Source organism: Schaalia canis (assembly GCF_003858455.1).
Classification (GTDB): domain Bacteria; phylum Actinomycetota; class Actinomycetes; order Actinomycetales; family Actinomycetaceae; genus Pauljensenia; species Pauljensenia canis.
Map to the genome: position 1 here is coordinate 115,344 of NZ_RQZF01000003.1, position 57,671 is coordinate 173,014.

The 57,671-nt window shown below is 58.9% G+C and carries 40 protein-coding genes and 1 CRISPR repeat array (2 of these 41 cut by a window edge); of the genes, 17 read left to right on the forward strand and 23 right to left on the reverse strand.

Annotated elements, in window-relative coordinates; translation table 11 throughout:
- Window positions 1-967 carry the 3' portion of a sugar transferase gene (locus EII11_RS04525; RefSeq protein WP_165867063.1) on the forward strand. The gene continues 563 nt to the left of window position 1, outside the view, so only the last 967 of its 1,530 coding nucleotides appear in the window; its start codon lies off the left edge, out of view; its stop codon occupies window positions 965-967.
- On the opposite strand, the gene EII11_RS04530 is transcribed toward EII11_RS04525, so the two are convergent.
- The 3 genes from EII11_RS04530 to EII11_RS04540 form a co-directional block, all read right to left on the reverse strand.
- On the reverse strand, window positions 964-1,734 hold the full coding sequence (locus tag EII11_RS04530) for a WecB/TagA/CpsF family glycosyltransferase (RefSeq protein ID WP_124869244.1): 771 nt from the start codon (window positions 1,732-1,734) through the stop codon (window positions 964-966). The genes EII11_RS04525 and EII11_RS04530 overlap by 4 nt on opposite strands.
- Window positions 1,731-5,174 carry a fibrinogen-like YCDxxxxGGGW domain-containing protein gene (locus EII11_RS04535; RefSeq protein ID WP_124869247.1) on the reverse strand — a complete coding sequence of 1,148 codons (3,444 nt, stop codon included), beginning with the start codon at window positions 5,172-5,174 and terminating at the stop codon, window positions 1,731-1,733. The genes EII11_RS04530 and EII11_RS04535 overlap by 4 nt, the downstream gene beginning before the upstream one ends.
- A gap of 79 nt (window positions 5,175-5,253) precedes the next feature.
- Window positions 5,254-6,837: an oligosaccharide flippase family protein gene (locus EII11_RS04540; protein WP_124869250.1), complete on the reverse strand. Its 1,584-nt coding sequence runs from the start codon at window positions 6,835-6,837 to the stop codon at window positions 5,254-5,256.
- 192 nt (window positions 6,838-7,029) lie between these two features.
- Between EII11_RS04540 and EII11_RS04545 the strand changes: the two genes are divergently transcribed.
- Complete coding sequence (locus EII11_RS04545; protein ID WP_124869253.1) at window positions 7,030-7,659, forward strand: hypothetical protein; 630 nt, start codon at window positions 7,030-7,032, stop codon at window positions 7,657-7,659.
- On the opposite strand, the gene EII11_RS04550 is transcribed toward EII11_RS04545, so the two are convergent.
- From EII11_RS04550 to purU, 7 genes are all read right to left on the reverse strand, one after another.
- Window positions 7,622-8,992, reverse strand: coding sequence for an O-antigen ligase family protein (locus EII11_RS04550; protein ID WP_124869256.1), 1,371 nt, complete (start codon window positions 8,990-8,992; stop codon window positions 7,622-7,624). The two genes, EII11_RS04545 and EII11_RS04550, sit on opposite strands and share 38 nt — an antisense overlap.
- Window positions 8,989-10,356 (reverse strand): glycosyltransferase family 2 protein, encoded by a 1,368-nt coding sequence (locus EII11_RS04555; RefSeq protein WP_124869259.1) that lies wholly within the window; start codon window positions 10,354-10,356, stop codon window positions 8,989-8,991. The genes EII11_RS04550 and EII11_RS04555 overlap by 4 nt, the downstream gene beginning before the upstream one ends.
- Before the next feature lie 112 nt (window positions 10,357-10,468).
- Window positions 10,469-12,061, reverse strand: a complete 1,593-nt coding sequence (locus tag EII11_RS04560) for a YveK family protein (RefSeq protein WP_124869263.1) — start codon at window positions 12,059-12,061, stop codon at window positions 10,469-10,471.
- Window positions 12,058-13,104 (reverse strand): glycosyltransferase family 2 protein, encoded by a 1,047-nt coding sequence (locus EII11_RS04565; protein ID WP_124869267.1) that lies wholly within the window; start codon window positions 13,102-13,104, stop codon window positions 12,058-12,060. Before EII11_RS04565 ends, EII11_RS04560 begins: the two co-directional genes overlap by 4 nt.
- Window positions 13,097-13,870 carry a CDP-alcohol phosphatidyltransferase family protein gene (locus tag EII11_RS04570; protein WP_124869270.1) on the reverse strand — a complete coding sequence of 258 codons (774 nt, stop codon included), beginning with the start codon at window positions 13,868-13,870 and terminating at the stop codon, window positions 13,097-13,099. The genes EII11_RS04565 and EII11_RS04570 overlap by 8 nt, the downstream gene beginning before the upstream one ends.
- The gene (locus EII11_RS04575; protein ID WP_420820442.1) at window positions 13,867-14,340 is read right to left on the reverse strand and encodes an FAD synthase family protein; all 474 of its coding nucleotides are present in this window, start codon (window positions 14,338-14,340) and stop codon (window positions 13,867-13,869) included. Before EII11_RS04575 ends, EII11_RS04570 begins: the two co-directional genes overlap by 4 nt.
- Window positions 14,341-14,491: 151 nt before the next feature.
- Window positions 14,492-15,370 carry a formyltetrahydrofolate deformylase gene (gene purU / locus EII11_RS04580; protein ID WP_124869276.1) on the reverse strand — a complete coding sequence of 293 codons (879 nt, stop codon included), beginning with the start codon at window positions 15,368-15,370 and terminating at the stop codon, window positions 14,492-14,494.
- 547 nt (window positions 15,371-15,917) lie between these two features.
- Here purU and EII11_RS04585 point away from each other — a divergent pair.
- Entirely contained in the window at window positions 15,918-17,282 is a 1,365-nt protein-coding gene (locus EII11_RS04585) for a dicarboxylate/amino acid:cation symporter (RefSeq protein ID WP_124869280.1), read from the forward strand.
- Window positions 17,283-17,962: 680 nt separating this feature from the next.
- Window positions 17,963-18,668: a CRISPR direct-repeat array (repeat unit 37 nt; unit sequence GTCAGAAGGCTCCTAGCGCCATAAGGTGCATTGAGAC).
- Window positions 18,669-18,906: 238 nt separating this feature from the next.
- On the opposite strand, the gene EII11_RS04590 is transcribed toward EII11_RS04585, so the two are convergent.
- A complete protein-coding gene (locus tag EII11_RS04590) occupies window positions 18,907-19,893 on the reverse strand; it encodes a malate dehydrogenase (protein WP_124869284.1) in 987 nt (328 codons plus the stop codon).
- Window positions 19,894-20,127: 234 nt separating this feature from the next.
- Window positions 20,128-21,201, reverse strand: coding sequence for a LacI family DNA-binding transcriptional regulator (locus tag EII11_RS04595; protein ID WP_338068035.1), 1,074 nt, complete (start codon window positions 21,199-21,201; stop codon window positions 20,128-20,130).
- 289 nt (window positions 21,202-21,490) lie between these two features.
- Between EII11_RS04595 and EII11_RS04600 the strand changes: the two genes are divergently transcribed.
- From EII11_RS04600 to lacZ, 4 genes are all read left to right on the forward strand, one after another.
- Window positions 21,491-22,798: an ABC transporter substrate-binding protein gene (locus EII11_RS04600; RefSeq protein ID WP_124869287.1), complete on the forward strand. Its 1,308-nt coding sequence runs from the start codon at window positions 21,491-21,493 to the stop codon at window positions 22,796-22,798.
- A gap of 126 nt (window positions 22,799-22,924) precedes the next feature.
- On the forward strand, window positions 22,925-23,851 hold the full coding sequence (locus tag EII11_RS04605; protein ID WP_124869289.1) for a carbohydrate ABC transporter permease: 927 nt from the start codon (window positions 22,925-22,927) through the stop codon (window positions 23,849-23,851).
- Window positions 23,835-24,653, forward strand: a complete 819-nt coding sequence (locus tag EII11_RS04610) for a carbohydrate ABC transporter permease (RefSeq protein ID WP_240623061.1) — start codon at window positions 23,835-23,837, stop codon at window positions 24,651-24,653. The genes EII11_RS04605 and EII11_RS04610 overlap by 17 nt, the downstream gene beginning before the upstream one ends.
- Window positions 24,650-27,961, forward strand: coding sequence for a beta-galactosidase, LacZ type (gene lacZ / locus EII11_RS04615; protein ID WP_124869291.1), 3,312 nt, complete (start codon window positions 24,650-24,652; stop codon window positions 27,959-27,961). Before EII11_RS04610 ends, lacZ begins: the two co-directional genes overlap by 4 nt.
- Window positions 27,962-28,087: 126 nt before the next feature.
- On the opposite strand, the gene pgi is transcribed toward lacZ, so the two are convergent.
- Window positions 28,088-29,764 (reverse strand): glucose-6-phosphate isomerase, encoded by a 1,677-nt coding sequence (gene pgi / locus EII11_RS04620; protein WP_124869293.1) that lies wholly within the window; start codon window positions 29,762-29,764, stop codon window positions 28,088-28,090.
- Window positions 29,765-29,981: 217 nt separating this feature from the next.
- On the opposite strand from pgi, the gene EII11_RS04625 reads away from it, so the two are divergent.
- On the forward strand, window positions 29,982-31,028 hold the full coding sequence (locus EII11_RS04625; protein ID WP_124869296.1) for an acyltransferase family protein: 1,047 nt from the start codon (window positions 29,982-29,984) through the stop codon (window positions 31,026-31,028).
- Between the two features lie 99 nt (window positions 31,029-31,127).
- Here EII11_RS04625 and EII11_RS04630 read toward each other — a convergent pair whose 3' ends face one another.
- The gene (locus EII11_RS04630; protein ID WP_276310954.1) at window positions 31,128-33,458 is read right to left on the reverse strand and encodes a 6-phosphofructokinase; all 2,331 of its coding nucleotides are present in this window, start codon (window positions 33,456-33,458) and stop codon (window positions 31,128-31,130) included.
- 243 nt (window positions 33,459-33,701) lie between these two features.
- Between EII11_RS04630 and EII11_RS04635 the strand changes: the two genes are divergently transcribed.
- Window positions 33,702-34,556 (forward strand): TetR/AcrR family transcriptional regulator, encoded by an 855-nt coding sequence (locus tag EII11_RS04635; protein ID WP_124869299.1) that lies wholly within the window; start codon window positions 33,702-33,704, stop codon window positions 34,554-34,556.
- Between the two features lie 135 nt (window positions 34,557-34,691).
- Here EII11_RS04635 and EII11_RS04640 read toward each other — a convergent pair whose 3' ends face one another.
- On the reverse strand, window positions 34,692-36,017 hold the full coding sequence (locus EII11_RS04640; RefSeq protein ID WP_124869302.1) for a dicarboxylate/amino acid:cation symporter: 1,326 nt from the start codon (window positions 36,015-36,017) through the stop codon (window positions 34,692-34,694).
- Between the two features lie 193 nt (window positions 36,018-36,210).
- Between EII11_RS04640 and lysX the strand changes: the two genes are divergently transcribed.
- Genes lysX through EII11_RS04655 form a run of 3 tightly spaced genes read left to right on the forward strand, consistent with a single transcriptional unit; the run spans window position 36,211 to window position 41,601 of the window.
- Window positions 36,211-39,651: a bifunctional lysylphosphatidylglycerol synthetase/lysine--tRNA ligase LysX gene (lysX, locus tag EII11_RS04645; RefSeq protein ID WP_165867064.1), complete on the forward strand. Its 3,441-nt coding sequence runs from the start codon at window positions 36,211-36,213 to the stop codon at window positions 39,649-39,651.
- Complete coding sequence (locus tag EII11_RS04650; RefSeq protein ID WP_124869309.1) at window positions 39,641-40,468, forward strand: DUF998 domain-containing protein; 828 nt, start codon at window positions 39,641-39,643, stop codon at window positions 40,466-40,468. Before lysX ends, EII11_RS04650 begins: the two co-directional genes overlap by 11 nt.
- Window positions 40,469-40,515: 47 nt before the next feature.
- Window positions 40,516-41,601, forward strand: a complete 1,086-nt coding sequence (locus tag EII11_RS04655; RefSeq protein WP_124869312.1) for an alpha/beta fold hydrolase — start codon at window positions 40,516-40,518, stop codon at window positions 41,599-41,601.
- 18 nt (window positions 41,602-41,619) lie between these two features.
- On the opposite strand, the gene EII11_RS04660 is transcribed toward EII11_RS04655, so the two are convergent.
- The 5 genes from EII11_RS04660 to EII11_RS04680 all read right to left on the reverse strand — a co-directional run bounded on the left by EII11_RS04660 (window position 41,620) and on the right by EII11_RS04680 (window position 47,957).
- Window positions 41,620-44,028: a transglutaminase-like domain-containing protein gene (locus tag EII11_RS04660; RefSeq protein WP_124869315.1), complete on the reverse strand. Its 2,409-nt coding sequence runs from the start codon at window positions 44,026-44,028 to the stop codon at window positions 41,620-41,622.
- Window positions 44,029-44,132: 104 nt separating this feature from the next.
- Window positions 44,133-45,818 carry a family 20 glycosylhydrolase gene (locus EII11_RS04665; protein ID WP_124869318.1) on the reverse strand — a complete coding sequence of 562 codons (1,686 nt, stop codon included), beginning with the start codon at window positions 45,816-45,818 and terminating at the stop codon, window positions 44,133-44,135.
- An 18-nt stretch (window positions 45,819-45,836) separates the two neighbouring features.
- Window positions 45,837-46,145, reverse strand: a complete 309-nt coding sequence (locus EII11_RS04670) for a hypothetical protein (RefSeq protein ID WP_165867065.1) — start codon at window positions 46,143-46,145, stop codon at window positions 45,837-45,839.
- 216 nt (window positions 46,146-46,361) lie between these two features.
- Window positions 46,362-47,579 carry an NADP-dependent isocitrate dehydrogenase gene (locus EII11_RS04675; RefSeq protein ID WP_124869323.1) on the reverse strand — a complete coding sequence of 406 codons (1,218 nt, stop codon included), beginning with the start codon at window positions 47,577-47,579 and terminating at the stop codon, window positions 46,362-46,364.
- A 78-nt stretch (window positions 47,580-47,657) separates the two neighbouring features.
- Entirely contained in the window at window positions 47,658-47,957 is a 300-nt protein-coding gene (locus EII11_RS04680; RefSeq protein WP_165867066.1) for a DUF3017 domain-containing protein, read from the reverse strand.
- 264 nt (window positions 47,958-48,221) lie between these two features.
- Between EII11_RS04680 and pta the strand changes: the two genes are divergently transcribed.
- Together pta and EII11_RS04690 are read left to right on the forward strand one after the other, a co-directional pair.
- Complete coding sequence (gene pta / locus EII11_RS04685) at window positions 48,222-49,709, forward strand: phosphate acetyltransferase (RefSeq protein WP_240623062.1); 1,488 nt, start codon at window positions 48,222-48,224, stop codon at window positions 49,707-49,709.
- 54 nt (window positions 49,710-49,763) lie between these two features.
- Window positions 49,764-50,945 (forward strand): acetate/propionate family kinase, encoded by a 1,182-nt coding sequence (locus tag EII11_RS04690; protein WP_124869328.1) that lies wholly within the window; start codon window positions 49,764-49,766, stop codon window positions 50,943-50,945.
- Window positions 50,946-51,225: 280 nt separating this feature from the next.
- Here EII11_RS04690 and EII11_RS04695 read toward each other — a convergent pair whose 3' ends face one another.
- A complete protein-coding gene (locus EII11_RS04695) occupies window positions 51,226-52,410 on the reverse strand; it encodes an ATP-binding protein (protein WP_205649231.1) in 1,185 nt (394 codons plus the stop codon).
- 279 nt (window positions 52,411-52,689) lie between these two features.
- On the opposite strand from EII11_RS04695, the gene EII11_RS04700 reads away from it, so the two are divergent.
- Both EII11_RS04700 and EII11_RS04705 read left to right on the forward strand, forming a co-directional pair.
- The gene (locus tag EII11_RS04700; RefSeq protein ID WP_124869331.1) at window positions 52,690-54,780 is read left to right on the forward strand and encodes an NAD(+) synthase; all 2,091 of its coding nucleotides are present in this window, start codon (window positions 52,690-52,692) and stop codon (window positions 54,778-54,780) included.
- 50 nt (window positions 54,781-54,830) lie between these two features.
- Window positions 54,831-55,187, forward strand: coding sequence for an SdpI family protein (locus EII11_RS04705; RefSeq protein ID WP_124869334.1), 357 nt, complete (start codon window positions 54,831-54,833; stop codon window positions 55,185-55,187).
- A 25-nt stretch (window positions 55,188-55,212) separates the two neighbouring features.
- On the opposite strand, the gene EII11_RS04710 is transcribed toward EII11_RS04705, so the two are convergent.
- Together EII11_RS04710 and EII11_RS04715 are read right to left on the reverse strand one after the other, a co-directional pair.
- Window positions 55,213-56,511 carry an MFS transporter gene (locus EII11_RS04710; protein WP_124869337.1) on the reverse strand — a complete coding sequence of 433 codons (1,299 nt, stop codon included), beginning with the start codon at window positions 56,509-56,511 and terminating at the stop codon, window positions 55,213-55,215.
- A 23-nt stretch (window positions 56,512-56,534) separates the two neighbouring features.
- Window positions 56,535-57,035 (reverse strand): DUF456 domain-containing protein, encoded by a 501-nt coding sequence (locus EII11_RS04715; RefSeq protein ID WP_240623063.1) that lies wholly within the window; start codon window positions 57,033-57,035, stop codon window positions 56,535-56,537.
- A gap of 157 nt (window positions 57,036-57,192) precedes the next feature.
- Between EII11_RS04715 and EII11_RS04720 the strand changes: the two genes are divergently transcribed.
- A protein-coding gene (locus EII11_RS04720) for a bifunctional metallophosphatase/5'-nucleotidase (RefSeq protein WP_124869340.1) crosses the window boundary here: on the forward strand, window positions 57,193-57,671 show its 5' end (the start). 1,804 nt of this gene lie beyond the right edge of the window; only the first 479 of its 2,283 coding nucleotides appear in the window; the start codon lies at window positions 57,193-57,195; its stop codon lies off the right edge, out of view.

A 57,671-nucleotide genomic window follows, 5' to 3' on the forward strand; every position in this document is an offset into this window, starting at 1 on the left:
TGCACGCTATTCTCATCACCTTGGACTTGACATCGTCGGCACGATGTCGTGGGATGACTGGCTTCCGCGCCCCCTCACTAATCTCACCGCAAGCTTTGATGAGATCACTCAGGCTATGGATGACTGCGCGGCTGATTCGCTGACAGTCTCATCAACCTCTTTGACTAATCTCACGGACCTTCAGAATCTGCGCTGGCTCCTTGAACAAACCGGCCGCCATCTCAATTTCCTCGCCGAGCCGTCCTCACTGTCAGCCCAGACGATGATCACACGCTCTGCGCCCGGCCTTGTGCTTCTAGAAACCAATGCCAATACTGACTCACCCCTAGAGTCGGTTTTACGTCGCAGCTTCGACATCCTCGCTTCTTCATTGCTGATTGCGCTGCTGCTACCTCTATGGATCGTCCTGATTATCTGGATTCGCGTCTCTGACCGTGGCCCTGCGTTCTTCTTGCAGACCCGCGTCGGGAAGTATGGGCGCCCCTTTAAGATGATCAAATTCCGCACGATGGTAACAAACGCTGAAGCCCTCCTCCCACAGCTACAAAAACAGGTCTCAATCCCTGAGGGAGCCGTAACTGGCGCAGACAGCGACGATCCCGACACCGGCGTCCTTTTCAAGCTCGAAGAGGATCCACGCATCACCCGCATTGGTCGTTTCCTACGCCGTACCAGCATGGACGAGTTACCGCAGCTCTTCAACGTCTGGCTCGGACACATGAGCCTGGTCGGCCCTCGCCCTCCGCTCTACAGCGAAGTCGAACGCTACTCTCCCAGGGTGATGCGTAAGTTTACTGTGCGCCCTGGCATAACGGGCCTTTGGCAGGTTTCAGGACGCTCGGATCTATCGTGGAGAGAATCAGTGCGACTGGACCTGCACTACATTGAGCATCGCTCACTCCGCATGGATCTATGGATCCTCATGCGAACTGTGAAGGTTGTGCTCGGCAGAGACGGCGCTTACTAGAAACTCTCCCTCGCAGGCTTGTCAGGGCGGATAGCGTAGTCATCCCACACGCCTAGAGACTCAACCTTGGCAATGAGAGAGCGCGACTTACGCGTGAATGTGAGTGCGTCAAAGGTGTAACGGCGTAGAACGCGTCGTGGTTCGTGAAGTATTCTCCAAGCCCAGCCAAGGCGGAGTTTATGCACCCAGCGCGGGAAATAATGCTCAGAGCGCGCAAGCTGGTCGAGCCACCCGCCCGTGGTGCAGACAATGGCATCAGGACATGCTGCGTGAAGCTCTACGGCAACCTCTTCCTGTAGCCCTGCCCCTAATCCAACGAGGATGAGGTGCGGTTGGAAGTCAACGACAACGCTGGGGTTATTGCGAACCTGACGTAGCTCTTTGTAGCCGTCAAAGGAGCGAATATCGTGAGGCCCCATGCGCAGACTGGCCTGCTGAGCAACTCCCGGAGCTGCACCTATAGCAACGATTCGAGAACCTTCAGGCAAAAGGTGATGCAGAACGTGCGGAAGTACAAGGTCAGCGGAGGTGCGATGCACATGATGGCCCGCGCGGTACAACGCAAGCTGAAGGAAGGTCCCGTCAAAACCTATCCGATCCATTGCGCGTAGCGCTGGCCAGTTGGCATGCATGAGAGACCAATGATTCAGCCACGTTGTGATCCCGCCACCTGCGTTGACGATTTCCTGAGCGAAATGCCGATGCATTTGCTCATCTTCAGCTAGGCGCTCCGGATCTACTCCCCCGTTCGGAGGAAGAGAGGTCATTGGCGAACCTCGACGACAGTTTCAAATAACATGTCTCCATCATCGGGGATTGCGCGGTGAATCTCAAGCGTTACACGGTTCATTCCCTGCCGAAGCACAGGGTTTTCCTCACCTGGAAGGTAGACAGGAACTTCCACGACGAGGGGCTTCCCTTGAGCGTCGGCTGAGGATTTACCTGTGATGGCCGGGGTCATCACGGTAATGTCACCCTCAGGCAGACCGTGGCGTGCTACCTCAATACCATTGACACGGACAACAACCGCATCGTCAGCCTGAATATTCATGACCAGGCGAGTGTTCTCAGTCAATTCACCCAGGGTAATATCCCGAGCGGCAAGGAGGTGCACAGGCACAGCATGAGCGGCTGGATTAAGCTGCGTAGCGATTGCCTGTGATCCCCAACCAATTGGCGTCTTAGCAGTCTGCCATTGCGACAGGTCTGCATCAGTCTCCCAGTTGTCGACAGGAGCGGCAGGAGAGAAAAGGTAGCGCCAGGTTGAGCCGGGTTCAATCAGCTTAACGGGTGATGCCTCGTGATCTACTGCGGCCTCTTGATCCTGTTCCGCATCAAGAGCCTCCTCATCACCGGCAGGCTCCAAGATAGCGGGGCGCGCTGCCAGAGGTTCACTCATGAGGCGCGCTTGGAAGGTAAGAGTGCGGCTTGAGCGGTAGTTCAGGTGAGTTTCAACCGAAACAACATTCTTTCCTTCCTGGAGAAGTTCAGGTGTCAGTCGAACTTCCTTAGGATCATTGAGCGCTGCGGTTGCTCCAATGGATCGATTTGCGCGGGTGTTGTGGTCAACACGCCCCTCAGAAAGCCGCTCACGCGAAACTTCTTGACCGTTGAGGTAGACCACTGCACCGTCATCTGCAACGTAGGTCAAAACCAGTGCTGCAATGGTCGTGGGGTCTTCCACTGTGAACTCACGGCGGAAGTAGGTTGTGATGGGGCGTTGCGCGCCCTGACCGGAGTTGAGGGTGGTTCCCAGGCCAGGTGAGCCGTAACCCAGAGGAGCTTTGCCTTGAACCCAGGTGGAGTCATCGAAGTCGGTGTCACGCCACTTCGCATCGGGAGCCTGGGGAAGGTTGTAGTACTTCCACTCTGCCGCTTCTTCGATGAGGACTTCCGGCTTGGGCAACTCTGGTGATTCTTCATTCACCTGAGGTGCGGCATAGACCGCGCTGGAGGCACTGATATTACCGACCTCGTCAATGGCGCGAACGAAGTAGCGGTCATCTCCGGCACGTGGCACGACCACGGTGGTGTCTGTGGTGGACGCAATCGGACGGTCATCACGCAGGATCTGATAGCGCGCTGCGCCTTGCGAGCGTCCCCATTGAAGAGTGACAGTGTCCTTGTCGTAGCTGCTTGCCCGCAACGATTGCGGAGTGCTCGGAGGAGTGGTGTCTCCTGCTGGGTAACGCACGAAACCACCGTTCCATTGGTGACGATCCATGGAGGTATGGGAACCGGTGAAGTCGCCGCCAACCCACAGTGCACCGTCATCAGCCACGTAGAGGCTCCACGCGCCAGCATTCTTGCTAGACAGGCGGAAGGGAACCCATGGAATCTGGGAGCCATCCGTTGCACTCCATGCGCCGACACCCTGAACCTTGTGGGCCTGCGTCCACGAGGGGCCCAAGCCCGGCCATTCGATGGCGTCCTCGTAGGACCAACCAAAGCAGTGGCATCCGCCGTAGATCACCTGTCCGTCCGTGGCGAAGGCCTGGAAGTCACCGCCAGAGTGGTGGGTAATCGAGGAAGAGACACGCTGCATTGTCTCGGGTACGTAGCCGTAGATGCTGTGCTGGGAACCTCCGAAGAAGACCAGTGTGCCTGTATGAGCGACCGCTTGCTGGAAGTCGTTACGCCCGTAGCTTCCTCGGAAAGCGAAGGGGATGATCTCTGCCCCTGCTTTATCTGAGATTACAGCGGCTTTGTTGACATCGTATCGGTTTGCGGAGCGGGAGAAGAAGCCCGCTGCGTAAACTCGGCCTTCGCTGCTGGAAGCGTCAAGATCCATGACGCCGCCGTTGAACTCGGGGTTCCACGAGCGGTCAGGACGGCCGGTAAGGTCTGCTCGACCGGCTGCTCGCGCGTACACGTTCTTCACTCCCCTGCCATTGAGGTGGGTGAAGGTACCGCCGAAGTAAATGTGGTCTCCTGAACGAACGATGGAGCGAACGCTCACGACACCTCGACGCAGTCGGTTATCAATCTGCAGGTCCCAGGTGGAGATCGGGTTACCGGTGCGGCTGTCAAGAAGAACAGTGCCAGAGTGGCGTTGTCCATTAACGGTGGTGAAATCTCCACCAACAAGGAGATTGCCGTCAGGCATGGCCACAAGGGCCTTCACCTGATCATTGAAGGTGGCACCGAAATCAGAGATCCACTCCCCTGTGGTGGCGTTAAAGGCAGCGAGTGCGGTACGCGACTGGAATGCGCCGTTACGGCCGGCCTGAACGCCAGTGAAGTTACCACCCACGTACATGGTATTGCCGATTTTCACGAAGGCCTGAACGGGGGAGTTTCCTTCGCGGGTTTTTCCATTGAGGTTGCCGACCACGCCCCAGCGAGTGGGGGTTGCCATGTCAGAGGCAACGAAGGGACGGACTACAGCAGGGGTGCCCTCGTCAGGAATACGAGTGAATCCTGAGTCAGTGGAGATAATACGAGGACGAATATAAACCTCAGAGTAAGGCAGAACGCGAGAGTTATTGGCCCACCAGTAGTTCGACGGTGATGTTGATCCACCGCGCACATGAGGGCCGTAGGCGTAGCCGACCAGGTATGAGCTATTTGATCCCTGGCTCATATCGAGGCTTCGGTAGGCCGAATCCATACCGAAGCGCTGGACGAAGGTACCCCCGAAATACCACTGTCCACCGTCGAAACGATAGGAGAGATTATCCGCTGAACCGAATGCCCAACGCCAACCAAGCATGTGACCGGGGCGAATATCGACTGAGCGGAAACCGCGGCCAGACGGGTCCGAGGCGCGTAGAACGCGGAAACCTTCGTTCAGGGAGTTCACCGGCGCCCGGTTAAGCAAACCGTCGATCTTCTCGCCTGGCATCTGGACCGTGTCGAAAGCTCTGGGGCTGCGATCACGGTTGGTGAGTGCCGATTGGTCGCCCTTGCCCTGAGGATACAGATCCCATCCTTCACGACCGCGCCCAACGAGGGCCCAACCGCCGCCGTCCATTTGTTGGTCACAAAAGACCTGCATGGGTTCAGGCATTGAGGGGGTCACGATCCAGTAGGTACCACTGTCGGCGGCCGGGTTCTGTTGCTTAATCTCCCAACAAGAGGCAGCTGCGGTATCAGCAGTTTTTCCGTCGCGGGTGCCAATAGCTGTGCCAGCAGGGCTCAACGCTACCAGCCCTGAAAAGGCAAGCGTCACTACCGCTGCAACCCCTGCAAATGATCGGAGTTTCACCGACGATCCCCCCTTGTTCAATGTATCTCTCAGTGGACGACTCTGTTTTTTATTGTCGCACTTTCGTCATGAATATTCTTCAGTTCGGAGGATTCTTCAACAGAATGAGACCTGATAGACGTAAACGTTCTCTGAACATGACGCAGGCAACGAAAAAGCCGATTATTGAGACGCATATCGCAACGAAAAACGCCCCCACCGTGGGCCCATTGATGCTTGCAATAAGGGCCGAGGGAAGACCGACGACGCAGAGATTAAGAAGGAGAGGCCCCAGGGCTGCGGTCAAGGGAACTGGAACACCCAGAAAGAGGGAGACTTCAATAGCTGCCATCAGAGCATCAAGGACCATGCATGCCGCCCATATGCAGGCAGCAGCCACAATCCCATACACAGGAACCAATAAGATATTTCCCAGGATATTAACAAAAACGACGACGGCTTTATTCGCTGCAGCCCACCCGCTGCGCCCACTCATGATGAGGAGCGAGTGAATGTTCCCCGCGAGAAAAGCCGTAATGGCTCCAACACTCAAAAGAACAAGCACAATCGAGCCGTCAACAAAATCAGGCCCTAAAACCCCCATAAAAACGGGCGCAAAAAGTGCCATGAGCAGGTATATCGGTGTTGCGAAGAGGACCAACCACATCGTTGCCGTCGTATAGGTGTCAATGAGCTCCTCCCGCTTACCCGTATGAAGGAGGGCAGAAAAACGCGGTGCCACAACAAGCCGCAATGCCGAGTCCACAATCATGCCGGCTTGGATGAAGCGGCTCGCTCCACCGTAGACGCCGGCCGCTCCCGACCCTACAAGCGCACCAATAATGACGATATCTACCGATACCAAGGTCTGTTCCAAAGCTGCAGACAGTGTGCGCGGGACAGCGAAGCCCACAAGAAAACGGCGCTGTTCGCCTACAGGGAAGAAGCCGTAATCCTCACCTGGTAAGGGCTGGCTTTGGCCTTCAATACGTCGAAGTACTGTGTGGAGAACAAAGAGCGAGAGCGCCACCGTCACTATCAGAGGCAGCGCCCAAGCAGCTGTGACCACCGCCCACGAGGCTCCCGCTAGTGCTGCCAGAGCAACAGCCGGAGGGCGCAAAGCCGGCAAAGTGATGTTGTGGATGAGGACGTAGGCTTTCATCCCCCCCAGGGCGCGCATCATTGCCGCTGCAACAAGTGCACCCGATCCGAGCGGGATGAAAGCTGCGACGGCTTGAATGCTGCGCTGCAATTCCAGATCGCTCCCCTGCCAGATAAGCGGCACAAGGAAATATAACAGTGCGGCTGCCACGCAGCCGATCGTGACGACCAGTGCTCCCATGAAATGCAGCATCGGACGGATGCGCAAAGGATCATCTGACTTTATTCGTGGTAAGAGATACAGCGCCGTTGAGTCGAGGCCAAATTTGGCCAGTGCCAGGACGATCCCAAAGACGCCTGTTGCCTGCATGACGACGCCAGCGCCTTCACGGCCCAGCATGCGCGTCAGCACGATGGTGAGGACAAAACCTAAGATCGCGCTGAGGGCGGCACCTATAAAGCCAAGCGCACCTCCTCGGGCAAGGCCTCGCCTCGCCTGTGTCGGAGCGGAGGGCCGCCCGTTTTCTCGAACTCTTCCCGTCGCGGGAGTCGTATTGACGTGTGGTGAATCAGGTTGTTGCATTACCGTACTATTCCCTCCCCTGCTCTGTGCGGGAGGGTTACTCCTGCAATATGTCCCTCAACCTGCGATGCGTCGGCAATGTGACGCGTACCGTGTTGTTCTTTGTTGATGTTTTGCTGTGGAGCGGAGGGTGAGCAAGATATGCTCGACAGTAGAGAACAGGCGATCCCAAAGGTAGAAGAGAGGCCCGCAATGAAGAAGACCCTGACATCACTGAGTAAAGCTGTAATCTTCATTGCTCTGTGCGCAACTCTGGCTTTCCTTCTGGCCGCTGGCATGGTCCTCTTCCGTTCAGGCGAAAGCACCCAGGCTGAATCCGCTCCCTCGGGTGCTGATCGCCCAGAATCTGCCGATTCTGCCCAGTCGGCACAATCGGCGGATGGGGCTCCCTTGGCACATGCACAAAAGAACACCGCTTCCATTGATGTCACTATTCCAACGGATGCCATTGACCATGCGTTCTCTCGCACTGCAGAGGTCCTTGCTGCGCCCGCCGACACCTTTGATCCAGGTGATTCCCTGGCTAATACAGCCCTTGAGGATCTGCAAGCAACAGCGGAGGAATGGAATCTCTTGGGATACACCCAGGAGGGCAAGCCCGAGGTCTCTGACGTGCAAGTTCTTAAGGTGGGAGACACCGGAACCACTATGCAGGTCCTCGCATGTGTTGACTCCAGTAATGTCCGCGTTCTTGACGAGAACGGGAGTGAGGTCTCTGATGAGCAGGCCCCGACTCGTTCACGTTTCCTCTTTGATTTGGAGTTCATTGACGGAAAGTGGAAGGTCACACACCAGTCCTTCCCCGAGAACCCCGAATGCTGACCACAGGATCAGGTAAAGCATCACCGCGAGTAAGAACCGCAATTGCGACCATTGTGACAATCAAGCCGGTTGTCATGCCGTAGTACATGGTCTCAACAATCGTTGCCAAAACGACTCCGGCATACACCGAGCCTGCTAGATCGGTCCGATTGAGAGCAATAACAAAACTAACAACCAAGAAGCCCATAAACAGGACTGCTCCGACGTAGCCATGAGAGAACAGGACGGTCCAGAACTGTCCCTGAGTGCCCAAAGACGGTAACCACGGGAAGGGTGAAGGGCGGGGGGCACCAAAACCAAGTAAGGGCGACTCTGTCAGCTCAGCGAGCGTCATGTAGTACAGGGAAAAACGGTCAACCGTTGATTTTGTCGTCTCAAGACGCTCAAAGAAAGCTGTTCCTGCCGGAGAAACCACCCACATTGCGCTGGCAACCACGATAAGTCCAGCACCAATGACAACACCTTTCCATCGACCTTCACGCAGGGACTGGAAAGCAACCCACAGCGCAACCACCCCCAGTCCCACAAACATGCCTCGGTTCAGGGTGTATACAGCAGGGATGGTCGAGAGGACACACAAAAGCGTGACCGGCCACCGCCACATTGAGCGCCGATCCCATTCCATCCGCGCATGCAGAAGAGACATAGGCAGCAGGAGGGAAAAAATATTTCCCCAGGTGTTGGCATAAAGAAAAGGTGCTGACGGGCGAGGCTCACCTTGCACCAGCAGCGTCGGGTCCCACTGTGTTGTGTGGCGAATTGCCATGTCACGAACAAGTTCATTGTTCAGCAGTGAGGAGGGGACAATGTAGGCCATAGGCGTGTGGATCACCAGATCCGGTTGGGCCATCGCCAGGAAACCCCCTGCAGTGACCGCCAGAAGGAATAGCGTCATTGCTGCGCTGATTGCCCGTAATGACAGTGAGCGGCGCGCGTTGTAGACGTGAAGTCCAATGACAGTGGCGGCTATCAGAAGTAACAGTCGATAAAGGGCACCCACCATACGTCCGGTGGAGTCAATCATGCTCAATGAGACAACGACCCACACAAGAAACAGCGCCCACAGTAAAGCACCCTGGGGGAAAGTAAAACCGCGAGCGCCCACCCAGTACATTGCCATAATGAGGGCTGCAACAAGCCACACCATGTCCCCTGGCCCCAGCAGCCACCACATGAAGTATCCGGCAAAAGCAACATGGAAAGGCCATGCGGCCATCAACGTCGCGCGATGTCCGCGTCCGTTGTCATAGGGACCGCCATGGTCGCGGCCTTCTTGTAAAGCGCTCAGGCGCTCCTCACGGGCACGTAGAACTCCCCCCGCCTGCTGCGTCATGCTCGCTCCTGACGTGATGATGCCGCCTGATAGCGTCGACGCTGCTGGCGTTCCATCCGAGATGCTCGTGTACGAGAACGCGCGTACAGCAGGGGGCCTTCAAGGAACCCGCGGATTTCTTCATGCGTGAGCGAAGCGGGCACATCAGGATCGGTGCCTGTCACACGTTCGGAGCCGGGGGCGACGCGTCGGGCAACCTTCAAGGCACGCGAGGCGAGCAATACCAGGGATGAGGGACGTTCCCACACGGACTTTGTCAGAAGCGCTGCCATGCCCGAACCGTTCCCTCGGATTTGGCGTTCAAGCCCTTCAAAATCTGTGCGGTGGACGTGGTGGACGACTGCATCAGGGGTGTGGATGATTGCGTAGTTCGCGCGCAAGACGCGGGCAAACATGTCGAGGTCTTCCCCGCCGCGGGTGAGGGTTCCTGCCCCCAGTGAGGGATCAAAAGGTCCGACCTCGCGCAGGACATCAGCGCGGAAAGCCATACAGACGCCAGCCCCCACGCGGGCGGTGGTTACCGGGTAGAGCGGGCCACCCTCACCAGCCTCTCCAAAAGTGGCGAGGGTCGGTTCTTCGCGTAAAGACCACACCCGTGGCGTCAGATCCTTAGGAAAACCACCGCGGGCTTCAAACCAGCGTTGTGTGCGGTGGGTGAGCTCGGCCGGGAGCACAATGCCTGTGGTGGCACCGATGCGCCGATTCGGGTCGGAGGCGAAGGGATCGCACAGGGCGCGTAACCACTGGGGGTCAACGAAAGCATCATCGTCGGTGAAGGCGATAATCTCACCGCGTGCAGCGAGCACCCCCCGATTGCGTGCTCGTGATAGGCCGGGGCGCGGTGCGGAAATGATGCTCAGGCGGGGGTCGGTAATGTCTGCTAGGGCAGCGTGCGTTGCCCCTGACGCTGGGTCGTTATCGACCACGCAGACGTCGAAGTCATTGTGTTCTTGGGCGAGGACGGCTGTGACGGCTCGACGCAGATAGGGGGATGTGCCCATGGTACACATGACCACTGTTGCGCTCAGCGTGGCGCCAGCGCCTTCCCTCCAGGCCCGAGGTTTGACCATCACCGGCGGAAGCTCTCGCAAGATCCTTGACAAAGATGCCGCTGGGGCGCAGTCAATAATGCGGGCGCTGCGGCCCTCACTACGCACGAGGACGAGGGCGCGCGGGTCGGCCTCGCTGCCGACAAGGACGTGGAGATCGCGCTCGTCCTCGTAGTGGGCAATGAGAGCGCCTTCTGCAATGGCACCTTCTTCTTCCTCTACCTGCTTTTGACGGCCGCGGGCAGACCCGTAGGCGCGGAAAAGCTCACTGGTGCTGGGAAGTGAACGCGACGTATTCCTGCGAGGAAAGATCATTGCGCGATGCCTCCTTGGGAAAGAGTGGTGCCACCAAGAACGGCGAACCATCGACGGTAGCAAGGGGTGCCCTGCCACGGGGGATCGTGAGTTCTCGTCAGTGTCGTGTGTCCTAGTGGGCAGGCCCCTGTGAACGTGGTGCCCCCGAATCAGGAGTGTTCGTGCTTGAGTGAGGACCGGGAATGATCGCCACCGTCGGAGCGCGATCTTCACCGATAATCAGATCGGTTGGGGAAGGGCGCCTTTTCACAGGTGCCTCCACCGGATTCTCAACTGCTTCTGCTTCATGGGACGGCAACGCATCCGACATGTCCTCTTCAACGCCGTCTTCTCCCCCGCTGTCGGCCCGTTCAAAAACCAACTGCGGGTCAGGCAGTTGCGCATACTCTTCTGGGGTCAGACGAGGAGCGGAGCTGTCTGTGGGGACAACCAAGGTGTAGGTGCCTTCGCCTGCAGCGTGAGAGCCACCGCCTGACGTGGCCCCCTGCTCATCAGCGGTTGAGGCAACACCCACCATGTCTTTACCGTCGGCGTAATACTTGGGTGGCAAGATGAAAGCGCCAATAAGCTGGCAGCCGCTGGCATCAATCTGGTCAACCAACTGGCGCACCTCAGCCCTCGGCATTTGAATACCTGGGGCGATCGAGACATGTCCGGCATACGCCAAGGAACGCAAAACCTTCTCGCGAGGCGCGTGAAGATCAATCACCAGAAGGTCCTCCCCGTTGCCCTGGTCGGCGTTTGCGTCAGCGACAGCGCTAATCAGCAGTTCAGCTTCGGCCTCGGTGGAATCAATAATAAGCGCGGCTCGTCCGCGATCTTTACCCGCTAGGACGGCCATGCGGGCAGCACCATACCAGCGGACAGCACCCTCGCCTGTCAGGTCAGGGCCCCAAACGGGGGCGGCCACAATCTCGGCAAGCTGAGCCGCGTCACGGATACGCGGGTCGGTTTTCTCTCGCAAAAGAACCACTAAAAGGCCTAAGAAAATACCACTGAGCAGGGACGCGGCAATGATTTTGACGCGGGACGGGCCAATGACAAGCGGAACTGCTGTATCCGGGGTGATGATCTGACCGGCCGGAGCATTGTAGTTTTCTAAGGTTGCCCGGCGGGACACCAGCGTTGTAATCGCACTAAAGATCGCATCACGCTGCCCCTGGGCGCTTGGCGAGCTTTCCGTAATGTTTTTAAGTTCGTTCTGATGACTGTCGATCTGCGCATCAAGGGATTCACGCAGTGCCTGAGCGCGCAGGCGAGCCAACTCAGCGCGCACCTGCAGATAAGCCTTTGCCAGCGCGGCGGAGGCTGCACGCGCACGATCAGGATTGGGATCGGTCCACGAAATCGTCAGCACCGCGCCAAGCGGATCAGCGGAGACACTGACATTTTCCATGAGGTCTTCCAAATACCAACCCGAGCCGAGGTGCTCCAGGGCACTTGAGGCTGTCTTAGCTGAGCGCACAAGCTCAACCTCGGTGGTCATATCCACTGAACCTGAGCGGGAAGGAACAGGCGTTTCCACTCCCAAAGGCGTGATCTGCACGGTGTTTGACGCCGTGTATTGCCGGGGGATCACCGTAACCGCTGCGGCGCTGAGCAAAAGCACCACGAAGAAGGTGATGGTGAAGGCCCGCCAACGGGTGTGCAGCACTCTATTGACAACCCGTGGTCCGGCAGAGGGTGGCAAGGTCAAAAGGGTCATTGCGCACTACCTTCCTGTGTGGCGCGGGCGTCACTGTTAACACTACTTTCGGCGTCCCCTTCAGGGGAGGCGCCAATGTGAGGTCGAGGGGGAGCAGGTGGAACGCTCCCTTCATTCCTGGCCGCGCCCTGTGGTGTCTGTCCGCGGTCCTCCGCTGGAACGTAGGATCGCGCCCAGGCCAGACGCTCATTCAACTTACGGCGAAGAAGCCACGCGGCTACCCCATCGTGGCGGTCAATAGCGGGCACAAGTGCGCGGTGAAACTCAGCCAGAGCCGTGGCTTTTTGCACGGGCGGCATGGAGGCAATTCTCACGAGGCGTTCAAGGGGACGCCCGACGAGGCCCTCACTCAGCTGAGCAAATACGGCCGCCTGCTCCGGGCTCTCCCAGGAGTCGCGTCGCCACTGCGATGAGGCCGTGATCTGCGTGTCATGCATGCGGTAGAGAAGCCCCCACACTGGCAGGCGGCGTATTTTCGCCCCTGCGAGGGCGGCACGCATCCATAGGTCGTAATCTTCAGCGGGCACATGCCGATAGCCCCCCAGGGCGTTCAAAAGCTCCCTCTTGGCAAGCATGGTCGGGTGAGAGACAGGGTTGGTGAGTAGCAGGTGCAAACCAAAGACCTCCGGGGCAATGCCAAACGGAGGTTGGGGTGACAGGCGGCGGCCTCGTGTCTCGATGATCTGGGTAAAAACCATGTCGTCACCAGCGTGAAGGGCTGCTAAGGATCGCGTGAAACGCCAGGGCAGGCATTGATCATCGGCGTCCATGCGTGCCACAAGCGCTGAATCCGTGGCATCAAGAAGGAGATTAAGCGCCTGGGCGACGCCCCCGCTTCCCTCGTGGCGGATAATCCGCATCTTCCCTGCTTGACCAGCGCGCTCAGCCGCAGCGGTGGCCTCGTGAGCGGTAGCGTCCTGCGAGCCGTCATCCACAATGACGAGCTCAGCGTCACGGGGCATCGCGCGTAGGGTACTAGCTACGGCCTGAGCGATTGTGCTAGCCGCATTGCGGGCGGGAAGAAGAATGCTGAGTTCAGGCATTGCGATCAAGGGCGGTCAGGTCACGATAGCGACGACGCATGGACATCAACGCATGAGCCACAGCAATTACTGCCAATGCCGTATAGAGAACCGCAAAAGGCGTCACCGTGTGAGCCGCCCCTTCTGATGCGAGGCCCCACAGCAGGAAGGACCAGCACAACGTCCCAGGATCGGTGGGCAGGAGAATCCAGGAGCGGAGGTTGCCTCCGCGTGTTTGAGGCCGTCCCGCCGCGCGCACGAAAGCCTCGGCCAGGATCTGACTCAGGAACTGGGCAGAGGTGATCAACGCGTACACAAGAGCAACGAGGGCCAGCCACCACATGTGCGGCTGGTAAAGAGTAAGCGCAACCGCAACGCTGAGATGGATAGCGGGTGAGCGGACGGCATCGACGACGTGGTCAAGCCACTCCCCCGCCTTTGAGGATCGGCCGGTGAGGCGAGCAAGCTGCCCGTCGGCGGAATCAAAGATGTAGCCCAGGGCCAATAGGACTGCCACGCCCACGCCTTGAAGAGGGTGAGGGGGTTGACTGAGCATGAGGACCATCCCTCCTATAGAGAGGAGGAAAGAAATAGTCGTCACCATATTGGGCGTCATATGGCTGGCCGCACCAAAGGATGCAATCAGTCGCGCAGCGCGACGGTTCACCCAGCGGGTGTAGGCGGGCACACCATTGCCTGGTTTTTGTGCGGCGTCAAGGGTGGCGCGGGCCTGCTGGAAATGCTCGAACCACGAGGCACCCTCGGGAAGTTGAAGGGGGGCGCTCATTGTGCCACTCCAGTGGCAGCAACGGTTGCACCGGCTTGTGCTGCTTCAGTGGCTTCGTGGGCAGGGGGTGCCGATTGCATTTCCTCTTCCACTTCGGCGGCGGAGAGGAATCGACGCAGCATCGTTGACGAGGTTGACGGGGTGTACGGCAGGTAGACGACCGTCGCTCCAACCTCAGCTAGTTCAGCTTCGAGGCGAGCGCCTTTTTCAGTGCCTTCCCAGTCATCACCCTTGAAGAGGACATCGAAAGGTTGGAGGTTCCATGCCAGGCGCTTGTCCTGGTCAAGGTCAACAACGACAGCGTCAACGAAGCGGAGGGAAGCAATGAGTTCACAGCGTTCGCGCAGGGGAATAACGGGTGGTCGTCCCTTCATGCGTTCGAGGGATTCATCGGTGGCGACCCCAACAACGAGCCGATCGCAGCGTTCCCGTGCAGCACGCAAAATATTGAGATGCCCAACATGAAGCATGTCGAATCCACCGGGGACATAGCCGATTATCACGCCGTTTCCTTTGCTTAGACTGCTACTTCCCCCTTTTTCGTGAGTGTCGAGGGCGGAAGTAGCCTGACATAGTAATTCCAGCGTAAAACACTTCCGCGCCTCTCACCATCACTTTGGGCTAGCGAGAAAACACAACTGTTCGCGATCCGTCCATTAGAACGCGGTGCTCAGAGTGCCAGCGGACGGCCTGAGCAAGGACGCGTCTTTCCACGTCCTGGCCCAATGCGACCATGTCGGCGGTTGAGTCGGCGTGGGTAACGCGGGTGACGTCCTGTTCGATAATGGGGCCTTCGTCAAGGTCAGGAGTGACATAATGCGCAGTTGCGCCAATAAGTTTCACGCCTCTTTCGTGAGCCTGCGCATATGGGCGAGCTCCCTTAAAAGACGGAAGGAATGAGTGGTGAATATTAATGATTCGTCCCGCCATTTCTGCGCACACATTCTCTGAAAGAATCTGCATATAGCGAGCCAGAATCAATAGTTCAACATTTTCTGCACGCACGAGGGTCAACAGCTCTTCTTCCGCACGCTGTTTCGATTCCTTCGTCACAGGAACCAGAAGGAAAGGAATCCCGTAGAACTGGGCGACAGGGGCCAGATCAGGATGGTTGCCTACAACGGCAACAACCTCGATAGGAAGCCCCTGGGAGCGTTGACGATACAGCAGATCAGACAGGCAATGCCCCTCGCGTGAGACCATAATCACCGTGCGCAGCGGGCGGCCCAATTGGTCGACATTCCATGTGGCGCTAAAGCGCTGCTCAATTTCACGCATTCCTTCTTCAACCGGCTCACGGCCCACCGGCGAATCAACCTCAACGCGCATGAAGAACAGCCCCGAGTCGGGGTCTCCGAATTGCTGCGACTGAATGATGTTCCCGCCAATACGCGTAATGACGCCAGTCACCGCGTGCACGATACCGGGCTGGTCCGGGCATGAGAGGGTGAGAACAAGCTTTTCCGACGTCGCAGCCGCGAGGGTTGAAGAATGTGTCATGGCCCTAGGGTAGCCCGCCCCGCTCACTGTTTTCCACGAGTGGTCACATCCGACTGACCACTCGCATACCTTTACCCGTTGGCATCATGGGCATTGAACTGTTACCTTTATGAACTGTTGTGATAGGTAGGGCCGTTGACCACTATTAACGCCCACCTCACACACCGACTTTGACCACTCCTGAAGGGAACACTCTCATGCAGACCCGCATGCACTCCTGGACGCACTCACTGCGCCACATGTGCTGCTGCCTGTGTTCCTGTCAAAGCGGCTTCTGATCTTCACGCTCACCCTGAGCATCTCACTCACCGCCCGGCACCCGTCATGCCGACTATGCGGTGAACTTCCGGCCGGACATGCCAACGCATTTTTACCGGCTTTCCCGGACGCGGCACTGGCCTCGTCCATCAATTCACGATGACTGCCCAGCGGAATCGGACGTGGAACACACCCCTCCCCCTCTGCTCCCCACGGGCACTTATCCTCTGCGAAAAGCCTGACTTTCCCGGAAGATTACTGTCATCACCCTTAAACGAGAGAAACACTCATGTCTGCAACCTCTACCGCCCCAGCGGCCCCTGAAACCTCATCTCGTCCTCGCAAGAGACTGCCCCTTCCCTCCTTCACCGTCCAGATCTTCCTGGGCCTGGGTATCGGCATTGCACTCGGCTTGCTTGCCTCTTACCTTCAGTCCAACGAGGGCGGCGGCGCGTGGCTGATTGCCACCATGAACTGGATTGGCTCCAGCTTCGTTACGCTTCTGAAAACTCTTGTGCCGCCGCTGATCTTTGCCGCAATGGTGGTCTCTATCAATAACCTCAAGGGTGTGGCCAACGCTGCGAGCCTGGCGGTTAAGACCCTCATCTGGTTTGCTATCACGGCCCTGGCCTCGGTTATTACCGGCATTATCTTGGGCCTTGTGATTAATCCGGGTCTGCACACCTCCATCACGAAGGACGCGGCCAACATGCCCTCGCGCGTGGGCCACTGGTCGGACTTCCTGCAGGGACTTGTGCCGGGCAACTTCCTGGGCTTGGAAGTCCGAACCCGCGTGGTGGAAGACGTTGTCACCGCCTCGCCGTCCTTTAATGCCCTGCAGATTCTGGTCATTGGTATTGCCGTTGGTATTGCTGCACTCAAGGTTGGCGAGGCAGCCCAGCCTTTCATTGGTATCGTCGAATCCCTGTTAAAGGTGCTTCAGAAGGTCCTGTGGGGAGTTATTCGCTTGGCCCCCATTGGCACCGCCGGTCTGATTGGGCATGCGGTGGCCACCTACGGCTGGGATAAGGTCGCGTCCTTGGGCTGGTTCGTGCTGACGGTTTACATTGGTTTGCTGATCGTTGTCGGCGTCATTTACCCGGTGGTTTTGCGCCTAAACGGCCTTTCTCCCCTGGCTTTCTATCGCGGTGCCTGGCCGGCTATTCAGCTCGGGTTCGTGTCGCGTTCGTCCCTGGGGACCATGCCCGTCACGCAGCAGGTCACCTCGGATAACCTCGGTGTGAACCCGGCTTACGGCTCCTTTGCCGTGTCTTTGGGTGCGACCACCAAGATGGATGGTTGCGCCGCCATCTACCCGGCAGTGGCCTCGATCTTCGTGGCTCAGTTCTTCGGCATTGAGCTGGCTATCACCGACTACCTGATTATCGCCTTCGTTGCCGTGGTCGGCTCGGCTGCAACCGCCGGCCTGACAGGTGCGACCGTCATGCTGACCCTGACCCTGTCCACCCTGGGCCTGCCCCTGGAAGGCGTTGGCCTGCTGCTGGCTGTTGATCCGATCCTGGATATGGGTCGTACGGCTGTGAACGTTGCCGGTCAGGCATTGGTGCCCACAGTAGTCGCGGCCCGCGAAGGCCTGCTGGATCGGGTGCGCTTCATGTCGCGCTCAAAGGGCGAGGCTGTCGCGCAAGGCTGAGTGCGTCGCGCCTCTTGGTTGGTGATGCACCTGCTGCTTGCAGTGGCCAGGGGAGCACTGGCTGCATGATGCTACTTGGCTGCATCGCGCCCCTGGTTGCGTGATGCCACTTGGTTACATCGCGCCCCTGGTTGCGTGATACTAGCAGTCAGGGGCATTGAGCCTCCTGCATAGCTGACCTGGGCACACTATGGCGGGTGTGCGAGCGGTTTTCCCCGCTTGTGCATGCTCGTGTGCCTCACGTCGTTTGTCGTCCTTTTCTTCTAGGCGCGCCTATCTCTCTTGGTTGCACCTGTGTTCCCTGGTCGCTTGTGTTACGCCAGGCCCGGGTGTTTTAGTGCAACCAGGCGCATGCGGTGCAACCCGAAGCCGCCAGCAACACCTTCTAGGCTTGCATCTGACACCTTTAGGGATTTCCCGACCCTCATCCCCTCCAATCATCAGACCATTTTTCTGTAATTTTCAGTACGGCGAAGGCGAGGCAAGGGCGACTTTTCCGCATAACCTCGTTCAAAGTCGGCGGAGAACAAGCGAAAACCACCGTCGGTGGCGGGGTGGCTCTGACCTGGGGTTTTATGGTTAAATAGGGCCTATCAGAGCCTGTTGAAAAGCACTGTTTATGGTCGGTGGCGGAAACGTGAGTAAAGCCGCAGGTCAGAAGGGGTGTTTTTCGGGAGGGGGTCAGAAGGCTCCTAGCGCCATAAGGTGCATTGAGACGTTACGGTTTGTCACCATGCAAACAACACCGATCTCCCTGTCAGAAGGCTCCTAGCGCCATAAGGTGCATTGAGACCAGTAAAGCAAGAAGCTGTGTGTCCCCGTCTCCGATGGTCAGAAGGCTCCTAGCGCCATAAGGTGCATTGAGACCCAAAATAGAACCTAGTAGTGAGCAGTCCATTCTCATTGTCAGAAGGCTCCTAGCGCCATAAGGTGCATTGAGACGTGTTGTGGTGCCTTCGTGTGGGGTGAGTTTCTTTGGTCAGAAGGCTCCTAGCGCCATAAGGTGCATTGAGACTTCGGGTTCTCGATGACGATGTCATCTTTGCCGGACGTCAGAAGGCTCCTAGCGCCATAAGGTGCATTGAGACTCGACAGAATCACCGCGTTGCCACTCAGGTTAATACCCGGTCAGAAGGCTCCCAGCGCCATAAGGCGCATTGAGACGATGACTTTCACGTCCACGCCAGCGGCCATGAGCAGTGGTCAGAAGGCTCCCAGCGCCATAAGGCGCATTGAGACAAATACTCCTGATACGCAGAGAACGCCAACATTGCCATCAGAAGGCTCCTAGCGCCATAAGGTACATTGAGACTTTTCGGGATAGTCCGTTGAGTAGATTTCATCCCCCAGTCAGAAGGCTCCCAGCGCCATAAGGTGCATTGAGACGAAGAACTTTGCCCCCGGCGCGCTAGGAGGATAGACCGTCAGAAGCCTCCTCGCACCCACTCCCCCACTCCACAGCCACAGAAAAAGGCTGGTGGGGAGAACCTTTTGGTTCTCCCCACCAGCCTTCGAGCATCAGGCAGTCCTGGATGAGACTGTGCGGGATCGGTTTTTCAACGACCAGCCGCAAGATGCCAGCACCCTACTATGGGGCTGTGCCTGTCATCCAGGAGGGCATCACTCACTTAACGAAGCCGAGTTCGCGCACAGCGGCGCGTTCTTCTTCGAGGGCTGCGATGTTGTGGTCGATGCCTGCGCGGGTAGCTGCAGAGATCTCCAGATCCTTGACGATCTCCCACTCGCCACCGTTGGAGGTGCAGGGGAAACCGTAGATCAGGCCCTCGGGCACACCGTAGGAGCCATCGGAGGCAACACCAGCGGTCACCCATTCACCTGCAGGGGTGCCCTGGACCCAGTCACGCATGTGGTCAATGGCTGCACCGGCTGCCGAAGCTGCCGAGGATGCGCCGCGGGCTTCGATAATAGCTGCGCCACGCTTGGCTACGGTGGGCACGAAGTACTCGGAGAGCCACTGCTCTTCAACCAGCTCAGAGGCGGGGCGGCCTGCGACGGTGGCGTAGGAGACATCGGGGTACTGGTCGGCGGAGTGGTTACCCCACACGACGATGTTCTTAATGTCGGCAGCATCGGCCTCAACCTTGTGGGCGAGCTGGGAGATAGCGCGGTTGTGGTCCAGGCGCATCATGGCGGTGAAGCGGGAAGCCGGTACGTCGGGGGCGGCGGCTGCGGCAATCAGGGCGTTGGTGTTGGCAGGGTTACCAACGACGAGGACGCGAATGTCGTCAGCGGCGTTGTCGTTAATGGCCTTGCCCTGAGGGCCGAAGATACCGCCGTTAGCGGAGAGCAGGTCGGCGCGTTCCATGCCTGCGGTGCGGGGGCGTGCACCGACGAGGAATGCGGCGTTGGTGCCGGAGAATGCGGCGTTGGCATCGTCGTAGATGTCAATGCCCTTGAGCAGGGGGAATGCGCAGTCGTCAAGCTCCATGGCGGTGCCTTCAGCAGCCTTGAGAGCGGGGGTGATCTCCAGCAGGTTGAGCTTGACGGGGACGTCAGGGCCGAAAACCTGGCCGGAGGCAATGCGGAAGAGCAGTGCGTAGCCGATATTGCCAGCAGCGCCGGTGACGGTGACAATGCGGGGTTCTGCCATGGTGATGAACTCCTCGATAGTTCCTGCGGCACCGTTTTAGTGCCGCTGAGCATTTCCTGCCGACGAGGATGGCCCCTCGCCGGACACGACCCTTCAAGGGTACGTTGTCAAAGCCTCTTTTGGGAGGGTACGCGGTCCTACTCCCCTCCCCACCCAGACGTGACCTGCGGCATAATTGTTCGCTGGTCGCTGCCGATTGACGAGGGCGACGCACTCTCGCGCGGCAGACAGGTGTCAGAGCGCGCGAGGCTGTGCCGTGCTGTCACGTATGACAAGTTCAGAGGGAACCACCCGCTGCGCTATCTGATGCGCATGTGAGCGGGAGGGGTGGTGCATCTGTTCAAGAAGGAGGTCGACAAGCTCACGTCCGACAGAGTGGAAATCTTGCCGAACCGTCGTGAGAGCAGGTGCGGAGAACTCGGAGAGTTCAATACCATCAAATCCGACGACGGATACGTCATCAGGCACGCGCCGACCTGCATCATGAAGGGCTCGCATGAGGCCGAAGGCAATCTCGTCATTGGCGCAAAATACTGCCGTCACTGCAGGGTCCTCGGCTATTGATTTTCCCGCATGGTAGCCGCTTTCGGCGCTCCAATCCCCCAGGTAGGGATCTGGCGCGGGGTAGCCTGCTTCTTCAAGGCTACGCCGCCATACGGCCCGTCGCAGGAGTGCTGAGCGCGAGTCGCTAGGGCCGGTGATGTGGGCGATGCGTTGATGGCCGAGGTCAAGAAGGTGGCGCATTGCCTCGTTCACACCATGTTCTTGGTTATGGACGACGGAGGGGTAGATATCAATAAATGCTGAGTCTGAGGCGACGACAGGCATATTCGCGGGAAGATTCAGGGCTGCGGGTTGGGCTTGCCCCGCCTGGATGATGATAAGACCATCAACGCTTTGCTGAGAAAGACGCCGACCCGCTTGGGTGAGCTCTTCTGTTTCGGGGTGTGCGACCTGGAAAAGGTTAATGGAGTAGCCTTTTTCTGCTGCTGCTTCAACAATCGAGGCAGCGATCAGGGCTTCGCCGGTCCGTGAGACTTGTTGCGTAATCACCCCAATGGTTTTGAATCGGCCATCACGTAGGGCACGAGCTGCCTGGTTTGGCGTATAGCCAAGTTGAGCCATTGCTTTAAGGACACGCTCTTTGGTTTCTGGTCGAACGTTCTGCGCGCCCGTTGACACCCTCGAAACGGTTTGTGCCGACACCCCTGCCAGTCGGGCAACGTCGGCGATCGAGGCGCTCTGGACACTGCGAGGGCCGGGGAGTCGGCCAGGCATTTGGGAAGTCGAGAGCTGAGGGGAGGGCATGGCAGCATCCTATCAAAGCGCCCAAATGTTTACGTCACCATTCGACCAAGAACACAACATCCCAAGGAGACCGCGAACTCCACATCAGATAACCCCCCGCTTTTGGTGCGATAACGTAAGTCTGTTACCCAATCGTTACACCAGAGTAGTGCGCCACGCAGATCGAGAAGCTAGCCTATGTTTACGTAAACATTCGGACTCCTCCCCGACGGAGCCCAACAGATTGCGCATGAGAATACGCACCACCCCACACCGCGCACCCCGCGCACGACAAAGAAAGGGCTCGACGATGAGCACCCTTCGTAAACTCCTTGCCCTCGGCACCACCCTCTCCCTCTCACTGACCCTCGCAGCATGCTCAGGCGGCGCCGACTCAGGCGCATCCGGCAGCGCCGGGGGCGACTCCGGCAACACTTTGACTGTCTGGGCTTGGGATCCAGCCTTCAACATCTACGCCATGGAAGAAGCCGCCAAGGTCTACCAAAAAGATCATCCCGACTTCCAACTCAACGTTGTGGAAGTCCCCTGGGACGACCTCCAGGCAAAAATCACCACCCTCGCCCAGTCCCAGCAGCTCAGCGATCTGCCTGACATCTTCCTCATGCAGAACAACGCCTTCCAAAAGAACGTCATTAACTACCCCGAGCTTTTCTCGGACTTTAAAGACACCCCCGTTGATTTCAGCCAATTCCCCACATCCGTAGTGGACTACTCCGTCATTGATGGCATCAACTACGGCATCCCCTTCGACTCCGGCACCGCAATTACTGCCCTACGCACCGACATCCTTGCTGAGGCTGGCCTGAGCGTCCAAGACTTCACTGACATCACCTGGGATCAGTTCATCGAAAAGGGCACCATCGTCAAAGAAAAGACCGGCAAGCCCATGTTTGCTACAACCGCAGGCAGCTCAGACCTGATCATGATGATGATGCAAAGCGCGGGTGCTTCCCTCTTCGATAAGGACGGAAACCCCGTTATCGCAGACAACAACGTCCTGCTCAAAGCTGCGGAAACCTACAAGAAGCTCATTGATTCAGGTGTCGTCATCGAAGTGAACTCCTGGGACGAGTCCATCTCTGCCTTCGTCAACGGGGGCGCAGCCGGAACCCTCAACGGCGTGTGGATCTCTGCCTCGATCCAAACTGCCAAGGATCAGGCCGGAAAGTGGGCTGTCACCAACGTTCCCTCCCTCGTTGGCATTGACGGCGCAACCAACTACACCGCAAATGGCGGCTCATCCTGGGCAGTCAGCTCGAACGCCAACCGCGATCTTGCCGTTGACTTCCTTAACTCCACCTTCGCAGGTTCCACTGATTTCTACGACACGATCCTGTCGTCCTCAGGAGCTATCGCCAACTGGATTCCCGCAGGCAAGTCTGATGCCTACGCAGCACCCCACGACTTCTTCGGAGGCCAGGCCATCTACGCTGATGTCGTTGGCTTCGGTGAGAAGGTGCCGTCCAACAATACCGGCGTGTACTACTACGAAGGGCGCGACGCCGTCTCAGCCGCACTGACCAAGATCATCAACGGTCAAGACCCCAAGGCTGCCTTCGCTGAAGCTCAGGCAACCGTCGAGTTCGCGATGAAGTAAACCCCCGGGCTCGCCCTGCCTCCCCGCGCAGGGCGAGCCCCTCTTTTCAGGGCACCCGCTTCTCAGGAGCCCCTGCTCTCAGGACATCTGGCTTAGTTTCCTTCTCACCTCCATCGGAGACCTCATATGAGCACAGCGACCCCAGGCGCCTCCAGGTCACTACTGCCTTCCCGCGCCTCTCTCAACCGCAAGCGAAACCTCGTGGGCTGGGCCTTCCTCATGCCCGCCACCATCCTCATCACCGTGATGAGTTTCTACCCCATGGTGCAGGCCTTCCTCCTGTCAATGAAGACAGGCCGAGGCTCCCGACTCAGCTTTGCTGACCCACTGTGGTTCAACTACGAAAGGCTCATGGGGGACGAAATCTTCCTCATGACCTTGAAAAACACCTTCATCTACCTCATCATCCAGGTGCCCATCATGCTGGTCCTGGCCCTGATCCTGGCGGTGCTGCTCAACAATCCCACCCTCAAGTGGAAAAGCATGTGGAGAACCGCCATCTTCCTGCCCTGCGCGGTTTCCCTCGTCTCCTACTCCCTGGTGTTTCGCACCATGTTCGCCACCGACGGTTTCGTCAACGACGTCCTCATGAGCATTGGATTCATTGACTCCCCCGTTAACTGGCTGGGCCAACCCGACACCGCACGATTCGTCATCATCCTGGGTCTGCTGTGGCGCTGGACCGGCTACAACATGGTGTTCTTCCTAGCCGGCCTGCAAACCATTGACCGCTCCACCCTTGAAGCCGCCCGCATTGACGGCGCCGGCCCCTTCAAAACCTTCTGGTATGTGACTGTTCCGCAGCTTAAGCCAATGATCCTTCTGACCGCGATCATGTCCACCAATGGCACCTTGCAGCTCTTCGACGAGTCCTGGAACCTGACCAAGGGCGGCCCCGCCTACACGTCGATGACCATGTCCCACTACCTCTACGAGCTCTCCTTCCTGAAGAACCCCAATTTCGGCTATGCGGCCGCCATCTCCTATGTGATTTTGATTCTGGTAGCCATCTTGGCATTCATCCAAATGAAGGTCGGTGACAAGCGTGACTAAGTACCTGCGCCAAATCCCCGGATACCTGACCCTGACGATCTTCTCAATCTTCTCGGTATTCCCCCTGTACTACATGGCTGTCAGCGCTACCCACACCAGCCAAGACGTGCTGGCCTCTCATATGCTCCCGGGTAGTAACCTCCTGGCAAACTTCTCAGACCTGCTTGCCCAGCAAGATGTCGCCTCCGCCATGTGGTACTCAGCGGTCAACGCTATCCTCGCCACCGTCTTTTCCCTCGCCGTATGTTCCATCGCTGGCTACGGCTTCGAAATCTACCACTCGCGCGGCAAAGACCTGCTCATGTCGATCCTGCTGCTGGCCATGATGATCCCCTTCGCGGCCACAATGATCCCCCTGTTCCAGCTCTTCGCCAAGAACGGTCTGGTGAACTCCATCTGGGCGGTCATCCTTCCCACCATCGCCACCCCGTTCCTTATCCTCCTTTTCCGCCAAGCCTCGCGTTCCTTCCCTCATGAAGTTCTTGAAGCTGCGCGTCTTGACGGGCTCAGCGAGATCGCAATCTTTGCACGCATCTACATCCCCACCATGCGCTCGACCTACGCTGCGGCAGCGGTCATCACCTTCATGGCAGCGTGGAATAACTTCCTGTGGCCGCGTGTCATCTTGGTCGACAACGCCTACCAAACCATGCCCATGCTGATCTCCAACCTGTCCGCTGGTTACACCACGAACTACGGCGTGCTCATGCTCGCGGTCCTTATCGCGTCACTGCCCGCCATGGTCGTCTTCCTTATCCTGCAGCGCGCCTTCACCGAGGGCATTACAGGAGCAATCAAATGACCTCTCACCGCGATCCCTCCTCCCCTCTCGCCCTTCTCCACCCGTCAGAGCAACGTGGCCTGACAGACCCCAGCTACTACGCTGAGGGCACCCTCCTTCCCCACTCGGACCACCTGTATTACGCCTCCCGCGACGAGGCCGACGCAGGCGCCTCGTCGTTCATCCGCTCCCTGAACGGCACATGGAAGTTCCACTACGCCCCCTCCCCCACGCTTATTCCCACAGGGTGTGAGTCCCCTGAGTTCGACCACAGTTCCTGGGATGACCTGCCCGTTCCTGCCCACATTCAACTGCACGGCTACGACCGCCCCCAGTACGTCAATACCCAGTACCCCTGGGATGGCAACGAGGATGTGCCCCGCGATCACGCACCCGTCGATTTCAATCCTGTGGGGTGTTACGCCACGACTTTCGAGGGCGGCCTCAACGGCACAGATCGCGTGAGCATTGTGTTCCACGGCGTGGAAAGTGCCTTCTCACTGTGGCTGAATGGCCGCTTCGTGGGCTGGGCAACCGATGGTTTCACGCCTTCAGAGTTCGATCTGACTGATCTGCTGGTGCCGGGCACCAATACGTTAGTCGTCAAGGTGTTCAAGTGGTCGGCTCAATCCTGGATTGAGGACCAGGATTTCTTCCGATTCAGCGGGATCTTCCGCGATGTGGAGCTGCGCCTACGCCCGCGAGCGCATGTAGAGGATCTACAGGTTCTCACCCCCGTGGAGTGGGGCGAGGATGATGCCGTGCGCGCCCGTATTCTCCTGGCTCTGACAGTGCAGGGCGAGGGCGAGGCGCGCGTCCATTGTGAGGGGGTGGGTGAGGCCGCGTTGATTTCGGCTGAGGAGGCTCACGCTGCTGGACTGCTGTCGCAGGTGGCGGCTGCGTCGGCCTTGCCGGAAGCGATCCCCAGCGCGCCAGTGCCCACCCGCACGCTCTTCTACGCGCTTGACCTCGACACCCCGCACCTGTGGAGCGAGGAGGACCCGCACCTCTACGCGCTGCACATTACCGTGGCCGCCTCTGACGGACAGGTCTGCGAGTATGTGCGCCAACCCGTGGGCGTGCGCCGCTTTGAGAGCGCTGACGGCCTGCTGCTGCTTAATGGCAAACGACTGGTGTTCCGCGGGGTGAACCGGCACGAGTTTGGTCCGCAGGGTCGCGTCATGGACGAGGCTGCCATCCGTGCTGACCTGCTGGCGATCAAGGCTTACGGGCTGAACGCGGTGCGCACAAGCCACTACCCCAATAGCAGTAGCTTCTACCGTCTGTGTGATGAGCTGGGCCTGTATGTCATTGATGAAATGAACCTTGAATCCCACGGGTTGTGGGATGAGATCCGTTTCCATGACCTGCCTCTTTCACAGGCCACCCCAGGGGATCGCCCGCAATGGACTCACACCCTGCTGTCGCGGGCGCGTTCCATGCTCATGCGTGATCGCAACCATCCGAGCATCCTCATGTGGTCATGTGGAAATGAGTCCTTGGGTGGTGGGAACCTGCTGGCCGTTGCCGACTACTTCCGCAGCGTTGATGGGCGCCTGGTTCATTACGAGGGCGTGCACTATGACCCGCGTCTGCCTGACACAACGGATGTTACCTCGCAGATGTACACCAGTGCGGCTGACATTGAAGAGCACCTCCGCACTCATCGTGAGAAGCCGTTTATCCTCTGCGAGTTCGCCCACACGATGGGGAACTCTTTTGGCGCGGTGGATAAGTACATGGATCTTGCCCGCACTGAGCCTTTGTTCCACGGTGCGTTCATCTGGGATTTCGCTGACCAGGCTCTACCTGCTCGTGATCGTTTTGGGCGGGCCTATGACGCTTACGGTGGCGATTTTGGGGATCGCCCCCACGATGGCGACTTCAGTGGAAATGGCATCTTTTACGCTGATCACACGCCCAAGCCGTTCATGCAGGCTGTTCAGCATGTGTATCAGCGTCTGCGTACGCGCATTGATGAGAATGCCTTCACGGTCACGAACGAGTACCTTTTCACTTCCTCGGCTGCTTTTGACTGTGAGCTGAGGCTCGCTCGCGAAGGCCAGGTCATTGCTCAGACAACGGTTGCCACAGATGTTGCCCCTGAAAGTACGCGCACCTATCCCCTGCCCTGGTCGCTGGTGGAGAAAATGGCCGACGCTAGCGACGTACCACACACTGGCGGCAGCGGTGTTGGCGATGGTCGCGGCAGCATTGGCAGCGAGTACACGGTGACTGTCACTTGGCGTACCCGCACAACCTCGCCCTGGGCTGAGGCTGGTCACGCTGTGGCGTGGGATCAGCAGGTCTTTACGCTCACGCAGGCGGCCTCTGGCGAAGAAGCCTCCACCACAGCCTCCTCATTCCCCCAGAGCACCACCGCCTCTCACCCGCTGCGCGTCATTGAGGGTATTCACAACATTGGTGTTCAAGGTGAAGGATTTGCCCTGCTCTTTTCTCGGGTCAGCGGCCAGCTTGTCTCCTTCCGTGTGGAGGATTCGCAGGCAGGCCCTCACTCCCCTCGTGAGCTGCTCACCCGCCCACCCCACGCCAACTTCTGGCATGCGCCCACTTCCAATGAACGAGGCTGGGGCGCCCCCGCAGAGGACGGCCAGTGGCTGCTTGCCAGCCGCTACGCCACTCTACGCGGCGGTATTGACGGCTTGAACGTGGAGCACGGCGAGCACAGCGTGACGGTGCGCGCCACCTTCGACCTGGCCACGCGGCCGACCTCGTCCTGCAGTATCGACTACGAGGTCTGGGCCGACGGCCGGGTAGAGGTCACCCAGCGTCTGACGCCGAGCACAGACATGGGCACCCCACCAGAGTTCGGCATGCTCTTCCAGATTCCAGCCGACTACTCCCGCCTACGCTGGTATGGGCACGGCCCCGCTGAATCCTATGTTGACCGCCAGCAGGGGGCTCTGCTGGATGTGTGGGAATCGACCGTGAGCGAACAATTCGCCCGATACATTCGCCCGCAAGAATGTGGCTCTCACACGCAGGTCCGTTGGGCAACCCTGAGTGACGCGGACGGTGTTGGCATCGGCTTTTCCTGCGAGGGTTGGCCGGTTCGGGGGCGCAGCGAGCTTGACACGCCCGTGTTCGGGATGGAGTTTTCTGCCCTGCCGTGGAGCCCCTTCGAGGTCGAGAACGCCACCCATCCCACTGAGCTGCCACCCGCCCACTCCACCTGGGTGCGCCCGGCCCTGATGCGTCGAGGGGTGGGCGGTGACAACTCCTGGGGAGCCCGCACCCATCCCGAATACTGCCTGCCAGCGGGAGAGGAACTGATTTTCCGCTTCTCCTTCTGGCCGGTCACACCGTGAACACCTGACTCAACGGCGCGTTAGGTGTTCATGTTACGAAGCGGCCGCCTCCCCTCCTGTCACTCTCCGGGGAAGCGGCCGCTTCGTTATGACATTCGCTCAGCTACAGTGCCTCGCTCAATGCTGTCAGCCTCGATGCTTGCGGTAGTACTCAATGAGGGCGCGGGTCGACTGATCCTGCGCTGCCAGAGCAGCGGCGTCGCCCTCAATAGCGGGCATAATCTGCTTTGCCAGGACCTTGCCCAACTCCACGCCCCACTGGTCGAAGGAATCAATGCCCCACACTGCACCCTGAACGAAGGTGATGTGCTCGTACAGGGCAATGAGCTGGCCCAGCACTGAGGGGGTCAGTGAGGGAGCCATAATCGAGGTGGTGGGGCGGTTGCCGGTGAACACGCGGGCAGAGACGATCTCTTCAGCGGTGCCTTCCGCGCGCACCTCCTCTGAGGTCTTGCCGAAAGCCAGAGCCTTCGTTTGGGCCAGGAAGTTCGACAGGAACAACTCGTGCATGTCAGCGTCGCCGTCAGCCAGCGGCCATGCCGGGTTAGCAAAAGCAATGAAGTCGGCGGGAACCATGCGGGTGCCCTGGTGGATAAGCTGGTAGAAAGCGTGCTGGCCGTTCGTGCCAGGCTCACCCCAGAAGACTTCGCCGGTGTCGTAGGTGACGGGGGTGCCGTCGCGGCGCACGGACTTGCCGTTGGACTCCATGGTGAGCTGCTGCAGGTAGGCCGGGAAGCGGTGCAGGTACTGGGAGTAGGGCAGGACGGCGTGGGTGTCAGCGCCCAGGAAGTTGCCGTACCAGACGTTGAGCAGGCCCATAATAAGCGGAACGTTCTCACGGGCGGGAGCCTCGGCAAAGTGGCGGTCCATTGCGTGGAAGCCAGCCAGGAAGTCAGCGAAACCTTCGGGGCCAATCGCAATGGCGAGGGCGGTGCCGACGGCGGAGTCCACCGAGTAGCGGCCGCCCACCCAGTTCCAGAAGCCAAAAGCGTTGGCGGGATCAATACCGAACTCAGCGACCTTATCGAGGGCGGTGGACACGGCCACGAAGTGCTTTGAGATCGCTTCAGCGGTGGAAGCCTCGTCGGTGGCCAGGCCGCGCTCACGCAGCGCGTTGAGGAACCATTCGCGCACGACCTTGGCGTTGGTGATGGTCTCCAGGGTGGTGAAGGTCTTGGAGGCGACGATAACCAGCGTGGTTTCCGGGTCAAGGTCCTTGGTGGTTTCGCCAGCGTCGGTGGGGTCGATGTTGGAGATGAAGCGGCACTTCAGGCCCTCTTGAACGTAGGGGGCAAGAGCCTCGTAGGCCATGACGGGACCCAGGTCGGAGCCGCCGATACCAACGTTGACAACGGTTTCCACGGGCTTGCCGGTGATGCCCACCCATTCGCCGCTGCGGACGCGCTCAGCGAAGGCATACATCTTGGCCAGCTCAGCGTGAACGTCTGCGATGGCATCCTGACCGTCAACCATGAGCGTGTCGGTGGCGGGACGACGCAGCGCGGTGTGGAGGACGGCGCGGTCTTCGGTGACGTTAATGTGTTCGCCGGCGTACATGGCGTCACGCAGCTGGGCAACATTGGTCTGTTCGGCTAGAGCAAGAAGGTCGTCGAGGACGTCCTCGTCAATGAGGTTCTTGGAGAGGTCAACGTAGAGGTCGGCGGCGCTGAGCGTCCACTTCTGGGTGCGCTGAGGGTCGGCGGCAAACCATTCGCGCAGGTCAGGGTCGAAGGTGTCGGCACGCAGGTCGAGGGCCTCCCACGCGGGGGTCATGGTTGGGTCAATGGGGGTGAGGTCACTCATGCTGAGTCTTCTCCTACTGTCCGGTGCGCCTATCGTTTCTCCAAGGCACGCATACTGTTCAAGGGTAGCGCTCAGCGCGCCCGACCGCGATTGGCCTGTGCGGGTTTTGTTCGCAAAAGGACGATATTGGCGCTTCGTATCGGGCGTCTGTGCTCCCTCGGAGGTATTTTTCGTTGAATAGCCGCGCCTGTCGCCTTAGGACCGTTACACTGCACCTGTGAGTACCCGTGACGCAACCCTTGACATTGCTAAAGGCTTAGCGATTATTGCCATTGTTGTTGGCCATGTCCTGCGTGGCCTTGGTAATGCTGGCATTGTCGTCAAAGACGGGGGTGGGTATCTGCTCGCGGATCGGGCGATCTATTCCTTCCACTTGGCGGTATTCGCTGTTGCGGCTGGCCTGCTGGTAGCGGGCGCTGTTGATCGACGAGGCGTTGGCCCCTACCTGCGGCATCGTCTGGTGACCTTCACCTGGCTGTACGTCCTGTGGAGCCTGCCTCTAGGCGCGTTGCAGGTGGTGTTTTCTGGCAGTGTCAACCACGGGAAAGATTGGGCGACAGTCCTGAACCTATCTCAACCTCAGAATCACATGTGGTTTTTTCCGTGGATTGCTGTGTGCAGTCTGGTTGTTGCCCTGTGGCGTCCATGGTTGACGAGGGCGAGGGCGGCGTGTGCGGTCCTCGTTTCTATGGCGCTGAGCCTAGCGGCCTGGGGCTGGTTTGGGCCCGTCATTTTCTTACAGGGGCACGGTTTAACAGCGTTCTTTGTCATCGCTGCCTGCGTGGGCCTTTCTGCTTTCCAGCGGCTGCGCGGAAGGCTCGGCGTGTGGCATGAGCTGCCTGTGTTTCTTGCCGCCACGGTGGCCTGGCTGCTTCTCATGGTGATGACTCCTGCTGCAGGTCCCACCTATTCGAAGTTAGAGCGGACGGTTCCCAATATTGCGGTGAGTGTGCTCGCAACCTGCCTGGGTGTCGGGGCTGTTGTTGCTGCCTCTGCTCTGCTTTCGCGCGTGGCAGTAGTCTCTGAGACCTTGGCCTATGTTGGCGTACATTCTTTGGAGATTTTCCTTGCTCACACCCTGGCCACGGCCGGGGTACGCATTGCCTTGTCGAAGATCGGCCTGACAGACCCCATACTTCATCTTCTGCTGGGAACTATTGCAGGTGTGGTTGTGCCCCTGGCGCTGTGGGGGCTGACCAGGCGCTACCTTCCGTGGCTGTGGCAGGCACCAAAGATCTGGACCCAAGCGCCGCTCAGCCGTTGACGCACCTCGTAAAACCTCATGTACGTCTGAGCGTTTTATGTACACGGCACACCACGTACATAAAACGCTCAGACGTACACATCGGCACAATATAAGCGCTCAGTGCTTGATGCTCTCCGCGTCGGCAATATGCACCGGCATCAACTCAGCTTGGCTGTTTTGCAGTGACACTGCCTCAAGCACCGGGCGAAGATCCATCCACCACTGGTTGTAGGGGCGGCGGTTGACCAGGTCAAGGTCCTCATCCATGCGTTCAACTGGTCGAGCTTCAATATGATTGCCCACCATGCCGATGTAGACGGCCGCGGCTTTGCCTTGCTCGAATTGATCTTCAAGGTAGCCCAGCGCCTTATAGACCAGTCGGGTTGCAAGCAGACGGTCATACGGTGAAGGCGCCCCACCTTGCTGGAGGTGGCCAAGGGCTTGGTGGCGAACGTCGAAGAGGCCTTCACCAACGGCTCCGAAGGCAGTGGCAAGGAAATCTCGATCATAGTGGGGGGAAACCCCTTCGTTGACCAGCACCAGGAAGAGGCGACGTCCAGCTTCAAAGGCCGCACGCAGAGTGCGGGCATCGTCGTCAATCTTGGATAGAGATGCGGGTTCCTCGTTGAGGTAAGCGTATTCTGCGCCGCTGGCCAGGCCAGACATAAGGGTCAGGTAGCCGCAGCGACGTCCCATCATTTCTGCAACGAAGCAGCGCCGTGAGGCGGCAGCCGATTCCTTGATGCGGTCCAAGGCCCACACGGCGTTGTTGAGCGCGGTGTCGGCGCCAATGGACAGTTCAGAACCGGGAAGGTTGTTGTCGATGGAAGCCGGAACAAGAACCATGGGGATGCGGAATGCCGGGTAGCGGTCGCGTTCGGCGGTGAGTTCGCGGACGGATAGGTAGGCGTTGAGGCCGCCGATGACGAGCAGGGCATCAATGTCATTGCGTTCGATGGCCCGACCCAGCGAGTAGAACTCTTCAATGGTGGGCACCGGCCTGCGGGTGCCAAGTTCGGCGCCGCCTTGGAAAGCCCAGCCTTCAACGTCGCGCCATTCAAGTTCACGGACGCGGTTGTCAGCAAGGCCAGCCCAGGAACCGTCAATGCCGAGCATCGTCCATCCGCGTGCGATTCCAAGGCGCACAGCGGCGCGCGCCGCAGTGTTCATACCGGGGGCGAGGCCTCCTGCGTGGAGGATTGCAACGCGGGCGCCTCGTTGGAGGGGGCCGCCGTGCAGGTCGGTGAGCTGCTCAGGGAGGCCATCGGTACGCGTCTGCTCATTGGTGGGAGCAGGGGGTTCGGAGAGAATCTGGTTGATGGCGTACATCGTCGTGAAGGACGATCCGCGCGCCTCTTGAGCGGCAGTGTAGTTTCCGTCTGCGATGTAGCCCTTCACTGCGCGGGTGGCGAGGACGGCTTCCATGAGGGGGATGCGCGTAATGCGGTTGTGTCGCACGCCCAGGATGCAGGGGTTGTTGTCGAGGCTGCCGGTGAGGATTTCTTGAACGGCAGCGTAGCCAAGGAGGGTGGACATCCAACGGTCGTAGGCTGAGGGAGAGCCACCTCGTTGGACGTGGCCAAGGATCGTGATACGGGCATCTTGGCCGGTGCGGTCTTTGAGCGCTGCCGCAATGCGGGTTGCGCTCATGGCCTCGCCAGCCTGGTCGGCCGCTCCTTCAGCAACGAGGATGATGGATTCGCGGCGGCCTGCTTCTCGCCCTCGGGCGAGCTTGTCGCACATGTCGTCTTCCCAGCCCGGGCCTGCGGGGGCCTCTGGGGTGAAGACGTAGTCGGCGCCTCCTGCTACGGCTGCCATGAGGGGCAGGTATCCGCAGAAACGCCCCATGACTTCAACGATGAAGGTGCGTTGGTGGGAGGCTGCGGTGGAGGTAATTTGGTCCATTGCGTCGACGATGCGGTGCAGGGCGGTGTCTGCGCCGATGGTCATGTCGGTTCCGACCATGTCGTTGTCGATGGAGCCTACGAGGGCAACGACGGAAAGCGTCGAGTGTTTTTCTGCGGTTTCAGCGTCGATGACGCCTTCGTCGCGCAGTTCTGCAACGTGTTGGGACCATTCGCTGCGGAACTCGTCTGTGCCGGTCAGGGAGCCGTCACCGCCGATAACGACGAGTCGGTCGATACCTCGTTCAAGGAGGTGTTTGGCTGCGCGGTGTCGCCCTTCGTAGTCGCGGAACTCAGGGCATCGGGCGGTGCCGATGACGGTCCCGCCAGCAGGGAGGATATTGGACACGTCAGACCATGCCATTTCACGGATGGAGTCTCCTCCTGCGACGGCTCCGGCCCATCCTTCAAGGATGGCAAAGGGGTGTGCGCCGTGGGCAAGGGCTGAGCGTACGACGGCTCGCACGGCAGCGTTCATGCCTTGCGCGTCGCCTCCAGAGGTGAGGATGCCGATTTTAATATCCGCGTATTGGGAACCCGCCACAGAAGTGTTTCCTTCCAAAAATGGGCGAGGCGGAGCGCCTCACCGCACTACAGTCCTCCAGTTTAGTGCGCTCAAGCCACGATGGGGAGTGGAGGCGACTCCGCGTTATTCGGTCTCGTCCTTTGTCACATCCGGGCGTCGTCTTCCACTCTTTAACACTCTGGTAAAATACAGGGTTGCATCGAGTGTACGAGCCGCCGGCGGCCTCGCCGGATTCACGGTGAACAAGAGAGCCGCACTGTCATGACCACCGACCCCAATATCCCCGCTCCGCAGATTTCCCAGCGCCTTCACAAGGTCCGAAAACTTCAAGAGCAAGAAGCGTCAGAGCGCCGCGCGGACACTCAACGACGCCTCATTGAAGCAGGCCGCCAGATTATCGCCGAACACGGAGTGGGGGGAACTTCAGTCAATCTCATCACCTCCAGGGCTGGCTTCACCCGTGGAGCTTTCTACTCCAACTTCACCGATATGGACCACTTCGTGCGGATGGTCATCCGCAATGAGTGGAAACGTACCCTCTCACGGGCTTACACCGCTTTGCGAGGCAGTGACACCACTGTTCAAGGGCTTGGCTTCGATGAGGATCCCTCACTTGAGACTGCTCAGCACATTCCTGATCAGGTCGACAGCGATAAGGTCATTGCCGGGCTTCATGCCGCGACCGAAAGTTTCTTTCGTGAGAGCGAGGCTTGCGCACACGTTGACGGGAAGGAACGCTTCACTGAACTGGCAACCCGTATTCTGGGTGCCCTCCCTCAGGACCGGGAAACCCTGTTGCTGTGGACAAGCATCAGCAACTACCTGGTGCGCTGCGCAGACCCCTCCCACTCAACCATTGTTGCCTTCCGCAATTTCCGCCAGGGTATTGATCTCTTCGTTGAATCAACCTTGGAGCGCCTTGACCTTGAGTGTGTTGTCAGCGCTAGTGACGTCGTCGATCTCGTAGTGTCTCTTGGTTTGCGTTCGATCCGCAATGATCTGATTGGCACCACTGACAGTAATCACGTTTCAGCCATTGCTGATGGTCATTCCTCTTTAGCGGCGCGCGTTTTCCCGCTGATCTTGCCTCTTGTGGTTCATCGGAGGCACGACTGAGGGATCTGCACCGCCGGTGAAGAGACAGCGCGGCATGACCGCGCGTTTCTCTTTACGCGGCTTCGAAGTCTCTTGAAAAAGTGCGGGCGCGCCGTTGTCGGCGCGCCCACACTAATGTTGGAGACGAAGATGGTGTCAGGCAGAGGTGCCGTTCACCTTAGCGGAGGCTTCAAGTTCCTCAGCCGTCACAACGCCTTCGACGGAAACCTGATCAAGGTAGGCCATGCCGTCAAAAGAAAGCTCGCGAGCATTCTCAGGGTGGGCTTCTACGCCCAGACGCCCATCAGCCATCTTGTCAACGACCAGGGCGATAGCACCGTCACCGGTGACGTTGGTGGCTGTGCCAAAGGAATCAAGGGCAATGTAGGTGGCGATCATGAGGGCCACATTCGCCTCGTTGAAGCCAAGCATGGAGGCCAGAAGGCCGGTGGCGGCAACGATAGCGCCACCAGGAACGCCGGGGGCTGCAACCATCGTAATGCCCAGCATGAAGATGAAGCCCACCCACTGCGTAGCGGTCACTTCAATGCCTTGGGTGTAAACGATAGCGAATGCGAAGGCAAAGATCTTCGAGGTTGAGCCAGCCAGGTGGATGGTGGCGCACAGCGGCACGGTGAAGGAGGCAACGGCCTCGGAAACACCGTTCTTACGCACCTGACGCAAAGTAACAGGGATCGTTGCAGCGGACGAGGAAGTGCCCAGCGCCGTCAGGTAAGCGGGGAGCATCGTCACCAGGGCCTTGATGGGGTTGGTACGAGCGTAGGCTCCAGCAAGGAGGTACTGGGTCAGGAGGATAACAACCTCAAGTGCGAGAACAACAAGCACCACCGTGACAAGAGTCTGCATGATCGCCCATGCCTCGCCGGTGTAGGTGAGGTTGAGGAAGATACCAAAGATGTGGATCGGCAGCAGGGGGATAATGACGCGCTCAATGAGTGCCTTGATGATTGCGCGGAACTCGATAAAGCCCTTGCGTAGAACGCCACGAGGCACCATAGACAGGCCGATGCCAATGACGAAGGAAAGTAGCAGCGCCGTCATCACGCCAACGGGAGCCTGCATTTCAATAACGAAGAAAGGCGAGAGGGCGGAGCCTGGTTCGGCAACTTCACTCAAGCTTGAGGGGTCAAGAAGCACAGGGAAGAGCGTTGCGCAGGCAAGGTAGGTGATGAAACCGGCAAAGAGGGTGGAACCGTAAGCGATCGCTGCGGTGATGCCCAGCCATTTTCCAGCGCCTCGTCCCAGGTCAGCGATGGCTGGGGTGACCAGACCAATGATGATCAGGGGAATCGAGAAGGAAAGGAATTGTCCGAAAACAGCCGAGAAGGTGGCGAAGATTCGTCCGACCGCTTCGGGGACAAGGGGATTGCCTCCGACGGTAACTGATCCGAGGACGAGTGCCAGAACAATCGCCAGAAGCACCCATACGAGGATGCCACCTTTTGCGAGGACAGCGCGCATATCAGGATTCCTTGAGATTTCCAGATGTAATGAATGAGTACCTTCAGCCTTCACGGCTTCTTTCACTTTGTCGACGACCGCCACATGGTGAGACATCCGATCTGCCCACATTCACACTCCTATTCACCCTTCACCACGGGAGTCAATGCAATATGGTGAGACTGAAAGACTGATGAGCACCGGAAGATCACGCATGGATAAGGCCCTCACGCTTCACTCCCTCAAAACCTCCATTAAGAACGCACTTCCCGATTGGATCGGATGGATGTGCTTCATTGCAGCAGGTTGGAGCGTTATTGAACTCGCCCTCGCCGCATTTCCTAACACTCTGGTTGACACCGTTGGTACTGTTTTCGACCTTTTCAATGTCATTCACGGCCCGTCGCTCTTCCTTGCAGGGCTCATGTTCATCATCGGAACCGCAGCTTTTCGCCGCAAGCGCTTCATCGTCCTCCTCCTGACCGTTATCCAAGCTATCGTTCTTGTTACTAACGCTCTCTTCCTTGCTTTTGTTGGTATCGACGCCATTGAGGACGTACCCACAAGTTTCATCATCCAGGTGTGGGCGAATAGTGCGATCAGCATTGGCCTCGTTGCATTGATTATCTGGGCACGCTCGTCCTTCCCAGCTCCCGTCCATGCACGTTCAGCTCGAACCGCCTTCATCCGCCTGCTTGTTGGATCAGGCATCGTCTTAGTCACGGCTTTCATCACCACCTGGCTTTTCCCCGGCAACCTCAAGAGCGCTGGCGCGAAAGCTCTGTGGGCCATTCAGTCAGCCACCGGTTACTCCTCGCTTATCAGCAGTGCAGAGCTTCCCGCAGGGGGAAATCTCCTTCTCGCGTCCCTCCTTTCCCTCGCCTCGTTAATCGTCCTTGTTGTCTCCCTTCACGGATTCCTACGCGCTCAGGGCGTTCCGCCCCGAAACGACGCTGAAGACCAGCGCCTGCACTACCTGCTTGCCCATTTCCCGGCAGACTCCTTGGACTATTTCGCCACCGGCAACCGTCGCGCTGTCATTTTCAGTCCCGATTCTCAGGCGGCCGTTTCCTACGCGGTGTCCTCTGGTGTTGCCATGGCCGGTGGCGATCCCATTGGCGACCCAGCCAGTTGGGATGCTGCCATCAGCACGTGGATGAAAGCCATGTACGCCCAGGGCCTCACTCCGGGGGTCATGTCTACCTCCGAGCGAGGCGCGCGTGCCTACAAGAACGCTGGTTTTACACTGCGGGCAATGGGCGACGAAGCTGTTATCGAGGTACCTCTATTCACCCTGAATGAGGCAAGTATGCGTCCACTTGCCGCCGCTAAACGACGCGTGGCACGCGCTGGGGTGAAGATCGCCTGCCGCCCTCTTTCCTCCATCAGCGACGAGGAACTCGCGACCTTGAGTTCTCAAGCTGCCCTCTTCCGGGAGGGGGATGAACGCGGTTTCTCGATGGCTCTTGATCGCATGATGAATCGCTTGGATGCCAGTCAGATGATTGTGACAGCTCACGCGCCTAATGGGGAGTTGGAAGGCATGCTCACCTTCGTTCCCTGGGGTCGTAAGGGCTTGTCCTTGAATCTCATGCGCCGTAATCCTGACAGCACCAATGGTGTCATTGAAGCAATGGTGCTTGCCCTCATTGATCTGTGCCGCGATTCGAATATCGACCGCATCTCCTTAAACTTCGCCATGTTCCGCAATGCTTTCATTGAAGGCAACGCTGTTGACGCCACTTGGGGGCAGCGCCTCCTACGCCGTGTCATGATGCTTGCCTCACGGGTATGGCAACTTGAATCCCTTTACGAGGCCAACGCGCGTTACAACCCGACGTGGACAACTCGCTACCTGGGATTCCTCTCTCCCGCTCACCTGACGGCGACCCTCATCGCCGCTGCCCGCCTGGAAGGCTTCCTGCCCGCGTGGGGTGAACCCACCCCCGAACTGCCAACCTGGTTGGGGAATCGTGAGCACGCGGCAACCATTTCGACCTTCTATGCTGATGCGGCACAGGTAGCGCTTCCTCCGCAACGTTTGAACGATCAGCAGCACACGCGCCACGCTAAAGCTCAACGCCTCATGGAAGCAGGAATGGATCCCTATCCGCCGGGCGTTCCAGGCATGGCCCCCACAGCTTTGGCCTCGATTATTGCCACCCCGGAGTCTCATCTGAAAGAACCCACAACATGCCACGCTCGCGTTGGCGCTCGCAGGCATCACGGTGGACTACGTTTCATGGATCTTTTCGACGGAAAAGCCACTCTTCAAGCTCACTTCGCTGCTGATACAACCCAACGCTACGAGCTCCTAAATCTGGTAGACGTCGGTGACCTCATTGAGGTCGTGGGGAACTTGGGCCACTCCAACACCGGTGAACTCACCCTTTTTGTCACGTCATGGCGGATGCTTGCCAAGACGCTACGCCCAGTGAACCCGCCGCAGCAATACGTTGATCGTACGACGCTGGCACGCCATCGGAGCGCGGAACTCATCAACCAGCCACGCTCTCTTGAGCTTTTGCGAATGCGCTCGCGGGCGACCTCTGCGATTCGTGAGTTCCTCAACGAACGCGGCTATCTCGAAGTGGAAACCCCGATCCTCCACGCGGTCAAGGGGGGTGCGAATGCTCGGCCCTTCGTCACCCATCTCAACGCCTATAACTCTCAGGTGACTCTGCGTATCGCGCCCGAACTCTACCTCAAGCGCCTGATGGTCGCCGGAATGACAGCGGTCTACGAAATAGGTCGCTCCTTCCGCAATGAAGGCGTGGACCGCACGCATAATCCCGAGTTCACCTCCCTTGAGGCTTACGAGGCTGGCGCCGACTACACCGTCATGCGTGAACTCACCGAGTCCCTCATCCGAGCGGCTGCACGCACAATTCACGGACGTGAGGTCGTGTGGCAACCTCGGGAAGTGGTGGAGCGTTTCATTGCCAACCCCCTGCCTGACTCACCCGCCCTGCACACCACCGATACCCTCCCCCACGATGCCCCTCATGATGGCAAGCAGGCGATGATGTCCGCCGCGCAGTGGGCAACCCACCGTGAAGTTTTTACCGAGGCCGCTCACCTGGTCGAGGTCGACCTTTCTGCGCCGTGGCCCGTGATGAGCGTCTGTGAGGGAATCTCGCGTGCGACTGGCCGCTTCGTCAGTATGGATTCTTCAGCCGAAGCCCTCCACGCCCTCTGCCGTGATCAGGGAGTTGACGTCCCCGCTGATGCGACTGTGGCGTCCATGATCAATGAACTCTATGAAGAGCTCGTTGAGCCTCGCACCGGTTATCCCACCTTCTACACGGATTTCCCCGCCGAGGTGTGCCCCCTGACTCGGATCCACCGTGAGGACCCGCGCCTGGCGGAACGCTGGGATTTAGTGGCTTTCGGCATGGAAATCGGAACCGCCTACACCGAACTTACTGACCCGCGCGACCAGCGTGAGCGTTTCCTCGCCCAATCCCTTGCTGCCGCTGCGGGGGATCCTGAAGCCATGAGTGTCGACGGCGAGTTCCTCGATAGTTTGGAGCTGGGAATGGCTCCAACAGGAGGTATGGGAATGGGTGTGGATCGTATGGCCATGCTCCTATGCGGCACTGATATTCGAGACGTTATTGCCTTCCCATTTGTGAGGCCCCTCAATGACAACTAAGACTGTTCCTGCTTCGTGCCGCCGCACGATTGTTTTCGCGTCACTGCTTCTCTTTTTCGGTGCCCTGGCCTACAACAACTGGGCCCTCAGCCCGACCTACAATCCTGAGTTGCCGGCTGCCTCGGCCTTCGTGTCAGAGTACTCTGTCCCCTCCGAGCCGCACTCTGCGATCTTTAGAGGGATGGACGCAGCTTCGGGCGTACTCGTGGCGATCGCAACGTTGATGGTCGGTGCGCACCGGCATCTCCTGCGCGTCTCAGGACGCGTGACGCGCTATATGGCGCCTCCCGAGGGGTGGAGTATTCTCGCGTGGTTGGGCGCTCTCCTTTTCGGGATCGCTACTCTTGCTGATGCGATCTTCCCCATGACCTGCACGCTCTCCACGCTCTCCCCCGCAGAAGCTGCAGCCCCTCCCTGCGTGGGCCCTTTGGCTTCAGCCCATGACATCACCTCGACCTTAGCTGGCGCGGGTGCGATCATCGCCCTTGTCGCAACGACACTGCTTCTTGGCCGCTACTACGGCAAGTCCTGGCATCGTGCGCCTATGATGTGGGCGTTTATTCTTCTTGCCCTCTGCCACGTAGTGAGTGCGTCCTACACCTTCGTTGCTGCCCTGATGCCAGGCCTGCCTTTCCTGGGATATGTCCAGCGTCTGTCAATCGCTGCTCTATCGTTGTGGGCAATCCTTATGGTGCTCACTCCAACCGGGCGTGCTCTGTTGGAGGGCCGCCATCGGGTTGCTTCCCAGTCGCTCTCTCATGTTCTTATCCGCGCGACTGGCCAGACTGCTCCCTCTCCTGAACCCGCACGCACCTAGAAGTAGACCCATGACCAGTTTTAGCGCCCCTGTTACGGGAGACTGACATGGATTCCGTGTCCCGTCTTCACCACTGGGCGCGCGCTCGTCAGCGTGTAAAGATCGGCCCACGTACGCTGACAGTGCTCGATACTGGAGTACCGGCCCCGCCCTTAAGGTCCTGTGAGCGGGACGCGGTTCTTATCCTCTCGGGTGTTGCCGTCCCCTGGCTGGATTGGGTGGACGTCTTGTCCCTCCTGAGTCCTACCCAGCGCGTGATCCTCGTCGAGCGGGAGGGACTGGAGGGAGCGGGACCAATCGGTGAGGGCCCGGTTGTCTCCTTGCCTTCCTCGTCCGAAGGCACCGCCGCGTCCGACGACCCTGCCATGTCCGAGCGCCCCTCCACCTCCGAAGGCATCGCCACCCCCGAAGGTCTCTCCCCTTCGGGGCTGCCGTCTCTGTTTGACGAGGCCACCGCCCTTGTCGGACTCCTTGATGCCTACCAGATTAGGCGGGTGCGCATACTTGCTCATTCAATGGGGGCCTTCATTGGCGAGGCTTTTGCCCGTCTCTTTCCCGATCGCTGCGAGCTTCTGGTTTTCGCGGATGGCTCCTGTGTGAACGAGTCTGACCTCCCCGCGCAAGCCTCTCCCTCGCCTGTTGTTGAGTGTCCTCGGGCAGGAGTCCTTGAACGCTTCACTGCGTATTGGACGAGGTACGCGTGGGCGCGTTCCTGTGTCGCCCGTTTACTGTGGTGGCCGCGCCGTCGAGGTCTGGCAACGCTTCCTCCCGGGACGGAGCGCGCCCTCGCTCTTGAACTTTTCACTGATGAGCGTTTCATTCGTGCGACAGTGCGCGAAATGAGCATCTATCGCCTGTGGGCCGATGAAGTGGTGACCCTTGCGCGTGCTTTTCCTCTGCGATCAGAGCTGCGGGTGCTTGTGGCAACCCGACATCGGGTGTTCCAGGACCCGTGGGTTCGACAACAGCGTGCGCGCTTTGAGGCTCGCAATGCCGAGATCGCGCGGCATCAGCACTCTAGCAGCAGGCAGATACAGAATTCCTTTGAGGTTCTTTCTGCTTCACATTTGCTGATGCGCGACAACCCCGAGCTTGTTGCCTCTGCGGTCAGCAGGTGCCACGAAGCGTCCTAGACGCAGCTCAACAGGGTCCTACGAGGATGATGTATCGGACGGGCGGCGGAGGATAAGGACTGTCACACCTGCACCCACGCACAGGGCGAAAATGGCAACCGCCTTCGCTACATGGGCTCCGGTTTCAGCAAGAAGATCGACGCTAGGTGGCTGGGTGGAGCTGGGCTTTACAGCGCTTACTGGGCTCTTCTTCAGATCCGGGTAGGCGGCTACCTTCACCGGCATCTTCAATGTTTTTCCTGTGGTGCCGATAGCCAAAACCGTGTGCTCGCCAGGTGTGAAGTCATTGGGGATGGTCCAGGTGACCTTAGCGATACCCATGGAATCGGCGCGTACTAAGCCCATTGTCTTGCTGCCGGCATTCATGACGAAGGTGACAACCTCGTTGGAGGCATAGCCCGAGGCAACTACTGTCATCGTCGCCCCTGGAGACAAGGTCAGGTCGGTGGTCAAACCGATCTTTTCAATTCCCGCACCGAGTTCGGCCGGGTTGATCTTCCCCTCGACAACGGTACTTTCAAGAGTGCTGGGCGCATTTGGAGTTTCGGGCTTCTTCAGCGGAGAGTTCTCGGCCGGGGGAAGCTGCGCAGGTGGCACCGTGAGAGTTTCAAGGCCGTTTTCCCAGGCGTTAATAGCACTTTGAAGATTCGAGCTGCCAGCGTTACTGAGGGCCTCGTTGATCCTGTCCTGGGCATTGCCTGTTCCAGCATTCGGGCCGGGAGTGGACGGCTCCGGGGTTGAGGGTGCTTGCGGTGCAGGCAATGTCGTGTCTGCCCTGGCAGGAGGTTCAGGAGCCGGGGGATTCTCAGGTGTTGACGGCTTTTCCGGTGTTGAGGGCTTCTCGGGTGTTGAGGGGGTGTCAGGCGTTGCTGGTGGCTCAGAAGGAGCAGCAGGGCCCGGTGTTGTTCCGGCAGAACCAGCCGACCCGTCAGCGCCCGGCGCCTTGGGTTGTTCGGGCGTATCTGGAGACTGGCCTGATGGTGGTGTTGAGGGGGCATCCGTGCCGGTCCCTGTCGAAGGATCAGAGATGTCGGCAGCAGATTCACTGAAGCGAAAGCCCCGCTCGTTGGCGTAGGTTTCGATCAGCGACCCTTTCTTGCCGACAAGGGTCACCTTCGGGACATCGACGTAGGCAAAAGCATCGGGAGCTACAGCCGAGACTGTCTCAGGGAAAATGACCTGACGAAGAGAGGGAAGGATATTGAAGGATTGTGCCGGAACCGCTGTAATTCCTTCTTCAAGGACAACCGTCGTCAGCGCAAGCCTTTGAGCGATGGAATCCTGCGCCAGAACGGCTTTTCCGTTGACGACGAGGCGCGTCATGCCGCCGGGGATTGCCCGAAGAGAGGAGAAATCCTTGGTGTAGAGGGCACCCTCGTAAGAGGCGTAGGTGGGATTGTCAGCGTGTACCTTGAGGGTCTTGAGTGCAGGAGCGGCAAAGGCGATCTTTTCATCGAAAGAAGTTGTCGCCTGGGGCAGGGTAAACGATGTCGCGGGTGCGGCAATAGGGTAGGCGATCAATCGTGTGCGATCGGCAGAAAATAGCGCGCACTCGTGATCACTCAAGTGCGTGTTTCCCTCAGCAACGTGGAAACAGGTAAGTGTGCCTGTGCCAGCATGTGTGTCGACGCGCGTAATCGAAGCAGGCAGGGTGATGGATTCAAGTCCCTGGCTTGAGAACAGCTCGTGTGACAGGGCTACGACGGGCATGTCTTTGAGAAGGCTGGGCACTTCGAGCGTTTTCGCACGCTCTACGTCACTCACGCCCTTGAGTGCGACGCCTTGCGCATAACCATAGTGGTACGGTCCATCCGCCACTGTCACGTCATGGATTGTGTCAGTCGCATGATCGGCAGAGAAGTCTTCCAGGCTTTTGCGGAAATAGCCTGTTCCAAGGGCAGCATCGGAATGGAAGTATTCACCACCGATAAAGAGGATGTTCCACTGATGTGGAGTCTGCTGCACTGTGCCGGTCACTAGTGCGTTAGGGATTCCAGCGACGTCCAGCATCGCTTTGTAGAGATTGGAGTACCCCCGAGCACTGGCGACGCGCTTGGCGAGCACCTCGGCAGGGGTGAATGCAGCTACTTCCCCATCGCGGGCTGGACGTACATTAGCCACAATCCACGCGTGGATTTTCTGCGCCTGCGCGTTCGGCTCGCCAATTCCTGCGATGATCTGAGTGTGCACCATCTCTTTGAGTGCTGCGCGGTCCTCAGCAGAGTAGTTTCCCAGCAGCGGGCTGGAATCGCTGATTCCAGCGGGCGGAAGTTCACGGAGGAAGTGCAGCGCATCACGATTGGCAATAAGGCGAGGGTGAGTAGCGCTCGCATCAGGTCCCTCATGCGCGTAAGCGGACAGAGGGGTAAGAAGGGCAGCGCTGAAGGCCACGGCGAAGGCCGAGGCCCCAATGAGAAGTCTCTTCATTGCTCACAATCCTGCGCAATAGACGCACTTGTTAGGGGAATCTCCTCTCCGACACTACCAGTTCCGACAAGGGCGCACACCCCTTTTGGGAGAACATTTACCCCTCACTTCGTCACAGATGCTCGCTTGCAAAAATCCTCCCACTGGCGCAAGCCTTGGGGAGTCCACGCGACCTCCGCAATCGCCATCAAACGAGGAAAGATCAGAAAAGCAGCATCCTGAGGACCACGCACAGTTTCACTCCACAAACATGCCTCGATACCCGTAATGTGCTCCTGGAGTGGTAGTGGGAACACCTCATATGGATCCCACTCATAGGCCTGTCGGGTCGGCAAACCTTCCGCGCACGCCCAGGTCAAGCCAAGGACATCGTCAACTTGTACCTTTTGGTCAAGATACACATGGCGAGCGTCAGAGTTGATGATACGCAGCTTACGCTCGCCTGCAGCTTCCATAAGGCGGCTAACCTCCCCTGCCGCACCGTAATTCCATAGTTGGACACTGTCCGTGGGCGCTTCCAAAGACATCGCGCCTTCTTGCCACACGGTAACGCGCTCGAAACCGCAGGCTTTCGCTTGGGCAACCACGCGGGCAACGACCTCGTCGTAGGCATCTTGACCAAGGGTTCGAAGCATTTTCAAGGCTTCATCGCCACCGACATGCAGGTGCTCGCCCCCGAAGATCTCGCGCACCTGCCTCATCACATGGCGGGTAAAACGCCAGGTATCGTCGTTGTTGAAATCAAGGTAGGAATGACCCACCTGCCAGCGCGTCCATGGGGGCACCCCCTGCCCCTGATCGTGGGTCGAGGCGCCCGCAGTGGCCAGGTGCGGTAGAGCGTGTAAGACGACGTGGTTGTGACCCGGAAACTCCAGCTCAGGCACAAGACGAACGTGCAAGTGAGCGGCGTAGGTGACGAGGTCGCGCAGCTCCTCTTGCGTGTAGTAGCCGGGGATCCCTGCCGTGATGCTCTCAAATCCGGCATTCATGGCAAGCACTTCGCTCATGGCTGCACCCGGTAGGTCAAAACCAGGATCGGTGCCGGGATTGCACGCGCTTAAACCACCAATCCGATGCAGAGCGGTGTAGTCCGTAGAGTCCGCAGGTTCACGCCCGTCGTTGGTGATTTCGATGCGCCACCCTTGGTCGTCAACAAGGTGAAGGTGAAGGACATTGAGTTTGAGTATGGCAGTCGCGCGAATAAGATCGCGCAGCGCCTCAAGTGGAAGGAATGAGCGGGCCACGTCAATCATGAGGCCCCGGTGGGGGAATCGTGGAGAGTCCTCAACGACGCAGCCTTCACAGAGCAGCCCCGCGCCTGCAAGCGCTGCGAGGGTCAGCCCACCGTAGAAGAATCCCGTGGGTGTTGCCGCTTCAATCTGCACGTAGAGTCCGTCGTCCCAGCCGTTAGCAGGAGGCACTTTGTCGGCCGGTAGGCATGTGATGCGGTAGGCCTCAGCGCAGCATGTCGGGTCGGTGAGGGCGGCAACCTTTAGTGGAGTGCGCACCCCTTTGCCGCCGCTGGATGTGGGCGATACGAGTTGGGTTCCCTCGTCATTCCATCCACGCAGGCGTAGTGCTGCGATTATTTCGCGCCCGCCCTGGGCGTCTGTTGGCGCCTTGATATGCGTTTCACTCTTAGCGCCTGTTTCGAGAGCTGGCCTCTCCTGCAGCGCCCATATCCTCTGGTGGCTCGTGGGTGCGCTGTCAGATAGGCCTGTAATGGAGGCTGGAAGGGGAACGAGGCCGCAACCTGACAGAGCATCTGTAAAGACGGTGGTGGAGGTCAAGGTGCAGCTCCTTTGCTATCAGATCTCCATGTCGGCTTTGAAACGCGACACCTTCCATAGGATAAACGCACTGATCAGGCAACCTCCAGCGAGGTTAAGCGAGAAGAGCCCGGGCAGATAGAAGGAGAGCGTCACCAGAGGCCCTTGCGGAACATCGGGCGGGTAGGGCAGGGCATGTGCGGCTGCACCGATGTAGGTCAGGATTGTCGCCAAGGCAAAGTGGCACAGGACGATAGCGAGGCCAATCCATAGGAGGATGGTGGCGAGCTTACGGTAGTGGAACGCGTTGAGCATGGCGGGCTCCTCTCCGGGTGAACGACGCGTCATTGCTTCGTTATTTGTCAGAATATGGGATAAAAATAGCCCGCGCAATACCCTCCGCGCGAAAGGTGCCACTGCTAGTGCTCGCCAGCACTTTCAATCGACACGGTACTGCCCGATTTGCACGGCATCTTCACGCACTATGCCTTTTACACTCGGGGCGGCGCCGCTTTCCTCAAGCGCCGCCGCCCCAAGTTTGTTCGCCTTTCAGCGCCGAAAAGATCAGCTCAGGCGCTTTTGCAGATTCTCATCCAGAGCTGCAAGGAACTCTTCAGTGGTCAGCCACGGCTGATCCTTACCCACGAGCAGCGCCAGATCCTTGGTCATCTGACCGGCTTCGACCGTTTTAATGACGACGTCTTCCAGGGTATGAGCAAACTCAGTCACCTCAGGGGTGTTGTCGAGCATACCGCGGTGGGCCAGGCCTCGGGTCCAGGCAAAAATTGAGGCGATGGGGTTGGTGGAGGTGGGCTTGCCCTGCTGATGCTGGCGGTAGTGTCGGGTCACGGTGCCGTGGGCTGCCTCGGCCTCAAGGGTGCGGCCATCTGGGGTCATGAGGACAGAGGTCATCAGGCCGAGTGAGCCGAATCCTTGGGCAACAATGTCGGATTGAACGTCACCGTCATAGTTCTTGCAGGCCCAGACGTAGCCACCTTCCCACTTGAGGGCAGAGGCCACCATGTCATCAATAAGGCGGTGCTCGTAGTGCAGGCCTGCGGCTTCAAATTGTTCCTTGTATTCGCGCTCGTAGACCTCTTGGAAGATGTCCTTGAACTGGCCGTCGTAGGCCTTAAGGATGGTGTTCTTGGTGGAGAGATAAACCGGGTAGCCGCGCTTGAGGCCGTAGGCAAAGGAGGCTCGGGCAAACTCAGTGATGGATTCATTGAAGTTATACATGCCCATGGCGACGCCGCCTTCTTCGGGGATGCGCACCACCTCGTGAACGATGGGCTCGGAGCCGTCTTCAGGGGTGTAGGTCAGGGTAATGGTGCCAGCACCAGGGAGTTTAAGGTCGGTGGCGCGGTACTGGTCGCCGAAGGCATGTCGACCGACAACGATCGGTTGGGTCCAGCCGGGTACGAGGCGGGGGATGTTGTCAATAATGATCGGTTCGCGGAAGATGACACCGCCGAGGATATTGCGGATGGTGCCATTGGGTGAGCGCCACATCTTCTTGAGGCCAAATTCTTCGACGCGGGCCTCGTCTGGCGTAATGGTGGCACATTTGACACCCACGCCGTGCTCTTTGATGGCATTGGCTGCATCAATGGTGACCTGGTCGTCGGTAGCGTCACGGTTTTGGATGGACAGATCGTAGTAGCGCAGGTCAACATCCAGGTAGGGGTGGATGAGGCGGTCTTTGATGAACTGCCAGATAATACGGGTCATTTCGTCGCCGTCGAGTTCGACAACAGGGCCGACAACCTTGATCTTCGCCATTGATGCTCCTCGGTTGAGATAGGACGCGGGGCATGAGCCCCCACACGCCCCCTAGATTACTCGATATCGAGATATCTGTCAGGGAGCCGCCACATTGACGTAGGGCGAAAAGTAGACAATAGTCGCCGCGAGAAGCAAAAGAACCGTCACATCAGCAACGCGATTACGCGAGGAAAACCACGGCCGCCCTGGAATAAAAGCACGCAGAAGAGCAACAAGGGCCAATAGTGCAGCAACCATAAGAACAGCGGCGCGCACCCAGGACAGCAGAGCGAAAAGCACAACACACGCCACCCCCACAGCGACCACAGCAATCGTCACCAAACGTGCGACACGTTGATGAGGGGGCGCAGGCGGGAGAAATGACCGTTTTTCCATCGGAATTGAGTCTATCACCGCTCCCAAAAGGGCCCTTCGCGCAGGACCTCGATAGGCCCTAGTTCCCTTGCTTCTGACAATCGCTGAAAAACCCCACAACTTTGAGCGTTTTCACTTTCGATATGACCAGAACCGCAAACTAAACGACGCTCAGGGGCGATATTATGGAGGCGTTGTGACCACACCGGCCGCACCTCGACGCCCACACATTGGCACGCCGAGGACTCACGTCCTACGCATCACACCCTACGCAAAGGAGCCCCCGTGACTTCCCGCTACATCGTCATCCAGCCCGGCATGAACGATCTCGCAACCCAGGTGAGCGACCAGCTCGCCACCCTGCTGGAGGCGCGCGGCGGATTCACCCGCGTCAACCCCCTCGATGCCATCAAGGGCTCCTGCCCCATCGCCAACATGCCCACCGCCGTGCAGACCGTGCGCGACATCGAAACCGACTCCGTCCTCATTGACGCTGGCGAGTTTGCCGTCACCTCCATGGACGCCTTCGGCTGGAACCTCAACCTTGCCGCATCCGCCAACGCCCGCGTGATTCTTGCTCTTGACACTGAAGGCGCCTCCGAATCACTCATTGCCGCTGAAATTCATGGCGCACGCGCACGCGCACGCCGCCACCAGGTAACCATCGCAGCCGTCGCCCTGCCTGCCACTGTCGCCGCTCAGGTGTCCGTTGACGGCCTCGCCGTCCTGCCTCTGCCACTGACCGAGGCATCCCTGGCCGCCCTCGACGCAGTCGAGCTTCCCAACGTGGTCACCCCCCTGGCCTTCCAAGCTGACCTCATTGAGCGTGCCCGCGCTAACCGCAAGCGCATTGTCCTGCCCGAACCCGAGGACGACCGCGTGCTCAAAGCCGCGGCCGAAGTCCTTGAGCGCCAGATCGCTGAGGTCATCCTCGTTGGTGACGAGGCCACCGTCCGCGCCCGTGCCGCTGAACTTGGCCTCAATATCGACGCCGCCTCCATCGTCTCCGTTGAGGACCCCGCCTACAACGAAAAGTACGCCGTTGAGTTCGCTCGCCTGCGTGAAAAGAAGGGCGTCACCGTTGAGCAAGCACGCGAAACCGTCAAGGACGTGTCCTACTTTGGCACGATGATGGTGCATATGGGTGACGCCGACGGTATGGTCTCAGGCGCTGCCCACACCACCGCGCACACCATCGTCCCCTCCTTCCAGATCATTAAGACCGCCCCCGGCGTCTCGATCGTCTCCTCCATCTTCCTGATGTTGATGAAGGATCGCGTGTGGGCCTTCGGTGACTGCGCCGTTAACCCCAACCCCACCCCTGAACAGCTCGCAGACATCGCCGTCACCTCCGCACGCACCGCCGCTCAGTTTGGCGTTGAACCTCGCGTCGCAATGCTGTCCTACTCCACCGGATCCTCCGGATCTGGTGAAGATGTTGAAGCCGTTATTGAGGCCACCCGCCTGGCCCGCGAAAAAGCTCCCGAACTCGCCATTGAAGGGCCCATCCAGTTCGACGCTGCTGTGGATGCCGATGTGGCCGCCACCAAGCTGCCTGACTCCCCCGTCGCAGGCCAAGCCACCGTCTTTGTTTTCCCAGATCTCAACTCGGGCAACATCGGCTACAAGGCTGTGCAGCGCTCCTCCGGCGCCGTTGCCGTTGGCCCCGTCCTGCAGGGCCTCAACAAGCCGGTCAACGACCTGTCCCGCGGCGCCCTCGTCGAAGACATTGTGAATACCGTCGCCCTCACTGCCGTTCAGGCGCAGGGCTGAGTATCCTAAACGCCTCACCTCTTTTCAGCTCGTAACCCCTGAAAGGCACGTTCCGTGACTCAGTCTGTTCTTGTCATTAACTCCGGCTCTTCCTCGCTGAAGTACCAGCTCATTGACCCCGCCACCGGCGCATCCATCGCCAAGGGCTTGGTTGAGCGCATCGGTGAAGAAGACGGCCACATCCGCCACCACTACGGCGTGACCACCGTTGACGTCAACGAGGCAGTGCCCGACCACGAGGTTGGCCTGCGTGAGGTCCTTCGCCTCTTCAACGCCGTGGGCCCCAACCTTAACGATGCCCACATCGTTGCTGTTGGCCACCGCGTCGTGCAGGGCGGCAAGTACTTCTCTGGCCCGGCGCTCATCACCGACGAGGTTCGCCGCCTCATCGACGACCTGTGCGCACTGGCACCCCTCCACAACCCCGCCCACCTCAAGGGCATTGACGTGGCACGCGAGCTCCTGCCCGACATCCCCCACGTCGCCGTCTTTGACACCGCCTTCTTCCAGTCCCTGCCGGCCGACACCGCGACCTACGCCCTCGACCGCGCAACCGCAGAGAAGTACGCGATCCGCCGCTACGGCGCTCACGGCACCTCCCACCAGTACGTGTCCTCCCTCGTATCCAAGATGCTGGGCCAAAGCACCCTCAAGCAGATCGTTCTGCACCTGGGTAACGGCGCATCCGTGTCAGCTATTGACTCCGGTCACGCCGTTGACACTTCGATGGGTCTGACCCCGCTGGAAGGCCTGGTCATGGGCACCCGCACCGGCGACATTGACCCCGCCGTTGTCTTCCACATCCAACGTCAGTCCGGCATGAGCGCTGATGAAGTTGACACCCTCTTCAATAAGAAGTCCGGCCTGAAGGGTCTGACCGGCGAAAACGACATGCGTGCTGTGCGTCAGATGGCCACCGAGGGCAACAAGGATGCCCGCCTGGCTCTGGACATCTACGTCACTCGCATTATCAAGTACATCGGCTCCTACGCTGCAGAGATGGGCGGCGTTGACGTTATCTCCTTCACCGCTGGTATCGGTGAAAACGATGCCGCCCTGCGCGCTGAGGTCTGCAAGCGCCTAGCCCCCTTCGGAGTTGAACTCGATGAGGATGCCAACCGCGAGCGCATTTCTGAGCCAACCACCATTTCCTCTCGCAACTCTTCGGTGCGCATCATGGTGGTTCCCACCAACGAGGAACTGGCGATCGCCCGTCAGGCAATGACTCTGATCTGAGCGCGGCGGTGAAGGGATGAAGTGGGACTTTTCCGACTTCACCTTCATGTGATGAGCATATTTCCCCAGCTCAAGGCTGGGTGAGGCTGTGGCCCTGGACCAACCGGTCCAGGGCCACAGTGTTAGATTCACAGTACTAGGGCCGCAGCGCTAGGCGCGCACTATGCCTTCCGAGGCGAGCATTACAGGCTGACTTCTGGCAACCTATAATCCTGCGTGGTGTGGGCCCCTCACAAGACCCCGGGAGTGCAGCGAAGTAAGTCTGACTTCTGTTTTCTCTTTACAGTTCTTCCGCTTCATGCCTTTCGATGAAGCGGGCCATTCCTGGGACGGTGAAAGCCAGTTTCCCTCGCTCAGGAGCATAGATAGCACCTTTTTTGATGAGACTTGCTCTGGCGACACTCCAGTCAGAGTAGGTGCCTCCAAGGGTAGAAATCACGTCGGAGGCATCCATGACTTCCTGCCCGGCATTGACCATGGCTCGCATATATCGGCGTTCCTTTTCGGTGGCGCGATCCCAGCGAGAAGGGAAAAAACCTTGATCGAGGTGTTCAAATCCTCGATACACTGCTTCTTCAGCATCACGAAGAGAGAACTCTTTTTCTTGGGCAATATCCCAGATCTGCTGCCCAAACACTTGGAGGAAGAAAGGGTACCCTTCTGCTTCTGTAACGAGATATGTCATGGCATCGCCGCTGTAGCGTGCACCGCATTTTTCTGCTGGCTCTGCGAGAGCTTGTTCGGCCGCTTCTGCGCCTAGCGGTCCCACAACACGGTAATCGAAAAGACGTTCCGCGTAGGAACGCGCAGCGCTCAGTGTGGCGGGGAGCGTAGGCAAGCCAGCTCCGATGATGAAAAATGGCCACCCCTCCTGATGCGCGGCATGTTGTAGAGCAAGTAGGGAGCTCAGCAGTTGCGGCTCTAGTTCTTGCATCTCGTCAATGAAGAGAGCGCATCCTTTCCCAGAACCTTTTAGAGGCTCAATCAGCATCTCAACGAGATTCATGAGGCTGATCTCTAATCTCACAGGTGACTGATCGGGCGAAGAAAAACTAACTTCAATACCAGATCCAAGAACCTGAACTTTGAAGGATTCCACGCCCAGGAGAAGGCGACGCGAGGCTTTCTTGATGCGTTGATTCTTACTCCTCAGAAGAGCTCTCTCAAACTCGTCGGCCAGTCTCACTTGGTTTCCGGCATCGCCCTTCTCTTCACGGCGTCCTTCGAATTGGACTGTGAGCCAACTATGCTGCTCAGCCTGTTTCCTAAGTTGATTCAACAGCACGGTTTTTCCAACTCCACGCAGACCTGAAAAGATCAAACCTCGATTGGCAAGATTTCCCATGCCCACACGGGCTATCAACGTGTCGAAGCGCTCACGTTCAAGAGAGCGCCCTGCTAGGAGTGGCGGCATCAGGCCTGAACCTGGATTGTACGGATTCAGCGCTGGATCTATGCCAAACACTCTCCTTCATCGCGTTTGTGGACGGTCACCCTATCCTTCTATATACGATTATAAAGCTGTATATAGAAAAAAATATACAGTCATATACGGCGATATAAAGAGGCATACATTCTCCCCCGCGGGCGCCTCACTCCCCTGGCTCCCCATGCCCTCTCAAAAGCAGGCACAATAGAGTGCAGTGTCTATACAACAGACAGCCCCAACAAGAAACAGTCCCGATAAGAGACCGTCCAGAACGTACAGACGGCGCCACCAGCAGCCGATATTCCAGGAGACCTCGTGAATTTCCATTCCCTCTACGATCATGGTTTTGCCCGCGTCGCCGCCGTATCGATCCCCGTGCATCCGGCGCGCCCGGAGCTCAACGCTGACGAGGTCATCGCCGCTGCGACGGTGTGTTCGAATGCGGGTACTGCGGTTGTCACTTTCCCCGAGCTCTGCCTGTCGGGCTACTCGCTGGATGACCTCTTCCTCCAGTCCACTCTTTTAGATGCGGTTGAGGCCGCCATTGTCCGCATTGTTGAGGCTTCCCGCGACCTCCTGCCCCTGCTGTGGGTGGGAGCGCCCCTGCGCCACGGCAACCGCCTTTACAATTGCGCCCTTGCCATCCACCGCGGCACAGTCCTGGCAGTCACCCCGAAGCGCCACATCACGAACTACAACGAGTTCTACGAGAAGCGCCATTTCGCTGCTCCCACCGATCCCTTCCCCAAGACCATCGACCTGCCCTTCCTAACCCCCGAAGGGGAAGAAACCCTCGCTGTTCCTTTTGGCACGGTGGTCGTGTCGGCCGAGGATGTCCCAGGCCTGACCGTTTCTGCTGAGATCTGCGAGGACCTGTGGGTACCTACCCCGCCCTCGACTATCGCAGCACTGCAAGGCGCGCACATCCTGGTGAACCTGTCTGCCTCCCCAGCGACGGTGGGCCGCGCTGCTGAGCGCTCCAAGCTGGTGGCGGCAACCTCGTCACGCCTGAAGACCGCCTACGTCTACGCCGCAGCCGCCGAGGGAGAGTCCACCACGGACCTGGCCTGGGACGGTCACACCATGGTGTACGAGGCTGGCGTCGCACTTGCGGAGGGCGAACGCTTCTCACACAATGGCGCAACCTTCGCCTTTGCCGATGTTGACCTTGATGCGCTCGCGAATTCCCGCGCCCGCTACAACTCCTTTGACGATAATGCCTCCGGCGTGATGGGGCTGACCATGGGAATGGCAACGATTCCGCCGATTCCTTTCCGCCTTAACCCGCCGCGCGATGACCTTGGCCTGATCCGCGAGATTGAGCGCTTCCCCTTCGTCCCCTCTGACCCGGACCTGCTGGAGCAGGAATGTTGGGAGGCCTACAACATTCAGGTGTCGGCCTTGGCGCAACGTCTGAAGGCAATTGGCAATCCCAAGATTGTTATTGGTGTCTCCGGCGGTCTTGATTCCACCCACGCGCTGCTGGTGGCGGCGCAGGCCATGGATCGTCTGGGCCGCCCGCGCACGGACATTTTGGCCTACACAATGCCAGGCTTTGCCACCACCGATCACACGAAGTCCAATGCCTACAAGCTCTGCGAGCACCTGGGGACCTCTTTTGAGGAGATCGACATTACCCCGGCTGCTCGCCAGATGCTTGCCGATATGAAGCACCCCTTCTCCGATGGTGCCGACCTCTACGACATTACTTTTGAGAACGTCCAGGCAGGCTTGCGCACGGACTACCTCTTCCGCCTTGCCAACCATCACGGTGGCATCGTCTTGGGCACGGGTGATCTATCGGAGCTGGCTCTTGGCTGGTGCACCTATGGTGTGGGCGACCAGATGAGTCACTACGGTATTAACGCCGGTATTCCCAAGACTATGATCCAGCACCTCATCCGTTGGGTCATTGCCTCCGATCTCTTTGGCGAGGATGCCTCGGCGGTGCTTGACTCGATCCTCAATACGGAGATCAGCCCCGAGCTCATCCCCACCACCGCGGGAAAGGCCCCGCAGTCCACTCAAGCCAGCATTGGCCCCTACAACCTGCAAGACTTCACCCTCTTCCACTTCCTGCGTCACGGTGCTCGCCCCTCGAAAATTGCTTTTATGGCAATGCACGCTTGGGGGGACGCGGCGGCTGGCCGCTGGCCTGAAGGCTTCCCGGAGGATGCTCGGGTGGCCTACTCTCTGGGTGAGATCGTGAAATGGGAGCGCGTGTTCCTGCGTCGTTTCTTCGCCAACCAGTTCAAGCGTTCAGCAATGCCCAATGGCCCCAAGGTTCTTGGTGGCGGCTCCTTGTCGCCGCGCGGGGATTGGCGGATGCCCTCGGATGTGTCGGGCGCGGCTTGGCTGGCCGAATTGGACGAGGCCGTCGCGGGACTGGAGTTGGAGGTTAAGTAGCCTGCCGCTGGTGGCTGCGCATCTTGATCCCCCTCGTTGAAGGAGAGAAAATGACAATTATTGCCATTGTCTGTGCTGTTCTGTTCATGTTTGCAGCGGTGCGTTTTGGCTTGCTCGCCCATTTTGCTCGCACGGACAGTTTGCCCTTTGAATCCTCGATGGGGATTCGCGCCCGCGAGGTTCGCGCCGACGTCGAGACGTGGAATAAGGCTCACCGGGCGGCATGGCCCCTGTATGCGGCGGGGGCAGGGGTATCTGCTGGCCACGGCGTCGCCTGCGCGTTGGCGCCGTGGGCTTCTGGCATTAGTGTGGGCGGTTTTTTGGCCGTCATTGTGGGCGCTGGTGTCGTGGTGCTGGTAGCACTGACGATTCTGTCGGAGAAGGCCGGGGTGTCCACCATTCGCTAAAGGGGTGCGCTCCCTGGTTGCATCGTCATTTCGCCGTATTGTTCGGCCGTAGAACGAGGGCGGTCAGGGCGATCATCAAACCGCCGAGGGGCAGGACAATCATTGCTGAAGTCAGTGAGGTTGCCGCAACGATCAGGCCGACAATAGGCGGTGCGCAGAGGAAGGCCAGGCGGCCCAACCATGTGACGATTGTCAGCCCAGTGCCCACGGGAAGGCCAGGCAGGTCATCGGCGGCGTTCATAGCAAGAGGAACACTGGCAGCGCATCCAATGCCTGCGGCAGCCATGCCAATGAGTGTGGTGGGAAGGGAGGGCCACAGTAGGGCGATGCCCATGCCGGCAACGATCAGAAGGCCTCCTGCCTGCAACGTGGCGCGAGCGCCGATGCGGGCGATGACACGGTCGGCAGCAAAACGCCCAAGAGCCTGGGTGGCGAGCATGGTCACGAAAGCGGCGCCGACTGCGCTGCCTGTGACGCCAAGCTGGTCGCGCAGGTAGAGGGCGGACCAGGTGGAGGAGGCGTCCTCAATGAGCATGCCCGCGATGGACATGAGGGTCAGGCTAGCTAGGAGGATGCCGACGGGGAGGGCAATGGTGGCCGCATGAGAAGACGCAGGATTGGCTGCGTCCAACGCCTGCGTTCCCTCTGGCATCTGCGCGGCGTCCAGCCCGGGCTTCGCACTGTCACGCCCTCGCAAAAGGAAGGGTTGCACAGCAACACCAAGCGCGACAAAACACAGAGACGAACCAATGAGGTGCAGTGGCAGGGGAAGAGAAATTCCAACGGCGATTGATCCAAGCAGCGCCCCGCACATGGCGCCAATAGACCAGCCTGCATGAAAGGAGTTGATAATAGGGCGCCCGTAGTGTTTTTGGACGCGCAGGCCATGCGCATTTTGGCCGACGTCGGTGATGGCGTCACAGGCACCTGCCATGAAGAAGCTCACGGCGAAAAGCATGTAGAGGACCCACTTCAGTGCGCTGCTAGCGGCGTCAGTGTTGAGGGTGGCGAAGATGCCGACCATGCTCATCATGATGCCCACGCCGACCGTCCCCATTGCTGCAGTGCGGGCTGATGAGAAGCGTCGGATAATCCGCCCGGCAATCGGCCCTGCGGTGATGGCCCCCAAGGGGAATAGGGCAACCGTTAGGCCATATACCGGTTCGGAGAGGCCGAAAATGTCTTTGATCTCAGGGAAACGTGGTACTACCGCAGCGAAAAGCGCACCATTGGTAAGGAAGAGAGCAAAGACGGCCGCGCGGGCGCGGCGTAGGGTGAGGCTGCCGGGCGTGTTCGGAGTTTGAGTGGGGGCTGCGGAGGTCATGAGGTGTTCCCGTCGCCTGCACTTTAGTAGCCCAGCGCGGTGAAGATCAGGCCCCCAATCCAGGCCGTGGTGGCAACCAATGCGGCAAGAAGCTCAATAACGATGGATAGTCCAACAATTTTCAGGGCTTCAAGGGTTGCCTTCCATGCGTCTTGCGGGGATTGAAGGCGCAGGTATTCCATCGCGTAGATGACGGCAATCAGGCCCACAATGAAGCCCACTACCGGGATGATGAAGTAGCCAACAACCGCGCCCACAAGGCCGGCAATCAACGTCGAGTTAGGAATGCCCGACTGGGCAAGTTTGCGTCCGGGAATCACGAATTTCGCGACAAAAGCAACAGCCAGGACGACAAGCGCGATCACGAAGACACTCCACGCCAGCGGGGTGTTGACATTGAACGCCCACAGGAAGATACCCCCTGCGATGAAAGGACCCGAGGGCCAGATCTGGACAATAGCGCCAACAATACCTGCCAGAATTAGCAGGCCGCTGAGGAAGAGGATGAGGAAAGAGACGCTCACTGCGGGACACTCCATGGTGGGAGGGATAGAAGTCCCTACCATCCTAGAGTGAAGCACCCTTTCCTACCTTCTGAGGATCTTCCTCCTGAATCCTGACCGCTAATGCGGAATAATGTGGGGACGCCCGCTCTTCCTACTTCAACGACGAAGGACCAGCATGAAGACTCGTTTAGTATGGTCGGCGCTGCTTGCCTCAGCTCTGGCTTTAACACCCCTGACACCTGCGTTAGCCGATGATCCGGCCACCGTCACCGTTGACATCTACGGCATTACTGACTTTCACGGGCACCTCGAAAGAGTGGTCCAGAAAGCGAAAGAGCCTGGCCAGCCCGATACGGTGGTTGACCCTGGCGCTGTCACCATGGCCTGCGAGCTAAAGAAAGCTCGCGACGCAAACCCCCATCTCCTTTTCGCTTCCGCTGGTGACAATATCGGCGGCTCAGCCTACACCTCTTCCATCTTGAAAGATGTGCCAACCCTTGAGGTCCTCAACGCCCTTAAGTTGGACGTCAGCGCCGTGGGCAACCACGAGCTTGACCTCGGCATTAAGGATCTCACCGACCGTGTATTCCCACTCGTGACCTTCCCTCACCTGGCCGCAAACCTCTCCGGCTCTGCCGCGCTTGATACCCAAGG

What these genes read in the sequence shown, in the direction of transcription:
- EII11_RS04530 (WP_124869244.1), bottom strand. Translation starts at nt 1,734, where the DNA reads ATGACCTCTCTTCCTCCGAACGGGGGAGTAGATCCGGAGCGCCTAGCT.
- EII11_RS04540 (WP_124869250.1), bottom strand. Translation starts at nt 6,837, where the DNA reads ATGCAACAACCTGATTCACCACACGTCAATACGACTCCCGCGACGGGA.
- EII11_RS04545 (WP_124869253.1), top strand. Translation starts at nt 7,030, where the DNA reads ATGAAGAAGACCCTGACATCACTGAGTAAAGCTGTAATCTTCATTGCT.
- EII11_RS04550 (WP_124869256.1), bottom strand. Translation starts at nt 8,992, where the DNA reads ATGACGCAGCAGGCGGGGGGAGTTCTACGTGCCCGTGAGGAGCGCCTG.
- EII11_RS04555 (WP_124869259.1), bottom strand. Translation starts at nt 10,356, where the DNA reads ATGATCTTTCCTCGCAGGAATACGTCGCGTTCACTTCCCAGCACCAGT.
- EII11_RS04560 (WP_124869263.1), bottom strand. Translation starts at nt 12,061, where the DNA reads ATGACCCTTTTGACCTTGCCACCCTCTGCCGGACCACGGGTTGTCAAT.
- EII11_RS04565 (WP_124869267.1), bottom strand. Translation starts at nt 13,104, where the DNA reads ATGCCTGAACTCAGCATTCTTCTTCCCGCCCGCAATGCGGCTAGCACA.
- EII11_RS04570 (WP_124869270.1), bottom strand. Translation starts at nt 13,870, where the DNA reads ATGAGCGCCCCCCTTCAACTTCCCGAGGGTGCCTCGTGGTTCGAGCAT.
- EII11_RS04575 (WP_420820442.1), bottom strand. Translation starts at nt 14,340, where the DNA reads ATGCTTCATGTTGGGCATCTCAATATTTTGCGTGCTGCACGGGAACGC.
- purU (WP_124869276.1), bottom strand. Translation starts at nt 15,370, where the DNA reads ATGACACATTCTTCAACCCTCGCGGCTGCGACGTCGGAAAAGCTTGTT.
- EII11_RS04585 (WP_124869280.1), top strand. Translation starts at nt 15,918, where the DNA reads ATGTCTGCAACCTCTACCGCCCCAGCGGCCCCTGAAACCTCATCTCGT.
- EII11_RS04590 (WP_124869284.1), bottom strand. Translation starts at nt 19,893, where the DNA reads ATGGCAGAACCCCGCATTGTCACCGTCACCGGCGCTGCTGGCAATATC.
- EII11_RS04595 (WP_338068035.1), bottom strand. Translation starts at nt 21,201, where the DNA reads ATGCCCTCCCCTCAGCTCTCGACTTCCCAAATGCCTGGCCGACTCCCC.
- EII11_RS04600 (WP_124869287.1), top strand. Translation starts at nt 21,491, where the DNA reads ATGAGCACCCTTCGTAAACTCCTTGCCCTCGGCACCACCCTCTCCCTC.
- EII11_RS04605 (WP_124869289.1), top strand. Translation starts at nt 22,925, where the DNA reads ATGAGCACAGCGACCCCAGGCGCCTCCAGGTCACTACTGCCTTCCCGC.
- lacZ (WP_124869291.1), top strand. Translation starts at nt 24,650, where the DNA reads ATGACCTCTCACCGCGATCCCTCCTCCCCTCTCGCCCTTCTCCACCCG.
- pgi (WP_124869293.1), bottom strand. Translation starts at nt 29,764, where the DNA reads ATGAGTGACCTCACCCCCATTGACCCAACCATGACCCCCGCGTGGGAG.
- EII11_RS04635 (WP_124869299.1), top strand. Translation starts at nt 33,702, where the DNA reads ATGACCACCGACCCCAATATCCCCGCTCCGCAGATTTCCCAGCGCCTT.
- EII11_RS04640 (WP_124869302.1), bottom strand. Translation starts at nt 36,017, where the DNA reads ATGCGCGCTGTCCTCGCAAAAGGTGGCATCCTCGTATGGGTGCTTCTG.
- lysX (WP_165867064.1), top strand. Translation starts at nt 36,211, where the DNA reads ATGGATAAGGCCCTCACGCTTCACTCCCTCAAAACCTCCATTAAGAAC.
- EII11_RS04650 (WP_124869309.1), top strand. Translation starts at nt 39,641, where the DNA reads ATGACAACTAAGACTGTTCCTGCTTCGTGCCGCCGCACGATTGTTTTC.
- EII11_RS04655 (WP_124869312.1), top strand. Translation starts at nt 40,516, where the DNA reads ATGGATTCCGTGTCCCGTCTTCACCACTGGGCGCGCGCTCGTCAGCGT.
- EII11_RS04660 (WP_124869315.1), bottom strand. Translation starts at nt 44,028, where the DNA reads ATGAAGAGACTTCTCATTGGGGCCTCGGCCTTCGCCGTGGCCTTCAGC.
- EII11_RS04670 (WP_165867065.1), bottom strand. Translation starts at nt 46,145, where the DNA reads ATGACGCGTCGTTCACCCGGAGAGGAGCCCGCCATGCTCAACGCGTTC.
- EII11_RS04675 (WP_124869323.1), bottom strand. Translation starts at nt 47,579, where the DNA reads ATGGCGAAGATCAAGGTTGTCGGCCCTGTTGTCGAACTCGACGGCGAC.
- EII11_RS04680 (WP_165867066.1), bottom strand. Translation starts at nt 47,957, where the DNA reads ATGGAAAAACGGTCATTTCTCCCGCCTGCGCCCCCTCATCAACGTGTC.
- EII11_RS04705 (WP_124869334.1), top strand. Translation starts at nt 54,831, where the DNA reads ATGACAATTATTGCCATTGTCTGTGCTGTTCTGTTCATGTTTGCAGCG.
- EII11_RS04710 (WP_124869337.1), bottom strand. Translation starts at nt 56,511, where the DNA reads ATGACCTCCGCAGCCCCCACTCAAACTCCGAACACGCCCGGCAGCCTC.